This is a genomic window from Rhizobium sp. Root708, assembly GCF_001429725.1.
GTDB lineage: Bacteria > Pseudomonadota > Alphaproteobacteria > Rhizobiales > Rhizobiaceae > Rhizobium.
In genome coordinates this window covers 1-57671 of sequence record NZ_LMHV01000002.1, presented here as the reverse complement: position 1 = coordinate 57671, position 57671 = coordinate 1, and the positions used below count along the sequence as shown (strand labels likewise).

The following is a 57671-nucleotide window of genomic DNA, read 5'->3' as shown; positions in this document are numbered from 1 at the left end:
ATCCTGAGCCACACCGTTCTCCATCGCAGAGCCCAACTGCCATGCTGGTCAGATGGCAGAGCGTGCTTGATATCTTTTTCAGCGTTGTCGAGAAGGCGATTGGTGGCTTCGGCCATGATTTGCATCGTCAACAATACACAATTCGGGTTGACGGGCGTGGCAGCGTTCCCGAATCCTCAGGGATTAAGGCCCGCACAGCGGGCGGTATTCAGGACATGGTTTTCCATTTCCTGGCGGGCGCGAACGGAGTCGTTGTCACGTAGTGCCGAAATGATCCGCCGGTGTTCGGCGATGGAGGCTTTCATGCGGGCGGGCTCGGTAATCGGGATCGGCTGGCGCTGCGTCTCGGTCAATTGTTCGCGGACCACCTGGTACAGCGCGCGCATCATCGCGTTGCTGCAGGCGGACGCGATGATCGCGTGGAATTCGAGGTCGGCCTCCACATTCGCGAGCAGATCCTGTTTCGCCCAGCAATCCTCCATCTGCTTGGTCGCCGCTTCCATCGCCTGCAGCTGGTTGCCGGTGAGGCGGCCGGCGGCCAGCGCCGCGATATTGCCTTCAAGCATCATGCGGGTCTGGAAAACATCGAAAACCGAGTAGCTGTCGGAGTAGCGCCATGGCGCCATGCCGCTGTTGGCGGCGCTGCCGCGCTCGGCGACGAAGGTTCCCCGGCCGGCTTCCGTTTTGATGAGGCCGAGCGTTTCAAGCGTCAGCAGCGCCTCGCGTAGCGATGCACGGCTGATACCGAGCTTGGTCGAAAACTCGCGCTGGGACGGAATCTTCTCGCCTGCGGCGAGCTCTCCGCTCTGGATCATGTCTTGTATCAGGCGTGCCGCCGATTGCGGTACCAATGTCCTGTTGAGCATTCTTTCCGTTCTCTCGGCATGTCGGGTGATGCCACCCGGATTGTCCCAGCATTTAAATCCATCAGTCGCTTGCAAATGACAATAGACCGTGGTTGATTTGGCCTGGCTGGTCAGACCGGTTAGACCAATAGCAAAAATGCGCAGCACAAAACAAGGGGAACCTAAAATGCGTCGTTTTTCGATTCTGAAGACTGTCATGCTCTCCGGCGTCCTGGCGCTCGCAGGGGCAGCCGCCCATGCCGCCGATCTCAGCGTGGGCGCCAACATCGGTAACGTCCCGTGGGAATTTCAGGACGAGTCAGGCAAGACGGTCGGATTCGAGGTCGATCTCGTCACCGAGATCGCCAAGCGCCTCAACAAGTCGGTGGAGTTTGTCAACATTCCGTTCAACGGGCTGTTCTCGGCCGTTCAGTCGGGCCGCATCAACATGGCGGTTTCGTCGATCACCATCACCGAGAAGCGCCTGGAGTCCGTCAGCTTTGCCCAACCTTATTACGACAGCGACCAGTCACTGACCGTCATGGCCGCGAGCGGCATCAAGGACCTGAAGGGCATGAGTGGCAAGGTCGTCGGTGTCGATACGGGCTCGACGGGTGACATGTGGGCAACCAACAACACCGCCAAATACAGCCTCGGCGTGATCCGCCGCTTCGAGGGCCTGCAGCCGGCGATGCTCGATCTCGCAGCCGGCCGTATCGACGGCTATATCAGCGACATCCCGGCGCTCCAGTACTACGTCAAGGACAAGCCGGAGATCAAAGTCGTTGAGCGCATTCCGACTGGCGAGAAGTATTCAATCATGTTCAACAAGGGTGATCCGCTGGCCAAGCAGGTCAACGACGTGATCACGACGCTGAAGGGCGAGGGCTTCATTGCCAAGCTGCATGAAACCTGGTTCGGCGCCAAGGCCGAGGACACGACCTCGACCGTGAAGGTCGCGGATATGCCTGCGGCAAAATAAGGCCGGATGGTCAAGGATACGGATGACGGGTTTGCCCGTCATCCGCCCCGAAACGACTGATCGGTTTCTCAATGGATATTTTCACGACCTTCTTCAATCTGGCGGTGCTGGAGCGATCCTTTCCGCTGCTGCTGTCCGGCTTGTGGATCACGCTCGAGCTTGGCGTGGTCAGCATTATCGGCGGCCTTATCGGCGGTCTGATCCTGGCATTGCTGCGCCTTTACGGGCATCCCGTGATCCAGGCTCTCGCCAAGATCTATATCGACATCTTCCGCTCGATCCCGCTGCTCGTTCTCTTGATCGTCATCTATTATGCCCTGCCATTCGTCGGCATCCGGCTCTCGCCCTTCGTCTCGGCGGTCAGCGCGCTGACACTGGTGTCGACGGCTTACACGGCCGAGATATTTCGCGCCGGTATCGAGGCGATCCCACGCGGGCAATTCGAGGCATCGGAGGCGCTTGGCCTTTCCTACCGGCATATGATGGCCGAGATCATCCTGCCGCAGGCGATCAAGATCGTCATTCCGCCACTCACAAACAACTGCATCAATGTCATGAAAGATACGGCGCTCGCCTCCGTGGTGGCGATGCCCGACCTTCTCAAGCAGGCAACCCAGGCCCAGGCGCTGACGGCCAATCCGTCACCGCTCATCGGCGCCGCCGTCATCTATATCGCCTTCCTCTGGCCGATGGTCATCATCGTCGCCCGCCTCGAAAAACGCTTTAGCGCAGGGAGGCGCAGATGAAAACCATCGTCAACATCCAGAAACTTGACAAATCCTATGGCGACTTCCAGGTGCTGCACGGCATCGACCTGTCGATTGCCGAAGGCGAGGTGGTCTGTGTCATTGGGCCCTCTGGCTCGGGCAAATCCACCCTGATCCGCTGCATCAATCACCTCGAAAGTTTCTCCAGCGAAAGCCGTATCGAGGTCGACGGCATCAAGGTCGAGCGCGGCAGAAACCTGGCTCAAGTGCGGGCAGAGGTCGGCATGGTGTTCCAGTCGTTCAATCTGTTCCCGCATCTGAGCGTCCTGAAGAACATCATGATCGCGCCGATGCGTGTGCGCGGGACGCCGCCCGAGGAAGCGGCCCGCAAGGCGAGGGAACTGCTTGCCCGCGTCGGTATCACCGAACAGGCAGACAAATATCCCGAGCAGCTGTCTGGTGGCCAGCAGCAGCGCGTGGCGATTGCCCGGGCGCTCGCGATGGAGCCCCGCGTGCTGCTCTTCGATGAGCCGACGTCGGCGCTCGATCCGGAAATGGTCGGCGAGGTTCTCGACGTCATGCGCAAGCTTGCCGGCACCGGCGTGACGATGATCGTCGTCACGCATGAGATGGGCTTTGCCCGCCAGGTCGCCGACCGCGTGATCTTCATGGATGGCGGCCGCATCGTCGAGGCCGGCACGCCGGCCGAGATTTTCGATAATCCGCGCGAGGAACGCACGAGAAGCTTCCTGCGCGCAGTTCTCAATCACTGACAAGAAAAGACAAGGTTCCGGAGGACCACCATGGAAGCGCAACCCCAACTCGACATCGATTTCGTCCGGAGCCAGTTTCCCGGCCTCGATCATGGCTGGGTGTTTTTCGACAATGCCGGCGGCTCGCAGATCTTGAAGCGTGCCGTCGAGCGGATAAACACGTTCCTCTACGACAAGAACGTCCAGATCGGCGGCAGCTATGATGTATCGCAGCAGGCTGCCAAGGCTTTGATGGATAGCCGCATCGCCGCCATGCACCTCGTCAATGCCTCGCGCCCCGAAGAAATCGTCTTCGGCAGCTCGACGACCGTGCTTCTGCAGAACCTGGCGCGTTCGATGCGCAGCCAGCTTTCGGCGGGTGACGAGATCATCGTGACGATCTCCGATCACGAGTCGAATATCGGTCCCTGGGACGGACTGCGGGACATGGGCGTCGTCATCAAATTCTGGCCGCTCGACACGACGACCTACGAACTCGACATTTCCGAGCTCACGCCGCTGCTGACGGAGAAGACGAAGCTCGTCTGCGTCACACATGTTTCCAACATTTTGGGCGCCATCAACCCGATCGCCGAAATCGCCGAGGTCGTTCACGCACATGGGGCTCGCATTTGCGTTGATGCCGTCGCCTATGCTCCGCACCGCGCCGTCGATGTTCAGGCCATGGACGTCGACTACTACGTCTTCAGTTTCTACAAGACCTTTGGCCCGCATTACGCGATGATGTACGGAAAATACGAGCATCTGCTGGAACTCGATCCGCTCTACCACTTCTTCTATGGCCGCGACAAAGTGCCTGGCAAGCTGGAGCCGGGCAATCCGAACTACGAGCTCGCCTACGCGGTCACCGGGATTGTCGACTACCTTTGCGAGCTTGGCACGAAAGCGGGTTCGAAAGGCTCGCCGCGCGAGCTGATCCTCGCCGCCTTCGAAGCGATCACCATACAGGAAAACGCGCTGACCGAGCGTCTGCTGTCGTACCTGCGCAGCCGCAACGATTGCCGCATCATCGGCGAAACCGCCAACCGCAACGGGCGGCGCATTCCAACCATCAGCTTTGTTTTCGAAGGCCGGAATTCGGAAGATATCTGCAAGGCGATGGACGCCTACAAAATCGCGATCCGCTTCGGCGACTTTCATGCGCGCCGCCTCGGCGACCATGTCGGCCTGCCGCAATATAACGGCGCCGTGCGCGTCTCCATGGTTCACTACAACACCATCGGTGAGGTCGACCGGCTGATCGCCGCGCTCGATGACATACTCGCCGACCATAAGAGGGGCGCTGCCTGAATGTATTTCGACACGATCATCAAGAACGGCACCGTCGTCACTGCCTGCGATACGTTTCAAAGCGATGTCGGCATTCGCGGCGGGAAAATCGCGGCACTTGCAGCCTCTCTTGATAGCGCCGACGAGATCATCGATGCCTCAGGGCTCTATGTCATGCCGGGCGGGATCGACAGCCATGTCCATCTCGCGCAGCCGTCCGGCGACGGCATCGTTATGGCCGACGACTTTGCGAGCGGCACGCTCTCGGCCGCTTTCGGTGGCAACACCACGGTTCTGACCTTCTGTATGCAGGAGAGGGGCACCACGCTGCGCGAATCGCTGAAGGCCTACCATGCGAAAGCCGAAGGCGAGTGCTATATCGACGTCTCGTTTCATCTGGTCGTGACCGATCCGACATCCTACGTGCTTGGTCAGGAACTCCCGGCGCTGGTCGAGGATGGATACACATCGATCAAGGTCTTCATGACCTATGAAAACCTTCGCCTACGGGACGACCAGATCCTCGACACGCTTGATAGCGCCAGACAGTCTGGTGCGCTCGTCATGGTTCACTGCGAGAACGAAGATGCGATCCGATATCTCATCGGAAAGCACGAAAGGAATGGTGAGCTCGCGCCGAAATTCCATGCGCTGAGCCGGCCGGCCGCCGCCGAGCGCGAGGCGACGCATCGCGCCCTTTCGCTCGCCGAAATCGTTGGCACACCGATCGTCATCGTCCATGTCTCGAACCGGCAGGCGATGGAAGAAATCGAGCGGGCCCGCAAGCGTGGCAGCAAGGTGGCGGGCGAAACCTGCCCGCAATATCTGCTTCTGACCGCCGATGATCTCGATGCCGCCGAACTGGAAGGCGCGAAATTCGTCTGCTCGCCGCCGCCGCGCGACAAGGAAAGTCAGGAAGCCTGTTGGGAAGGGCTACAGAGCGGAACATTCGAGCTCTTTTCCTCCGACCACTGCCCGTTCCGCTATGATGATGACAGCGGCAAGCTGAACGAGAAAGGCAAACGCCATTTCCGCTGGATCCCGAACGGTATTCCAGGCGTCGAAACGCGGCTCCCAATCCTGTTTTCCGAAGGCGTCAGCAAAGGTCGTATCGACATCAACCGCTTCGTCGCGCTGTCATCAACGAACCATGCCAAGCAATACGGTCTCTACCCGCAGAAGGGCACAATCGCGATCGGCTCCGACGCCGATATCACGCTCTGGGATCCCCATAAGCAAGTGACGATAACCAACGATATCCTGCATCATGGGGCCGACTATACGCCTTATCACGGACTGGAAGTTGTCGGGTGGCCAGTCCTGACGATGCTCCGTGGCAGGTCGATCATCCGCGAAGGCGCGGTGCAGGGCACTTTAGGGCAGGGCCAGTACCTGCGAAGAACTCGGATTTGATCAGTTCTAGCTGCTTAGAAGGAGGGTGTTCTCCGACGCATCGCGGCGGTCCAAATTTGCGGTGCTCCAGCGCCGCCTGAGCAACCCAAATCCCTGTTGTCGATGTTCACGTTCCTGCCGCTGCTTGTCGATCTCAATGCAGGTCCGGTCTGGTTGCCGCTCCTCGTTCTGGGCGCGATACGAAAGCTGATCGGCGTGTTCTCGTTGAGTGGCGTCGCTCTGGCGGTAACGTCACGCACGTCTGGCTGCTACAGAGGCTTGGCCGCCGCCCGCCGACGGCGGCTTTCGGCCCGATGCGGTACTCGGTCAACCATCAGTAGATACGGTGACGGACTTCCATGCCTCGATTTCGTCCTGCAAGCGCTCAATTCTGGCTGAAACAAGTTCGAGGGCATCGCTTCCGAGCAAGAGCTGCGGCGGCGGAGTGTCGGAGGCGATCAGCGTCAGCACGGCGGCTGCTAGCTTGGAGGGATCACCGAGTTGCTTGCCGCTCTTTTCCTGGCGCGCCTGGCGGATAGGATCGAACAAGAGATCGTAGTCGTCGATTGACCTAACGCTCCGAACCATCGAACGGCCCGCCCAATCCGTCCGAAAAGAACCGGGGCATAGCGTCGTCACATGCACGCCGAACGGTGCCATCTCGGAACGCATGACCTCTGATATCCCCTGCAGGGCGAACTTGCTGCCGCAGTAGTAGGCAATGCCTGGCATGGTAACTATTCCGCCCATCGAGGTCACGTTGACGATGTAACCGCGACGTCTCGATCTGAATCGGGGCAAAAACGCCTTGGCGACGGCGACGGCACCGAACACGTTGACGTCGAACTGCCGTCGCATTTCCTCGAGCGGTGCTTCCTCAAGCACGCCCTCATGGCCATATCCGGCGTTGTTGATAAGAACATCCACCGGGCCATGCTCACGTTCCGCGTTTTCCACGACCTCAGGAATTCGGTCAAATTCGGTGACATCGCAATGCGCGGCCTTGGCTGTCGGCAGCAGCTTGGCGAGTTTTTCTCTCGCGGCTTCGGAGCGGACAGTCCCTATGACAGCATGCCCATCAGCGATTGCCGTCGTCGCAATGGCGAGGCCGAAGCCAGAATTGGCGCCCGTTATGAAGAACGTTTTCTTGGACATATTGTTTTCTCTCATTGTTGATTGAGAGGTTGACTGATAGTCTAGATTGACGTGGTGATCGACGTTAATTCATTTAAAAAGCTTGCCAATTCCTATGATAGTGCGATGTGAGCAATCACGACGGCGCGAGCTGGTGGAGCTGGGAGGGGCGCTCGCGCCTCGCCAGGGCTACAACTTGGCCGGGCTTGATAGTGTCAGACTCCTCAGGTCCGAAGCGGTTCTGAATAACGTGCCCGTCCTTTACCAGCCTGGCGTGGTCTTTGTGCTCCAAGGCAGGAAGAAAGGCGTGCTCGAGAGTGAGGTCTACGTCTATGATGAAGATCATTATCTGGCGGTGGCGGTGCCTGTTCCTTTCCGCATGGAATCGGTAGCCAGCCCCGAGAAGCCGCTACTGGCGATCTACGTCGACTTCGATATGACGCTCACGGCCGAAATCGTTGCCGCGCTGGAAAACTGGCAGCTGGAAACAGCGACGATGGCGAAGAGCCTCGTTTCCAGCAGAATGGAACCTGAGATCGAGGATACGATTCTGCGCTTGTTGAAGGCGCTCGCCAGCCCCGTCGAGACGGCGGTGCTCGGGAAAAGCATCCTACGGGAGCTGCACTACCGAATACTCGTTGGTCCGCAGGGGTCTGCACTGGTCGCCGCGTTGCGGCAAAAAGGAATGGCGGGGCGCATAGTCCAGAGCCTCGCCCGCCTGAGCGACAGTTTCTGCTCCGATGTTTCAATCGCGGCTCTAGCCAGCGAGGCCGGTATGAGTGTTCCGTCCTACCATGCGCACTTCAAGGCGCTGACTGGAAGCAGTCCCATACAATATGTCAAAGCCATGCGCCTTCATCAGGCGAGGCTATTGATGGCGCGACAGAAGAGCACCATTGCGGAAATCGCGCTTTCGGTTGGCTATGTTAGTCCCGCTCAGTTCAGCCGTGACTTCAAACGCCATTTCGGCAGGACTGCTTCGGAAGAGGTCAAATGGGTCCGGCAACATCTCGGAGAGCTTGTTTCGGACCAGTGACGCCACGTCTGCTGTTCCCGCCAAGCCGCCAAAGAGGGGGCGGCCACGGGAAGAAGGCAGGCTCCGATGCCTTGTTTAGAAGCAAGGTTCTTGAGGCCTGCGAGTTTTAGCCATTGGTTTTATCGTTCTCATTAACTGTATCGAAACGGGACAACTAGATTTAACCACTCATTTGTCATTGCAACTGTAGCGTCGCTCGCAACTCTAGCGGAGGATGGCATGCGCACTCTCAGTTCCGATATGTCCCACCTCTCGGGGCAGCATTTCACGCGGCGCGTCGTCTATCCCATGGCCGGTATCATGATCGGCGTGATTATCGTGGTGATCGGTTTCCTGATCCTCTCCGCCCGCCAACAAAATCAATTGGAGATCGAAGGGTCCACCCGGCTTGCTTTGACCGCGCTTCAGGTGAAAGCTCGTGAGGTCGGTCGTAACCTTCGGGACTACACAATTCGGCCTGACGTCCACGAGCATGTCCGTGATCGTATCGACCTGGATTGGGCCGTCACCGACGGCAACATTGGTGCCAACATCTACAAGGATCTCGGCTACGAGATGGTGTTCGTTGTCGCTCCCGGAGACAAGACGCTCTACAGCCTTATCGATGGCGTCCCGACGAAGATGGATGCTCTCGAAGCAATGCCTCGCGGTCTTCGCGACCTTTTGCATGTGGCAGCAATTCAGCCGGATCCGACCACAAGCCTGATCAAATCCGGAAACGATGTTTACGTTGTTGCCGCCAATGGCATCCTTCCGCCGTCCGTTGATCGCTCGAGCATCAATCCCCGGGATCTCACAATGCTCGTCTTTGCCAAGCGGCTGGACCAGAAGTTTCTTGACAGGATGGGCCATGACTACCTGCTGAGCGATCTTACGATCTCGCTCGACAATCAATTCGGCAAGGAAGCATCCATTCCGCTTCTGACGCAGAACCGGATGTATCTTGGGACGATATCCTGGTCCCCGCCAAAGCCGGGCAACCAGTTGCTTGGCTTCATTGTGCCACCTCTAGGGCTGGCATTGCTAGTACTTGCAGCATTCTCGGTGCTTGTCGTCAGGAACGCCCGTAGATCGACGAGTGCCCTGGAGGAGTCGGCCACTCGCGTAAGTCACCTTGCGCATCACGATGCTCTTACAAGCCTTCCGAACCGAGTACTCTTCAGGGAACGGTTAAATGTCGCGCTTGCCCCCGCAATGGCGACGTCCACATCGGTTGCGGTAATTTGTCTGGATCTCGACAATTTCAAAGAGGTCAACGATAGCATGGGCCACGCCGCTGGTGATCAACTCCTGCAGCAAGTTGCGGAACGTCTGGCATCCTGTGTCGCCTATAGTGATACGGTCGCTCGTTTGGGGGGAGACGAGTTTGCGGTCATACAAATCGGCGCAAACCAGCCGCATGATGCTGAAGAGCTGAGCCGAAAGCTGATCGATGGCCTTCGTACACCTTTCATTGTCGAGGATCAGATTCTTCATATCGGCGTCAGTATCGGCATCGCGTTGGCGGACACCAAAGACCGCATACCCGAGCGCCTGTTAAAGAATGCCGACATTGCCCTCTATCGGGCAAAGCAGGGCGGACGTGCCACCTATCGGATATTCGAAGCGCAGATGGATGCCGAACTTCAGGAGCGGCGGGCTCTTGAGTACGATCTGCGCCAAGCGGTCTTGAAAAACGAACTCGAACTTCACTACCAGCCGCTTATCGATCTGGAGCACCAGACGGTCGCCGCTGTCGAGGCACTGGTTCGATGGCGTCATCCGGTGCGCGGTTTGGTTTCCCCTGCGGATTTCATTCCGTTGGCGGAGGAAACCGGGCTGATTGTAGCAATCGGTGAATGGGTGCTCGAGACAGCCTGCAGCCAGGCGATGTCATGGGATCGATTGCGTATCGCCGTCAATCTGTCTCCGGTTCAGTTTCGGAATCGCGAGCTTGTCGAGACAGTGCGGCAGGTTCTGCAGAGGACAGGCTTGGAGCCGGATCGACTGGAACTCGAGATTACCGAAAGCATCCTTATCAACGACACAGGCGCAGCGCTCGACATCCTGAACGGGTTGAAAGCGCTTGGCGTGAAGATCGCCATGGATGACTTTGGGACCGGCTATTCGTCGCTTGGCTACCTCAATTCGTTCCCGTTCGACAAGATCAAGATCGACAGATCGTTTATCGGCGACCTGAGCGACACAGAAAAATCCGGAGCGATCGTCAAGTCCGTGATCGGTCTCGGGCAAAGCCTTAAAATGGTGACCACGGCTGAGGGCGTTGAGACTTTCGAACAGGCTGCATTCTTGCGACAACAGGGATGCGACCAGGTGCAAGGGTTCTACTTTAGCAAGCCCGTAGTAGCTGCAGAGCTTTCAGCATTCGTCGAACGCTGGAATTCAGGCAACCAACAGACACGCACCCAGATTGAAGCTGCCTGAACGATGATGCCGATCACGAATTCACGAGTGTGACGTCTCATTCTCAGGCACCTGGAAGTCTCAAGGCGCGCTCACGCTGGTCCGTCCCGGAAACGCTCCAGCATTGTCGACGTCGGACTTCGATGTTCCAACAACAAGACAGAGACCCGTCGCTGAGCCCGTCAGTCCGAGTTGGACCGCTTGATCCCGTGGCATTATCGCTTACACCTTGGACCTTTCCGGCTATCTGACGCTTCCGATAGGCTCGCAGCCATATTGCGACGGCAAAATGGCCTTTTCGCCAATCGTCACCTCCGTCTCGGCACTTTAGGATCGCCAGCCGTAGCGTCGATCGCCATCGTCCTCGGGTAGTGTCCGCATGGATTGTCGATTGCCCCGAAGCCGCGATTTGTCAGCCGCCTTCTCGACGCCCGAGACTTGATCGCTTGACACAAAAGCAAAGTGACTTAATCTAGTCGGTGGATCGAGGAGACCCGCTGTTGTGGAGGCAGCGGCTCGGATGGGATCCTGAATCGGGAGGAAATACTGGTGAAGAAAAAGGCAATCATGCTCGCCCTTCTGGCGGGTTCGTTCCTGGCCGCGCCTGTTATCGCGGCGGCTCAGGATCTGATCACGGGCGACATCGTCGGCAAGGCCGACGCGCCAAACAAGCTCATTTTCCGCATGACCACCGACGGCCCGCGCAACAACGAGCCTGTTTATGCCGAGGGCTACAGCAAGCTCTTCAACGATTTCATCGCCAAGCGCCCTGACTGGCAGATCGAATTGCAGATGATGTCGGGCGATATCGGCCAGGAGCAGGCGCGCATGCTCGAGCAGGCGAAGTCGGGTTCGGCGCCCGATTGCGCCGCGGTCGATTCCTTCGTGCTGCCGCTCTTCAAGAAATCCGGCGTGCTGCAATCCTTCTCGCCCTACTTCAGCAAGGAAGAGATCGGCCAGCTGTTTCCCTTCATCCGCGAGGGGATCACCGGTGATGACGGCAACATCTATGCTTGGTGGTGGTCGACAGATCTACGCGTACTCTACCGCAACAAGGAGATCGTACCCGACGCGCCTCAGACCTGGGACGACCTGAAGAAGGCCGCGCTGCATTCCGTCGACGAAGGCATGGAGGGTATCCTCTTCAACGGCGGACGTTACGAGGGCACGACCTTCGACTGGCTCGCCAATTTCTGGGGCCAGGGTGGAAAGCTGGTCGATGATCAGGGCAAGCCGATCTTTGGCGAGGGCGACAACCGCGAGAAGTTCATCAAGGCGGTAAACTACTATCGTGGCCTCGTGGAATCGGGCGCAGCCCCCAAGCGCGTCGCCACCATCGGGAACTACGACGACTTCAACGCTGCCGCTACAGCGGGAACCACCGCGCTCTTTGTGGGCGGCAACTGGCAGTATGCGCAGCTGAAGGCGGCGCTCGAGCCGGAGGAGTTCGCCAAATGGACCTTCTCGCCGCTTCCCGGCCCGACCGCCAATGAACGCTCGACCGGCACCGGCGGCTGGACCGTCGCGGCCTTCAGCAAGGATGCCGTCAAGGTCAAGGTCTGCGCCGACCTTGCCCGCGAAGTCTATATGGGGCCGGCCAATGCGCTTCAGGAACAGCTGCCGACACGCGCCGATCTCTATGACAAGTACGAGGTCTTCTCGACACCGGCAAACAAGACCTTCGCCGAAGCCCTGAAGGTCGGGCAGGCGCGGCCGGGGGCTGCCGTCTATCCCGAAATATCCAACCAGATCCAGATCATGATGGGCAAGGTGCTAACAGGCACCCAGGCGACGGAAGCCGCCGTCGACGAGGCTTTCACCGCCTCGCTCAGCGCCTTCAAACGGAGCTGAGCTGATGATCGGTGGCGCGGGGTAACCTCACCCGCGCCACCGATACCGACTGCCTGACCTCAATGACACATAACCGGACGGATCGATGACCAATCTCAGCATTGCGGCCGAGACTGCGCCTACCGGAAGCAGGCTTGCCGCGCGAAAATTCTATCCTTCCCCCGCGCCCTGGCTGATGCCGCTGATCCTGGTCCTCGGGGTCTTCTATCTCTACCCGCTGATCGACGTCTTCCGCTTCGCCTTCACCAACATATCGATCGTCGGCAACGACGAGGAATATACGCTGCGGACGATCGTCAACACGCTTTCGAAGCCTGAGCTGCTGCAGATCCTCTGGGTGACGCTCGTCTTCACCGGGTCCAGCGTCATTGCTCAACAAGTGCTCGGGCTGTTCATCGCCCAAGTCGTCGTGCGTAGCGAAAAGCGTGGCCTGTTCGGCTCGACCATCGTGCGCACCACGGCGCTTGTCGCCTGGGTGGTCCCGGGGATTGCCGGCGGCATCATCTGGAAGATGCTGTTCAACGAGGCGCCCTTCGGCGGTCTCAACAGCCTGCTCAGGATGCTCGGCGCCGCCCCCGTTCAATGGCTGTCCGACCCGAACATGGTCATGTGGTCGGTCGTCATCTCCAACGTCTGGCGCGGAACGGCGTTTTCGATGGTGGTCATGTATGCCGCCATCAAGGCGATCGATCCGGAGCTCTACGAAGCGGCGGAAATGGACGGCGCCAATCCCTGGCAGCGGATGATCTACATCACCCTGCCGCAGTTGCGCGCGGCGATCCTCGTCAACATGATCCTGATCACCATCCAGACGCTGAACACCTTCGATGCGATCATCTCGCTGACCGGTGGCGGCCCAGGCCGGGCGACCGAGGTTCTTTCGCTCTATACGTTCAACGTCGTCTTCAGGAATTATGATCTGGCGGCCGGCGCGGTGCTGTCGATCCTGATGCTTGTCATCAGCCTCAGCCTAGCGCTCGTCTATGCCCGCTTCCTGCCGAAGGGAGAACCAGTATGATCAATTCGAGACAGGAACGCATTGGAGATCTCTTCAGCTATCTCTTCATGCTGATCACCTTCCTCTTCTTCGCCTGGCCGCTGGTCTGGCTGCTGTCGCTGGCGCTGCGTACCCGCAAGGAGGTGTTTCTCGGCGTCTCCAGGCTGATCCCCAAGTCGCCGACGCTCGACAATTTCATCGCTATTCTCTCTTCCGACAAATTTGCGGGCTATCTGTGGAACGCGCTCATCTTGTCGGCCTCCAGCGCGATCGGCTGCCTGATCGTGGCATTGCCGGCGGCTTACGCCTTCTCGCGCTTTCCTTTCCGCGGCAAGGGGCCGTGGATGATGGTGTTGCTTGCATTCCAGATGATCTCGCCGCTCGTCATCATGGTGCCGCTCTACCGCTACATGGCGAAGATCGGCCTCACCGACAGCCATTTCGGCGCGACGATGGTCTATATCGCGCTTGCCGTGCCGATGGTGACGTGGATACTCAAGGGCTTCATCGACGGCATTCCGCGCAGCCTGGACGAAGCGGCGCTGATCGACGGGTGCAGCCATTTCGGCGTCTTCTGGCGGATCATTCTGCCGCTCTCGACGCCGGGGATCGCCTCCGCCTTCATCATTTCCGTCATCGCTGGCTGGTCGCAATTCCTGGTGCCCTTCCTGCTGATCAGCAAGGAAGCGCTGATGCCGATCGGCGTCGGCATCTTCCAATATGCCGGAACCCAGAACGATAGTTCCATCCAGCTGCTGGCGGCCGCCTGCCTCGTGTCTGTCGTGCCCGCCATCGTCGCATTTCTTTCGCTCCAACGCCTCATTCTCGGCGCCATGACGGCCGGTGCCGTCAAGGGCTGATATCTTTCAAACCTCAGGATATGATCATGTCGCTTACGCTTGCCCAACGCCTCGACCGCATCCGCGTCCGCATGTCGGAACTCGAACACTGGCGCGCCCGTGAAACCGTTCAGATCGTCGATTGGACCTTCGACGGCGAACCGATCGCGATCGGCGGCGCATGGCCGCGCAAGGATGGTACGGTCAGCTTCGCCGCCTCGGCACGCCTGCCGGAACATTGGCCGGTCGAGGAAGCCCGGCTCAGCCTCAACCTTGGCGGCGAGAGCCTGATCACCATCACCGACGAGGCCGGAAACGAAACGCGACTTGGGCTCGACCCCTATCACCAGGAATTCCGCCTGACGTCGCGCCGGATCGCCATCTCCTCGGAAACGGTCGCGCGCCTGCCGTTCGGCGAACCCGTCCGCGCACCAAGGCTCGAGCGGGCGAACCTTTTGTGGCTCGACGGGCCGGTCGACCGGCTGTGGCTGCTCCTGCGCCAGATCTCCGAGGCGATCGACACGTTGGAGGGACATGAGGTCATTCCGCATTTGCTTGACATTGCCGAGGCTGCCATGCGCGGCCTCGACTGGCCGTCATCGACAGCAGCCTATATCGCGCGCATAGCGCCATCGACCGGCCAGCAGAAAATCTGGCAACTGCCCGAGCTCGAAAGCGCCCCCGACGGCCTCAACCAGGGGCAGCGCGCCAGCGTGGTTACGGCTTACGACACGCTGATCAAGGAACTGAAACAGCTGCGCGAACGCTTCCCGCCGCAGGGCGAGATCGCCCTGACCGGTCACGCGCATATCGACCTTGCCTGGCTGTGGCCTTACCGCGAAACCCGTCGCAAAATGCGCCGCACCTTCCACACGGCGCTCTCGCTGATGGAGCAGTCGTCCGACTTCCGCTTCAACCAGTCGACGGCGCATTATTACAACCAGATCGCCGAAGACGATCCCGAACTTCTGAAGCGCATCGTCGAGCGCGTGAAGGAAGGGCAGTGGGAAACGCTCGGCGGCATGTGGGTCGAGCCCGACACCAACATGCCCACGGGCGAGAGCCTCAGCCGGCAGATCCTCTACGGCCAGCGCTACTTCGAAAAGACCTTCGGCGTTCGCCACAGCGTCTGCTGGCTGCCGGATTGCTTCGGCTTCTCCGGCGCCCTGCCTCAGCTGCTGCGCCAGGGTGGGATGAAGAGCTTCTTCACGATCAAGGTGAACTGGTCGGAGACCAACAAATTCCCCACCGACCTCTTCTGGTGGGAGGGCCTCGACGGCAGCCGGGTGCTCACCCACACCTTCGACAATCCGATGCATGGCTATAACGGCTTCGTGCAGCCGGATTGCTTCGTGCCCACCTGGCGGAACTTCCAGCAGAAGGACAAGCACGAGACGACGCTTCTGGCCGTCGGCTACGGTGATGGCGGCGGCGGCGTGACGCCGGAGATGATCGCACGCGAGGAGCAGCTGCGCGCCTTCCCGGCACTGCCAGCCGCGCGCTGGACGAAGGTGCACGACTTTTTCGAGGGGGCGCACAAGAGTGCCGCCGAAAGGGAGCTCACGACGTGGCAGGGCGAGATCTATCTCGAGCTGCACCGCGCGACGCTAACCAGCCAGAGCGTCGTCAAGCGCCTGCACCGCAAGGCCGAACGCAGCCTGATCACCGCGGAAACCCTTGCCGGGCTGGCGCATCTCATGGGCGGCGAGAAGCCGGCCTCGCTGGAGAGCGAATGGCGCGTCGTCCTGAAGAACGAGTTCCACGACATTCTGCCGGGCTCCTCGATCGCCGAGGTCTATGCCGACAGCGCTGAAGAACTCGACGGCGTGATCGCCGACGGCCAGGCCGCGCAGGCAAGTGCGCTCGCGGCTATCGCCAAACAGTTGCCGTCTGGAAGCGGCAGCAACGTGCTGGTGGTCAATCCGTCGCTTGACGAACGGCCCATCAGGCTGACGTTGGCCGATGGCAGCCACGTCTCGTCGCGCGACAGCATCGCGCCGCTCGCCATCGCCGTCATCGACATCGCCTCGCTGAAGGCGCAGCCGGGCCTTTCGGCGAGCAACAGCCACCTCGAGAACGAAACGCTGAAGGTGACGCTGGCCAAGGACGGCTCGATTGCGAGCATCCTGCACAAGCCAAGCGGCCGCGAGCCGCTCGAAGGCGCCGGCAACCGGCTGTTCGTCTACCCGGCGGACAAGCCGCGCAATTGGGACGCCTGGGACGTCGAGGAGGATTACGCCGCGCGTGGCGAGGAGATCACTGCGCTTGATAGCATCGAGCTGATCGAAAACACGGCGCACCGCGCCGCGATCAAGATCGTGCGCACCTGGCGCCACTCGCGCATCACGCAGATCCTGTCGCTCGGCGCCAATGCCCGTCGATTGGATATCCAGACCGAGCTCGACTGGCACGATCGCCGTGCCTTCTTGCGCACGCTGACTGATGTTGCCGTACGCAATGCGCGCGCCACCTGCGAATGCGCCTATGGCGTCGTCGAGCGGCCCACGCACTCGAACACGTCGTGGGACGCGGCGATGTTCGAGGCGCCGGCGCATCGCTTCGCCGATCTCTCGGAGCCGGGCTTCGGCGTCGCGATCCTCAACGACGCGAAATACGGCCATAGCATCCGGGGCAACGTGCTTGGCCTCTCGCTGTTACGCTCGCCCATCTACCCGGACCCGCTGGCCGATGAGGGGTTGCAGAGCTTCACCTACTCTCTGATGCCGCATGAGGGCTCGTGGTACGAGGGCGGTGTGCGCGAGGAGGCCGACGACCTCAACCAGCCACTGCTGGCGATGGCCGTGTCCGACCGCGCGGTCGGGACGTGGCAGCCAATCAAGGCTGAAGGTATCGACGCGGCGCTTTCGGCTATCAAGCCTTGCGAGGATGGTGATGGCCTGATCCTGCGCGTTTACGAGCCAGCAGGCCGCCGCGGCGCTTTCGGCCTGACGCTGCCGCAGGGATGGCGCAACGAGGGAACGGTGAGCATTCTGGAAGAGCCGATGCGCGATGTGCCGGTCGAGGGGTTGATGCCGTTCCAGGTGAAGAGCTGGCGTATTTCGCGATAAGTCGAAGTCAACGAATGGTCGGAGCCCGGTCATGGAGTGGCTGGGCTCTTTCCGTTTGTGACACAATGACTTAGTCTCGATAGATCTTGTGGCAGTTCAACATGCCGGACACAGGCAAGGAGAAGATGGAAGTTGCAGGTTTCGGGCTCCAATCCTGAGCAGGCGGCGGCGGCCAATCGGGCCATGATCCTGAGCGCGATCCATCGCGGCGGGCCAATTTCGCGCACCGAGCTCGCGGCGCGATCGCGGCTGACCAAGCAGGCCGTGACGCGGATCGTCGAGCGCCTGCTCGACGAGGGCCTCGTCATGGAGGCGCGGCGCAGGCATGGGTTGCGCGGGCAGCCGGCAATCGAGCTGGAGATCGATCCGGAGGGCGTGTTTTCGATCGGCGCCAATATCGACCGCGACCACCTCACCATCGTCGCCGTCGATGCTGCCGGCACAGTGCGCGGTCGCATTCACCACGAGGCGCGGTTTCTGCTGCCGAATGATTTCGCGGCACTGATGGCCGATGCGCTGTCTTCGTTCCGGCGGCGCAAGATCATCGAGGAGAGCCGGCTGGCCGGCATCGGCCTCGCCATCCCTGATTGGCTCGGCGAAGTGCCAGTTATCGGCTTTCCGCCGGAATACCGGCGCTGGAGCGGCTATGACGTACGCGGCGCGCTGGAGGCGATCTCCGATCACCCGGTGTTCATCGACAATGACGCCAACGCGGCGGCTTTGGGGGAGATCGAATACGGGCTTGGCACCGAGATCGGTAGTTTCTTCTACATCCTGGCGAACGCCTGCCTGGGTGGCAGTCTTGTGATCGATGGCATCCGCCACAAGGGCGCCAGCGGGATCGGCGGCGAAATCGGCTGGCTGCCGGTACTGTTCGACGACGGGCCGTTTGCCGGTAGCACGCAGCCGCTCGGCGAAATGTTCTCGCTCTTCATCCTGCTCGACCACCTGAAGCGCAATGGCGTCGAGGCGTCCACACCGGCCGACCTCCTGGCGCTCGATGCGACAGGGCGCGCGATCGTCAGCGCATGGCTGCGCAAGGTCAGCGTCAAGATCGCCCAGGCGATCGTTCATATCGGCATGATCGTCGATCCCGAGGGTGTCCTCATCGGCGGCCGCTTCCCTGTCCGGATCATCGACGAGCTGCTGCTCTACGTTCACGAGGAGATCGGCCGCCTCGGCGCCAAGGCGCCGTCGCTGCATCGCGCGGCCGGCTCGGAGGATGCTGCGGCACTCGGCGCCGCGGCCATTCCGCTGGCGCATCGTCTCGGCCTTCCATCGGCCGAACCGGCGCAGCGGTTCCGCAATCCGATCGGTGGTCTCGCGAACAGCCCTGAACGGTGGCCTGCGACCGACTGACGTCGTCAGGCCGGAAACAACGTCTCGGTGAAAGGTCGAAGGGCAGCACCCAGGGCCACGCCATCTTTCGGATGGGTTGCCGGTTGCACTGCCGGGATCCAGGGGGCGATCACCAGATCGCGGATTTTCTCTTCCCGCTCGCGCGCCATGCGCGATATCACCGACGCTAGAATGTCATCGGGCAGGGACCCGCCGATGAGGATGGCGCCGGGAGCGATGAAGCCGGAGATTGCCAGAACCGCTTCGTGTAGATGACGCGCGGCAATCTCCAACCAGCCGTTGGCGGATGTCGCTCGCGCGAGATGTCGCTGCAGCGATGGTAGCGTCGCCATCTCGTTCAGACTTGCGCCGTCAATGCCGGACCGCATCTCGCCGATTTGACCGGCTTGTCCGTGCATGCCGTGAAACGGGCGCCCGCCGATGAAGAGGCCGGCGCGAACCGTATCGTCGATCAGGATTGTGACAAGGCCGCCTTCCACATCGCCGATTCCGAGCATACGCTCCGCGTTGATTGCTGCCTCGCTGTCTTCTAGGAAGAACAGTGGACCAAGCGGCCGACCGATGGCCGCCTCGATGGCAGAGCGCGCCGAAACAGTCTCCGGCGACAAGGCGATCCCGCAACCGACCAGGCTGGCCGTTACCCGAGCGTTGGAGATCATGTCGGCGACCGCGTCCGCGATCATGTCCAGGCGTGTCACGTGCTCTTGGCGCACGATGGAACATGCAAGATCAAGCATAATGATTTCGCAGCCGTCTGCGCCCAGGCGGAGACCCAACGAAAAGGCTGCGTCGGGACAGAGTGCGAATTCGGCGGCGGTGTAACGTGTCGATGTGATACGCTTGCGGCCCATTACAAAGCCAGCATCCGCTAGCCGCTGGGTGATGCCAGTGATCGCAGGCTCGGTCAACCCGAGGTGCTTGGCAAGCTCTTGGCGCGTCAGTGGTCCGAACCTGCGCAACAGTCCGAGCGTCGTGCGGGAATTGTGATCGGCGATATCGGCCGGACTGATGCCGGGACGATTGTCGGCAGGAATGCGGCTCATCGGGATGCCGGATATGGAAAGCCGCCGCGACGTCTTCAATTGCGAAATTCCTCGAAACAGGTACTCGGTCCGGCTCACCGCCGCGCCCAATTTGTGCGGGTTATTTACATACTGCCTGCAGGTATCGCGCAAATACGCGATGGCATCAAGCAAGGCGAGGATCTTTGCTTGAACCGTCGCGAGACCTACGCAGTCGTAGCATCAAGCATGCTCTTTGATGGATGGCACCGCGTTCGATCCGTGCGATCTTTCTGCTGGTTGTTCGACGAGCGAGTGGGGGATTGGCTGCTCCCGTTCAAATGAGGGCAGCATGCCGACCGAACGCAGGCTGCTGTGGAGGCGTGCCGCCTGCGCCTTACCGGGCTCCAGGAAGACATGAGCGGCGACTTTCGTGTGAGATACGCACGTCGCGGCGATAAGAGACCGACCCCGCTTGGCGATCACCAACCGTACTTGAAAGCGGTGGACGGCTCGATCTAGCTTCATGTGAAGCCGATGGGCAATGTCAGGGCCTTGGCCTGGAAAGCCGGCTTCCGATAGTCCGTTGCTCCTTGGACGGGACGGAGCCTGCCGCGGCAGGGCCGTCCGGCCCGTGGGACTACTTTGTGTGGTCCAACGAAATTAAGCGTAGGTCGCTCGGCTCGCCCGGTCAGGCAGCAAGCCATTCCATCCCTTCAGCCTTCATCGATTTTTCGAGATCGCTTCCTTTTGTCGCGAAGACTCGTCTTACGGGAAAGCCGCTTTTTTCGAGCACATAGCCGAGGGGAGCGTATTCGCGCGGATAACGGTTGACGACCTCCGGATCGATATCGCGGTTTCCAGATGGGAAGGTGAACGACCCCATGTCGTAGATGCTCTGACGGTTGACGATTTTCCAGACTCCCTGGCGCTTTTCGATCCTGTCATAAAATCTGTTGTGATTGACGCAGCCTATCCCCAGATCGATGTTTTCGCCAACGATCATGGCATTGGTTTCAGCAATAGCCTTGCCGCCGTTGAACGTTATGACTGGCGATGTGATGACGTGCTTGTTCTTAAAACTGGACGCCCCCATGCGCATCGAGGCGTCCACGAAATCGTCGAATCTACCCTCGAACCATGTGACCTCGATCACGCCGTCGTCATGAAACAGCTGTCGAAGATTGTCCCATTGGGCAAGGTCGCGGTGAATCCATCCAATCATCAGATCGGATATCGCAATACGGTCTTCCAAACTTTCGCTCATTTTAGATCTCCAGGGCGTAGAATTCTCGCGATGAATGAAAAAATAGCGGGAAGTGATAGATTGCGGAAATATCCGAAGTAGTGGTTGCCAAGTTGAAAGCGTCCGGTCCGGTCTCCCTGAGCGGACGCTTTTCAACTTTTCCGTTGGTCCCGCCTCGACCGGGTCTTTTTATTCCGGCGATGTCGTTCTATTCCCTTGTGGCCGGCTACTGGGCGGCCCACTTCATGACGAAATCGGGGTAGCGGTTGCCGACGATGGCTCCGGGTGAAAATGCGCGATCCAGTTCGGCCTCGGAGAAATCTACTTTGAGCGCCTTGATATTATCGGCGATCCGCAACGTACGATCGGCAGACGGTACACCAGACCGGAGGCGCATAACCTTGGTTCAGGCCGCTGCCTCCTCATCGCCCCGTTCACGGTGTCGCAGCGCCATAGTCCTTCCGCTTCTCTCGAAAATGGCTCGGTGAAGCGCCGATCACCCGTTTGAACGCACGGCTGAACGACGCCTCCGAATCGTAGCCGAGCCGTTCGGCGACCGCTGCCACGCGCTGCCCCTCACGCAGCCATTCATGGGCCTGGTGCATCCGCATCCGCGCCACATAACGCGCCGGTGTCTCGCCGACGACGCTGACGAAGCGCTGGGCGAAACCCGAGCGCGACGCGCCCATGTGGCGCGCCAGTTCGTTCACGCTCCAGTCGTGCGCGGGGTCGAGGTGGATCGCCGCCAGCACCCGCCCGACCTCCGGGTTGCGCACGGCGGCGAGCCAGCCGCTGGCGTCGCCGCAGCCATGCTCCACCCATGTGCGGATGATCGTCGCCGTCAACACGTCGGCGAGGCGCGACAGGATACCGCCGGCGCCCACCCGGTTCATTTCGACCTCCCGCATCATGGCGTCGAGAAGCGGCGGGATCGTCGGCTCGCTCTTGGCGAGATCGCTGGTGCGCATCACATCGGGCATCAGGTTGAGGAGCGGATGGCGCTTGTCGACATTGAAGCGCATCACTGCGAAAAAGATGAGATTGTTGCTGTCGGTGCATGGACATTGCAGGTCCACGATGCCATCGCAGAGCGGCTTGCGCGGCAGGCAGTCGACCGGGGTCGGCGAAATGCCCGGTTCGCTTGCCAGCACATGCGCATCGCCGCGTGGTAACAGCACGGCGTCGCCGGGGCGCATCTCCGTCCACTCGCCATCAGGTGCCTGCAGATAGGCGCTGCCCGCCGCCAGGAAGTGAAATTGCGCTTCGGCCTTCGCCGGATAGGCGGTGGCCCAAGGCGCTGATGGCTGGCAGCGACCATATTCGACGCCGTCGAGCCGCAGCCCGCGCAGCATCTCGGTCAATGGATCGGTCATCATGGCCTCCGGCAGGTTTGGACGAATTGTTATGCTTTATAGCTTTTCCGGCATGGAAACGCCAGATGCTTGAGCGTAGCGTCGCCGCAGAAATGACGGAGATGCATATGAACATTCACTCGGAGATCAACCGTCCAGCCGTGAAGGGTGAGACACCTGCTGCATGGGCAGGCGTTGTTTCGCTGTCGCTTGGTGTATTTGGGCTCGTCACGGCGGAATTTCTACCCGCGAGCCTGCTGACACCGATGTCGCATGACCTTGGCGTCAGCCTCGGCGCGGCCGGACAATCGGTGACGGCCACGGCCGTGGTCGGCGCGCTGGCCGGGCCGGGCATCGTGCTCGGCACGGCCCGCTTTGATAGACGCTACACGCTGCTGGCGCTGACCAGCCTGCTCATCATCTCGAGCCTGATCGCCGCCACGGCAAACGGGCTGGTGACTCTGCTCCTGTCACGCGCGCTGCTCGGCGTCGGGCTTGGCGGCTTCTGGGCAATGTCACTGGCGCTTGCCATGCGCCTCGTGCCGGAGCGGCTGATGCCGCGCGCCATGGCGATCGTCATGACCGGCGTGTCCGCGGCAACCGTCTGTGCGGCGCCTGTCGGAGCCTGGGTCGGCGAGGCGTTCGGCTGGCGAGCGGCCTTCTGGATCGCCTCAGCGCTTGGCGTTGTCGCATTCGTCGTCCAAGCGTTGACGCTTCCGGCCATGCCGCCGACAGGTTCGGCCGGCCTAGGTACGATGGCCTCGGTCTTGCGCCGTCCGGCCATCCGGCTCGGCCTCGCCACAGTGCTCTTCGTCGTTGCCGGTCACTTCGCGGGCTTCACCTTCATCCGCCCCTTTCTTGAAACGGTGCCGCATTTCGGCGTCGAGGCGATTTCCGGTATCCTTCTCGCCTTCGGCATTGGCGGCTTCCTCGGCAATATCGCCGGCGGCCTGATCGCTGAGCGCAACACGACGCTCGCCATGGCGCTTGCCGCCAGCGGCATCGCGGTCACCACCTTCCTGCTTGCCTTCGCCGGTGAGGCGCCGGCGCTGGCCGCCGCCGCGACAGCCCTGTGGGGCTTTGCCTTCGGTGCATTGCCGGTCAGCGTGCAGAGCTTCGTCACACAGGCGGCCGCCGATGAAGCGGAGAGCGCCGGCGCCCTCATGCTGACGACGTTTCAGATCGCGATATCGAGCGGCGCCGTGCTTGGCGGGCTTATTGTGGATATCCAGGGCGCGGCGGGCGTCTTCGCCTTCGCCGGCGTCGCTGCCCTGCTTGGCGCCACCCTGATCAGCGTCGCCAGCCGCCGCAGGATGGCAACTGCGGGCTGAATGCTTGAGACCCGCGCAGCGATGAGCCGCGCGGGTCTTTCAGGTGGCCGTTTGCAGATAGGGAAACCAGTTGACCTGGCCCCGGGTGGGACGTCTGGCCGGCAATCGATCCAGGGTTTTGAGCCCTGGTCGTATTCTCTCCAAAGCCGGAAAGATTCGCGGGATCAATGCAAGCCGAACTCGTTGAGGAGTTCCTGGCGCAGCTTCACGAACTTGCTATCGCTTCTGTTCCTCGGGCGTGGCAGGTCAACTTCGATCTCGTGCGTTCGGGCCTTGTCCTTGGAAAGGATCAAAACCCGGTCGGCAAGGAAGACCGCTTCCTCGAGATCATGCGTCACGAGGATCATGGTGACCGCTTCCTCGCTCCAGATGCGGGCAAGCTCTTCCTGCATCGAGATCTTCGTCATTGCATCAAGTGCGCCGAACGGTTCATCGAGCAACAGGATCCCAGGTTGGACGGTCAAGGCTCTGGCGATGCCGACCCGTTGGGCCATGCCGCCGGAAAGCTGCGATGGCAGAGCTTCCGCGAAATCGGCAAGACCAACGAGCTTCACATAGCGCGCGGCGAACTGCCTTGCCGCAGCTTTTTTTACACCGCGGTTCTCGAGCGGAAAGGCAACGTTGTCGAGGACCGAGAGCCAGGGTAGCAGCCTTGGCTCCTGGAATATTACGGCGCGGTCGTTGCCGACGCCACGGATCGGTTGGCCGTCAACCGCGACCTCGCCACTATCGGCATCCTCCAGACCGGCCAGCACCCGCAGGAGCGTTGTCTTGCCCGAACCGGACGCGCCGACGATTGCGAGGCACTCGCCCGGACGCACCCGATTATTGACGCCGCTCAACACGTTCAGCTGACGTCCATTGATGGAGTAGGATTTGGAGAGATTCTTGATCGAGACTTCACCACGGGGTGCCACGTCAGCAAGCGCCATGTTAATCACTCCTCTAGTTGGCGGCGGCAAAGTTTGCCGGATCGTAGAGAATGTCTTCGGCCTTCAGCTTGCCGGCAGGCAGCGTTCCACCCCGTACAAGGATGTCGATCCAGAACTGCAGGTCGCGAGGAATTGTCTTGCCGCCTTCGCGAACGCCGTAGCCGGTGAAATACTGGGCGATCTCCGCATTCTCGCCGCGCGCCGAAAGGGCCTTGGCGATCGCTGCCTTGGTTTCCTCGGGGTGAGTACGAGCAAACTCCAGGGCGTCCTGGGATTTCTCGACGAAGATTTTGGCCGCCTGCGGATGTTCCTTGATCCAGTCGCGGCGCAGGACGACGAAGCCGCCGGCGATTTCGCCGAGAACGTCGGTGTCTCCAAAGACCTTTTGCAGCGGGCCGTTCTTGAGAGCGGCACCCTCGAATGTCTTTTGCCAGTAGCCGAAGGCGGAGATATCTACCTGCTTGGAGCGAAGAACCTGTTCCAGCTGCGGCCCGGGCACGACGACGAGCTTGGCGGCATTCTCCTTGAGGCCAACGGAATGAAGCGCCTCGCGGACAGTGTAGTCGAGGTGCGCGCCAAGCGTATTGACGGCGATCGTCTTGCCCTCGAGGTCCTTGATGGACTTAATCGGGCTACCTTCCAGGGTATAGAAAATGCTTTCAGTCGTCTTGTTGATCCCGTTCGACGCATAGGCGGCAACGAAGTCGTTACCGCCGGCGATGGAATTCAAGACAGCGGCCGTAGCAGCGCTCCCAAGTTCCACGTTGCCGGATGCCAACGCAAAAAGCGACGCCGGCCCGCCCTGCGCATAACCGACGTCCTGCAAGGTGATGCCGGTTCCCTTGAAGTATCCGAGAGCATCCGCCAGTTCGTGTGCGGAAAGACCACCCTGACTTGAGAGATACCGGATCGTCACTTGCTCCGGATCGGCGGCAAAAGCCACGCCCGCTGGGATGGAAATGGAAAGCGTGGCCATAACGGCGGCCAGCCGTGTGAATGAACGGCGCGATATCAACGTCATTGTGTGTGCTCCATCGAGAATTGGATTGGTGTGTTTAGGGAAACTAGGATCTGGGCCTGGACCAGCGGCAAAGCCGGGCCTGCAGCAATTCCAAGACAAGGTTTGCCAAGAGCCCCAGGAGCGCCAGCAGCAAGATCGCCGCGAACATCAGCGGAATCTGGAAATTGTACTGCGCGTTCATCACCTGGAAGCCGACACCGGAGTTCGCCCCGATCATTTCCGCCGCAATGAGCAGCAAAAGCGACGTGGTGGCGCTGAGCCTCAAGCCGACGAAGATCTGGGGCAGGGAGGCTGGCAGGACGACGCGACGGAAGATCGTCAGCGGCTTTGCTCCGTAAACCCTCGCCATCTCGAGAAGCTTCGGATCGACCTGCTTGACGCCGCCAATGGTGGCGAGAAGGATCGGAAAGAGCGTCGCCCAGAAGATCACGAAGATCTTTGATGTCTCGCCAAGGCCGAGCAGCAGGATGAAAACCGGATAGAGTGCCAGGGCTGATGTCTGCCGAAACAGCTGCAGGATTGGGTCGAGGCTTCGCTCGATCAGCTTGACCTGTCCCATGAAGAGGCCGAGCGGAATGCCGACGACCGCAGCGGCCCCAAAGGCGATGCCGGCCCGCTGAAGACTGATCGCGATATCGTTTAATAGCGGACCGCCATTGATGCCGCTCCAGAGTGCCGTCAGGATCGAGCTTAGCGTCGGCAGGACCGCTGGGTTTGTCCAACCCATCGCGGGTGCTATTTGCCAGAATACTGCAAATGCAATGAGCAATCCCCATCGCGACAGGAAACTGATTGACCCGGGTAACAGGACGTTTGTCGGGAAGGCCCTTGATGCCAGCGTCTCGCGAAATGTGGGGACGTATCTCTGTTCGGTTTCAAGTGACATCGTTATCTCCTCATTCCGCGGCTTGGTTGTAGCCGGATACCCAGCGGGTTTGCGGGAAGGGCAGGCCGAGGTTTTCGCGAAGCGTCTTGCCCTCGTAAGCGGTACGGAACAGGCCTCGGCGCTGGAGCTCGGGAACCACCAGTTCGACGAAATCGGTCAGGCCCGTCGGCAGCCAAGGCGGCAGGATGTTGAAACCATCAGCCGCTTCGTTCTCGAACCATTCCTGGAGTGTATCGGCGATCTGGATGGCCGACCCGACGATGGTGAAATGTCCGCGAGCCGAGGCGATCCACTGGTAGAGTTGGCGTATGGAGAAATTGTTCTCGTCGGCGATCCGCCGAATGAGCTCCTGACGGCTCTTCATGCCTTCGGTCGGCGGTGCTGGCGGCAAAGGGCCATCCAGATCGGCACCGGCAAGGTCGAGCTCACCTCCGCTCAGCGCATTGATCAGCGCAAGACCGTCTTCCTCGATAATTAGGCTCGTCAGGCGCTCGTATTTCTCGCGCGCCTCCTCTTCGGTACGCCCGACAAAAGGAGAAACGCCCGGCATGACAAGGACATGGGACGGATTTCTACCGATGGCGCGCGCCCGGTTCTTGATGTCCCTGTAGAATTCCTGGGCAGTGTGCAGTTTCTGGTGAGCGGTGAAGATCACTTCGGCCGTAGAGGCTGCCAGGCCACGACCATCTTCCGATTGACCGGCCTGCACGATGACCGGATGTCCCTGCGGCGATCTCGGAACGTTCAACGGGCCCTCGACCTTGAAGTGCTCGCCGCGGTGGTCGGTACGGTGGACCTTGTCTACATCAAAATAGACACCGCTTGCACGATCGCGGATGAACGCGTCGTCCTCGAAGCTCTCCCAGAGTTTTTTCACCACTTCGACATGCTCGGCCGCGCGTCGATATCGCGCCGCATGCGGCAGTTGCTGATCCAGATTGAAATTTTTTGCCGCAGCCTCGGTGGCCGTGGTGACGACGTTCCATCCGGCCCGTCCGCCGGAGATGAGATCAAGCGACGCGAACTTGCGCGCAACCGCGTAAGGCTCTTCGTATGTGGTGGACGCCGTCGCGATGTAACCGAGGTGCTCGGTAAAAGGGGCAAGCGCGGAAAAGAGCGTGAGCGGCTCGAAACCCGCTACCTTGGCATTTCCGCCTTCGACGCCGCCCCCAAAGGCAACAGCCAGCCCGTCGGCGAGGAAGTAAGCATCGAACAGTCCACGTTCGGCGGCTTGCGCCAGCTCGATGTGAAACTTGAGATTGACCGCGCCGTCGAGAGGTTGGTCGGGATGACGCCAGGAAGCGATATGCTGCCCGCCTCCCGGCAAAAAGGCACCAAGTTTGATCTGTCGCGTCATTTGCGTCCTCCACTCATTTTGGCTCGGGAGCCGATAGGTGGCGAAATGATGCGATTAATTACATAGAAATTATAGATTTCATTTTTCGGCGACGTCGAAAGAGACGGGAATTTCTTTCCCCAAACGTGTCGTATGCCGACATTATCGACCCAAGCCGCGGTCGGGAGGGCGCGTAAGTGCCGTTGCTTTTGATCCGGGCGCTATCGCTTGCCCGCCAGACCGAGCGTTTTTTGACGCGACCCCTCAGGCTTCCACCAGCAGCGACTTGTGTTCCACCTCTTGAACGCGTCGAGGCGCCTTATCCGGAGTTGCCCATGCGATCGTCCGCTCGCCGCGCTCCTTGAATGTCCGAACCGACGTCGCCGTGGACGCCCTCCTAAAACGGCCATTGCGATCGTTATCGTCTCGAATGACGTCGTAGGTCCCGCCGCCCAGGAAGATCTGAACTCTCGGATCGCCGGCACATCCCTATCGGCCACACTTGTGCTGCGCTTCCGGCAATATCCAGGTTTGATGCGTCCTATTGTTCGTTACGAGGAACAAGTGGCCGTCCTCATCAGGATCACAATCTCGATCAATTTCCACAAGGCACATCTCCACTGGATCGCCCGCTTTTGAATCGATCAGGGCATCCTCGCGGAAATAAGATACCTGATAGCCGTCGTTGGCGTAGTCGATACCTGTCCCGGAATCGAAATCTTGATCTGTGGTTGGAACGCCTTCGGCGCCGACACGGGGATGGACATCGGTCACCGAAGTCATCGTGCACTGGCCGATCTTTGTTGGTATTGCCGAAGTGCTGGACTGCTGCCCGTTAGCGAGAGATTGCGCCGAAATTTCAGACATGAAGTCGTTCTTGTCAGGCGATATCTCCCACAGGATCGCCAAGTAAGCACTTAAAACGCACGGACGGTCATCGCGACATTCTCGGCGATCTGCGAGGAAGTTGCGAGCCGCATGGTTGTCATCGTTGCTGGACGCCAGCTTCTTATTGGCGGCATACCGGGCGTTGAACAGGTCATCGAGGTGTGAGAGTAGCGGGTCATGACAAACAAGCTTTTCGTCAGGGGTCTTTGCCCTGGAGCAATTGAAACCCGCCCCGTTTACTGCAGAACACGCAAAGAGTGAGCTAAGCAACGCAATTGACCAGGCAAGCTTCCGCATATCTTCACTCCGAACGTATGAACGTAATAACTACCCACGATTGCGGTCAGCTGTCACCCATTTCGAGCGTTGATTAAACAGATTTCTAGTCATCGTCAGGAGGTCGATTTAAGAGAGATATGGGGTGATAGGCCGCCAGTGATCACATGGAGGGTGATGAATGCCTTTGCCTCGATGACGCCGTCATCTGCTGAGGTGAGGGAGATTTCGACTGGCAAGCAATGGCAGTTCCTGAGTGCCCTATCAAACAGGAAGAACTCGCGATGCCGGCATCGCGAGAAAGCGGTGGGGCGTTGATGATCTTCTAAACCAGGAAGGCCACAATGGCGGCGGCGATCTCCGAGCCGTGCGTCTCCACCGCGAAATGTCCGGTGTCGAGGAGACGAACCTCCGCATCCGGCAAATCCCGTCGGAACGCTTCTGCACCCACCGGCAAAAAGAATGGATCCTTGTCACCCCAGACCGCCAGAAGCCGGGGCCGATGCTCGCGAAAATAGGCCTGGAAGGCAGGGTACATAGCCACGTTACTCGCATAATCGAGCGCAATGTCGAGCTGGATTTCCTCGGCATCAGGGCGCGCCATGTAGAATGCGTCCAGCGAATAACCATCGGGTGAAATGTCCGACAAGCTCGAAACGCCGTGCTCGTACTGCCAGCGGATTGCCGCAGGTTTCAAGATCTCACGCAACGCTTCTCGATTGGTCTGGTTCGGTTCGGCCCAGTAGCGCCTGATCGGTTCCCAGACGTCGCCCAAAGCCTCCTCGTAGGCATTGCCATTCTGAGAAATGATCGCGGTCACGCGCTCGGGACGCTCCATCGCGATCCGGAACCCGATCGGTGCTCCGATGTCGAAAGTATAAAGAGCGAAACTTTCAATGCCTAAGATTTCGATGAATCTTGCGACGACATTGGCAAGATTGTCGAACGTGTAGGCAAACTGTTCACGAGAAGGCGATGCGGACTGACCGAACCCCGGTATGTCGGGTGCGATCAGGTGAAACCGGTCAGCGAGCTGCGGAATGAGATCGCGAAACATGTGGCTTGAAGATGGGAAGCCGTGAAGCAGCAGCAGGGTCGGCTTCGCCGGTTCTCCAGCCTGCCGAAAAAAGATGTCGATGCCGTCGACATCCACGCGGTGGTAGGTTGGATGTTTCATCTGTGGCCCGCCCTAGAAACCAAAGTCGCTGAGACCAGGATGTTCGTCCGGGCGGCGACCCTGCGGCCAGTGAAACCGCCGGTCCTGTTCTTGTATCGGAACGTCGTTGATGGAGGCGAAGCGTTTTCGCATCAAGCCGTTGGCTTCGAATTCCCAGTTCTCGTTGCCGTAGGAGCGGAACCAGTTCTCGCTGTCATCGTGCCATTCGTAGGCGAAGCGAACCGCGATGCGATTGTCGGCGAAGGCCCAGAGCTCCTTGATCAGCCGGTACTCAAGCTCGCGCCGCCATTTGCGGCTGAGAAAGTCGATGATCGCCTCGCGGCCGTTTACGAACTCGGACCGATTGCGCCATTCACTATCGGGGGTATAGGCCAGCGCCACCTTTTCGGGGCTGCGACTGTTCCAGCCATCCTCGGCAAGCCGCACCTTTTCCATTGCCGATGACAGGGAAAAGGGTGGAAGGGGTGCTCTTGTGGTGTCCATGCTATTCTCCAGTCGCTTCGAGGCGGGTGCGCAACGCCAGATTCTCGGCTTCCAGCTGGGCCAAGCGTTCACGCAGTGGCGTAACGGCCTGCTCGACCTCGCGCTCGGTGTATCGAGGGGTGATATGTTGAGGGCAGTTCCAATCAAACGCTTCCAGCCGGAGCCGGAAAATCCGCTCCGTCTTTGCCCGGTACCCGGCGTCGAAAACCAGACTGGTCAACGCGGGGTCGATGTCGAGTGTCAGCTTCTCGACGCGCATGTAGATTTTGAGGCGTGCGCGCCGTGGGTAGTCGACCAGAAACAGACAGGCTCGGTCGTTCGCGGCGAAGTTTCCGGTGCTGATATATTGGCGGTTGCCTCTGTACTCCGCGAATGCCAGCGTCTTGCTGTCAATCACCTTGAGGAAACCCGGTGGCCCGCCGCGATGTTGCACGTAGGGCCAGCCGGTTTCCGAGACGGATGCCATGTAGAAACTGTCGCGCGCAGCGATGAAGGCAAGCTCACTTTCGGTGAAGCTATCCGACTCGCGATGATGGTCGCCTAACCAGATTTGATCGGCTCCCATTTCAGCCTGTGCCAGCCGCACATTCGGAGTGATTGCTACTTCCAGAAAATGATACGGCATGGTTTGCCTCCGGACTTCAAGTGCTTGCCCTGCTATGTAACGGTGCGACCTTAACTCGCCGGAACCTCGGTCGCATCTTCAACCATCGACTGAGTCACTTGCTTGCGATGTTGCGATCCAGGAAGTCGTTGATAAGCGGTGCCGCGACATCCAGCTTCTCCTCGAGCAGGAAATGACCGGAGTTCAGGATATGGACCTCGGCATTTGGAAGGTCCCTGAGGTAAGGATGAGCACCTGCCTCAGGGAAAATGTAATCGTTCTTGCCCCAGATGATCAGTGTGGGTGGTTTGCGCTCGCGAAAGAAGCTCTGGAAGTCTGGATAGAGCGGCACATTGGTGCGGTAGTCGTACAGCATGTCGAGCTGAATATCGCGGTTGCCCGGCCGGTCCAACAGTGCCTGATCGTGAACCCAATTGTCAGGGCTGATGCGGGACACGTCCTCCATCCCGTCGGTATATTGGAACTTCGTCGTTTCGAGCGTGACGAGACCATTGAGCGCCTCGCGGCTCTTGGCCGATCCGTCGGACCAGTAGGTCTTGATCGGATCCCAAAACTCCTTCAGCCCCTCGTCATAGGCGTTGCCGTTCTGGATGATCAGTCCGCTGACCCGCTCCGGATGTTTCAGCGCCAGGCGGTAGCCCACCGGCGCACCATAATCCATGACGTACATCGCGTAACTTTTGACCGCCAAATGATCCATGAGTTTGTCGACGATATTGGCGGTTCCGGCAAACGTGTAGGCAAATTTGTCATGATCGGGAGCGGCACTCTGGCCATAGCCCGGATAGTCAGGCGCGATGACGTGGTAGCGATCCGCAAGCAGCGGGATCAGGTTGCGGAACATGTGTGAGGACGTCGGAAAACCATGCAGAAACAGAACAACCGGAGCATCGACGGGACCGGCTTCCCGGTAGAAGATATCAAGGCCCTCAATATTTGCGGTTCTGTAGTGGACGGGAACCGGGGCCTTGCGAACGTCTCCCGAGGCTGTCGCGGGGACAGCGCCGACCACTGCTGCCGTTGTCATGGTGGCGGTTGCCAGCATCAGGCATAAAATCAAACTACGCATAATGGTCTCCCAATAATAATGATGGAACACTTAGCTTCAAATGGACCGCTCCGTTCTTGCATGCGGTGCTGCCGTCGCGCCAAATGCGGCCTTGGCATCGGCCTGTAGATTGTGAACATATCGCTGCGCGGCACGCCGGTTTTCGATGAACGTGATTTCGCCTTAACCGGTACAGCCACTCAGCCGATCGGCCTTCATCAGGGGTTTCCGGTGTTCAACGATTAGGTCGGATTGTGGTCGCTCTCAATTGCGATCTTGGTCCCATGCAACTAGACCATGGCATTGCAGCCATAGACCTTGGTATATCGATTAGTTCTTACGTAACTCATAGAAATCACGTAGGAATTTCTCTCGAGGCATCGGCATCTTGGATGCCGCAAACTCTGCGCGGAGCATGGTGTGGATAGAAGACCAGAAGCCGATCCCATTGTCGATCTGATACCCGCGATGGTTTGGTCCGCGACGTCTGATGGAATGCTGGATTTCGCCAACCAGCACTTTCTCGAGTTTATCGGGGGCCCACTGGATGCAATTTCCGGCGTGGGATTTTACCAGATTTTCCATCCCGACGACACCGCGCGTCTTGCTTCGGAATGGCATGCCATCATGGCGTCTCGCACCGCCCGAGAGGTCGTTGGCAGGATTCGGCGGGAAGATGGTCAATATCGCTGGTGCACGCTTCGACAGAAGCCGCGGCTGGATGCCGAAGGCAATGTCGAGAGGTGGTATGGCGTGGTTCTTGATATAGAGGACCGAAAGCAGGCCGAAGACGCCTTGCAGGCAACAAAGGCGGCACTTGCTGCAAGTGAAGAAAACCTGAGCCTGATCATCAATTCGCTGCCCGTGCTCGTCTGGTCGGCCCGCCCAGACGGTACTGCTGATTTCGTCAATCAGAGTTGGCTGGAATATGCCGGCCTCCCGGCCGAGAAGGTCCTCGGCTGGGGCTTTCTCGATCTGTATCACCCGGATGATGTTCCTGGCATGGTCGACATCTGGAAACGCGATCTCGCGCACTCTGACCGTACTCTTTTGAAGGGGCGTATTCGCGGCGCGGACGGAAATTACCGGTGGTTTTATTTTTCGGGGCGCAAGCTGATCGATGCGAATGGCGCGGAGCGCTGGTTTGGCGTCAACATAGACATTGATGACCTCCAAAGTGCCGAGGACGCGCTTCGGGAAGGCGAAGCGGCTTTGCGGGAAAGCGAGCGTAAGCTCCATCTCATCGTCAACACGATACCCGCCATGGCCTGGTCCTGCACGCCTGATGGGGCCCTGGAATACTGGAATCAGAACCTCATCGATTTCGTTGGGTTGCCCTTCGACGAGATCGTCGGATTTGGCTTCTATCGAATGTTCCACCCGGATGACGTCGAGCTAATGCGGACCTCGTGGGAGGAGATACTCCGGTCGAAACGCGGCCGCCCTGTTGATGCGCGGATCAGACGCGCTGACGGCGAATACCGGTGGTTCAATCTCCGACAGAACCCGCTGATGGATTCCGATGGAAATGTCGTCAGGTGGTATGGCGTGGTCGTCGATATCGAGGACCGCAAACGGGCGGAAGAATCGTTGCGGCAGAGCCAGAGCGACCTTGCCCACGTCACGCGATTGACAGCTGCGGGTGAACTTGCGGTATCGATTGCCCATGAGGTCAACCAGCCATTGATGGCGATTGTCACAAATGCCGGTACGTGCCTGCGCTGGCTGCAGCCCGGCAACACCGATTTGGAACAGGCACGGCTGGCGGCGGAAAGAATTGTGAAAGATGGCCATCGCGCCGGAGACATAGTGGCCAGTATTAAAGCAATGGCTCAAAAACTCCCCGCAAAGATCGAGCGGACCGAGTTGACTTCCGCGGTGCGCGACGTTCTCGCTCTGCTGCGAGCGGAGCTTCAAAAGCGTGCAATTGACGTCAATCTGAATATGCCGGATCTCCCTGTCGCAATCCTTGGTGATCGAACGCAGATACAGCAGGTTGTGCTTAACCTGGTTATGAATAGTGCCGAAGCAATGACCGCTTCTTCAAGAGAAAGACGTATTGATATCAGTTGCGCTGTGGATGAACCGCGTCTTGTAAAAGTGAGCGTGTCGGACACGGGTCGGGGCGTCTCTGCCGGGGAGGTGGATCGCCTGTTTGAAGCATTCTACAGCACGAAAACCGATGGCATCGGGATGGGGCTCTCGATATGCCGTTCGATCGTTGATGCCCACGGCGGCCGGATCTGGATTTCGGCGCGAGACCGTCGTGTTGGCAGCGAGTTCAGTTTCATCTTGCCAACGGTGGAGGGCGTGCCCGACTATGATCGATGACCGCAAACGAGGGCAGCCGACCGTCATCGTCATCGATGACGATGAAAGCGTCCGCGATGCCTTGAAAGGCCTGTTCGAATCGGTGGGGCTGATTGCAGAAACCCATGGTTCGGTGAGCGAGTTTCTTGCTGTGGACGACCCTGATCGTGCGGGCTGTATTGTTCTCGACATCCGCCTACCGGGCCAGAGCGGCCTGGAGTTTCAAGAGGCGCTCGCGAAAAGTCGGCATCCACGATCCGTGGTGCTGATCAGCGCCCATGTCGATGTTGCAATGGCCGTCCGTGCGATGAAGGCCGGCGCCATCGATGTTCTTACCAAGCCTGTGCGCGAGCAGGACCTACTGGAAGCGGTGAACCGTGCGTTGGCAAGTGACAATGCTCGACGCGAAGAGGCAAATCAGTCGGCGGCGCTGCACCTGAGATATTCCAAACTTACCGAGCGTGAGCGGCAGATAATGACAATGGTGGTGGCCGGTAAGCTCAACAAGCAGATTGCCGCCGACGTTCATCTTGCTGAGGCAACAGTGAAACTGCATCGAGGTCATATGATGCGCAAGATGCGCGCGTCGTCGGTCGCCGATCTGGTCAGAATCGCAGCTATTCTGGATAACTAGGAGTATTCTGAACGGAGCATTGGTCAGATTTCTTTCTAGATCTACGTGAGGCTGTCCAACGTCATGCCCCGCGCGCGCGGGGATCGCCGCGTCACCCGATTATTCCGAGCCGCCCCCCGCATGGCTGTGGATCGAGTCGGCCACAATTCATCGCCTGGGCTCAATTTCCTGCCATCATGAGAGGGCGACCGGCACATTTGGAAAGCCCGGCCATCACCGCGTCGCCTAAAACATGATTTTTTTATACTAGTTTTTGCATCGCTATTCTGGCCTCAGTTTTTCGCTTTTGTACCGGCTTATGGTTGTGTCGGGTGCCGTCGTCGGGAGCATGATTTGCCATTTTGAACTCCGGCGGCATTTGTTGTCGATACCGCCACCAGCGCCGAACGTGATGCGATTGGTCGAACGATTTTGTCCCTGTCTGCTAATTGGCTAGCGGAGCTGGCAGGTCGGGTCATGTTTGCCGACAGCGGCACATTTTCCTCGCGCTGCACGGTTTCCCCGTATTAGGGAAGTGCGCCGAAGCTGTTCGACGTCGATGCTTGCGAGTCCAAAATGGTCCCTGTTATCGACCGTGATCGAGGCCATGGGAGAGCCCGATCCGTCCAAGCTAACTATGTCTTATCAAGGCGCAGAGCGACGCGTTTATCATTCTGCTGGCTTTCTTTGTGGACCATCTTCTTGATGCAAGTTGGAGGTGTATCGGTCTGCGCCGAAGGCGTTCCAACAGTCCCAATTATGCCACATTTTAACTTGATTCTTTTCATCATGTTTTATAGCGCTTCCTCCGCAACTGAATTTGGTTTCGGGGGAAACAACGGCAGATGGTTTTCGGGGCGCGTAAAGAAAAGCGTAACTTATATCATATTTTCAATAGTATGACGGCGTTGGCTGTCATTTCAGTTCTTACGTCGGCTAATGTTTCTTTTGGCCAGGACGTGCAACCTATCGAGCCCAAGGAAGGCGAAACGGTCCTCGATAAGATCGTGATCCTGTCGACACGCAAGACCAAGCGTGTGCTCGATGTTCCGCAGTCGATTTCTGTAATTACCCGCGAAGAGCTCGAAGATCACGACGTCCGTGACATGCAGGATCTGGTGCGCCACGAACCCGGCGTCACCGTCGACCGGACGACATCGATCACCAATCCCTGGGGGCAGCTCAACAGCTTCAGCATCCGCGGGATGAGCGGCAACCGCGTCCAGCTCACCGTTGACGGCTCGCGTGTTCAGGAGCGGATCACCGATGGAAGCCGCGACTTCTTCGACATGAGCAACTTCCGTGCCGTCGAGATCGTGAAAGGGCCGAACTCGGTTCTGTGGGGCGCCGACGCCGTCGGCGGCGCCGTCATGTTCCAGACGCTGGATCCATCCGATCTTCTCACTGATCCCAGCAAGCCCTGGGCGCTGCAGGTCAAGACCGATTTTGACAGCTTCGACCGAAGCTGGCGCAAGCAGGTCACCGGCGCTTACGACTTCGGCGATGTCGAGGTGCTCGGCAGCTATGGGCAGACGTCGGGACACGAGGCGCGTTTGAGCAATGCCCGGGCCGATGGCGGCGTCTGGGGATGCTCACGTCGAAATTTCACCTGCGATCAACTGTTCCCGGCGGACAATACCGTCAACAATGCGCTCGGCAAGATCGTCTGGACGCCCGACGGAGAGAACACCATCAAGCTCACCGGCGAGCTGTTCGGGCGCGACACGGACATCCTGCAACTTTATGACTCTGGAGCGTCGGCGACCGGCATCCCAACAACGACTGCTTACAACAGCGACTACTACAACCGCGACCTTGATATGAGCCGCCGGCGGATTGCGCTGGAGCATGATTGGCAGGTCGGTGCTTCTTGGCTGGACAGCATCAACTGGAAGCTCTCCTATTCCGAGCAGGGCCGAAAGACCGATAGCAATCAGCGGCGGATCTACTCGAACCGCTACCAGCTGCAAAATCAGTATCGCGATTATTCCGAAGACTTCCTGGAGCTCGATATCCAGATGCAGTCATCCTTCGATCTCGGCGATAGCAATCACACGCTGACCTATGGTTTCGACGGCGATCGCAGCAAGGGTGATTACGCCGGCATCAACACCAGCTACAACTCTCTGACCAACACCACAACGACGGCTATCAACCAGGGTTTCAGCTTCCCACGCGTGACGACCGAACGCGCGGACTTCTATCTTCAGGACGAGATTTCTCTGCTTGACGATAGGCTGACGCTGACGCCTGGTGTTCGGCTTGCCTACTATTCGATCGACCCGACGGGCGATGCGAGCTATCCGGGCCTTCCGGGCTACCGTCCTGGACAGCAGGACAACCTCGAACTGATCAAGCGCGCAGGCGCGATCTACAAGCTGACCGATACCTATTCCGTCTATGCGAGCTATGGCGAAGGCTTCAAGATGCCGACCTCCGCGCAGCTCTTCCAGTCGAGCGACGATCCATTCTCCGGATCGTCGATCATTCCGAACCCCAATCTCAAGCCCGAGTCCGTCGAGAGCTACGAGATCGGCTTCCGGGGTGAACTGGACAAGGGCTACTTCACAGTGGCGGCTTTCTATTCCGACTACAAGAACTTCATCCGCAGTCTCCAGCCCGTGACGCTGACCAACTCCGCTGGCGTTCCAGTGTTGGGTTATACATCGGACAACGTGGAGGATGTGCATCTGTGGGGGCTCGAGTTCGGCGGGGAATACGAGATCATGACCGACACCACGCTATCGGGCAGCGTATCGTGGAGCAGGGGACGTCAGCAGGTCTCGGAAACGGCCGCAACGACCGCCTTCAATGGAGCGATGCCGGTCAACGCGGTCATCGGGCTCAAGCATGTTCTTCCCGATTACAATCTGCAATTCGAGGTGTTCGGCAATTTCGCGGCCGGCCGCACTGAAAACGCAGTCGCTACGAACTTCATGCCTGCCGGCTACGCGGTCTTCGACACCTATGCGAAGTGGACGCCACGTGAAAACTTCGAGCTGACGGCAGGGATCGAAAACATCTTCAATCGCCGCTACTTCCCGAGCAGCGTCACCGAGTATGGCAGCGTCGCGCCATCGACAGCGACCGCCAACGTCAACCCGCTGGAACTGCAGACTGGACCCGGACGCGTGTTCAAGATCGGAGCAACGGTCAAGTTCTGATTGATCCGCTGATGACGCCATGCGGGCTGCTTGGCCCGCATTCCCTTTCACTGGGTACTTTCAATGCTTCACGTTCTTGAACAATTCGGCAGACTTCTCGCCATCTGCGCGCGTGCGCCGGGCGGACGGTCTCAGCTGCTACTTCTCGCGGTTGTCATCGCCTTGGAACTCGGCGCGGTCTACACGGGCGTCCGCCTGGTCCAGTGGACCGGTGAATTCTATTCGGCGATCCAGAAGGTTGATGGACCGGAGATCGGCCGCCAGATCGGTATTTTCGCACTCATCATCGCTGTGAACTCTGTCCGAGGGCTCGCGGCCAATTACCTTCGCAAAATGCTGGAAATCCTTTGGCGGAAGTCGCTGACGGATCATGCGATCGACCTCTGGACGGCTCACAAGGCCCACTGGCATATGGCCAATGCCGTAAATAGCCGGATCGACAATCCGGACCAGCGGATTGCCGACGACTGCCGGATATTCGTCACCCGGATACTAGGTGAGGCTCTGGATCTCATCGGCCGCGTCGTCGGCCTGTTCTCCTACCTGGCGCTTCTTTGGGGATTGTCGAATTTCCCGCTGTCGCTCGGGTTCATCGGCATCGATGTGGACATTCCCCGATACATGATCTGGGCGGCCTTCATCTATGTCGCACTGTCCACCGGGATCACCCACTTGCTTGGCCGGCCGCTGAAGCGATTGCTGTCCGAGCAGCAGCGGAGGGAGGCGGACTTTCGCTTCTCCATAGCGAGATGGCGCACTGCGAGTGACGAAGTGGCGCTCGCCGATGGCGAAGAGGCGGAGAAGCTGATCTTCCGGAACCGTTTTGCCGCCGTGGCGCAGAACTGGCGGAGGCTGATGCGGCGGGAACTTATTCTCGGCACGTTCACCTTCCCGTTTCAGCACACGGTGTTGCGGATACCGTTGTTCGTCGCTCTGCCCGGCTATATTGCCGGTCACGTCGCTTTCGGTGGTTTGATGCAACTCGCGATGGCCTTTTCGAACGTTGTCACGTCGCTCTCCTGGATCATCTTTTCCTATCGCGACCTTTCGGAGCTTGTCGCCACCTCGTCGCGCCTTGATCACTTCATCCAGGCTGCGCGGACTGCGACGGCACTCCGCAGCAATGATCTACGGACTTCCCGTGCCGGCCAGTCCTTCCAGCTTGTGGACCTGACACTGCAAACGCCGGCCGGTCGCCGTTTGTTGTCGGTTTCTGACCTGAGCATATCGCCGGGTGAGACGGTCGCGCTGCAGGGGCCATCAGGTATTGGCAAGACAACGCTGACCAAAGCGATTGCGGGCCTGTGGCAACACGGCAGCGGGCAGATAACGAAGCCCGATGGCAGCTGGAGCTTCGTCCCGCAGAAGGCATACATCCCCGAGGGCGATATCATAGACGCCGCAGCTTATCCTGCGCCACGCGGCCGCTTTGATAATGCGGCAATCGAGGATGCCATACGCGCCGTCGGCCTTGGCCATGTGCTCGATAGCCAAGGTGAGAAGGTATGCGTCAATGGGAAGCTCGACCAGCTCTCCGGTGGAGAACTCCAAAGACTCGCGATAGCGAGGATTTTACTACACAAACCGGATTGGGCGGTCCTCGACGAGGCAACCAGTGCACTCGATCCGGCGTCGGAGACCGCGATTTTTGCATTGCTACGCAATCGGCTAAAGGCGACGGCATTGATCATCATTGCGCATCGGCTGCCCGAGGCTGTGAGTGAGCTGCGCGTTATTGAGCTCTGCCACGAGCCTCAACCACGGTCCCTGTAAACACGGCCATTATAAAGTGAACGGAAGATAGACATGACGGATACAATAGCGCCCACGCGCCGCTACATTGATAACGACCCAACCGAGGTAATCTCACGCTTGCCGCACATCGGGAGCCTGATGATCATCGGCAAGCGCAATGGCGCGACCCATGAGCGGATCGGGGTGGTCGAGGCCGTGACCGAGGAGAATGGCCTGCTCCACTGTAGCGGTAGCGCGCATGACAGCCACATCGATCCTACCCTGGTGAAAAGGGCTCTGATCGATACCTCCAGCATCATGAGTGATAAGGTGTATCCCCGCATCGATTTCAATCGCGAGGACGGGGAAACTCTGTTTGCCATCGTCGGTTTTGGCGGGCTGGAGCCGTTCGAGGCTGCTCTCGAAGGATTGAATATCGTCGTCGACCCCAGCATCCCTGCAAGGCCACCGCGTCCTGAACGCCAGCCCGTTTCGCCGGGAGACCCTGGCCTGGCGCCGCTCAATGCAGCCCTCGATTCGGGGCAGGCGGTCACCATCACGTTCGAGGAGCCGGGTTTCACACAGCGCTGGACCGGCGTCATTCCTAAGGTCAGTCCCGGCATGGGTTTCATCAACGTCATGACGGATGATTTCCATCTGCATCTGCTAGGATCGACAGTCGGCGCGTGGCGGCAAGACGAAGTTGACGGCACCACAATCCTCAGAGCACTCGACCACGACGCAAAGGAAACCGGGCTGACCGTTCGGGCAATTGATCCATTGGCGTTTGCATCAGCGCCGGTTTACGCCGAGACCGCGCCATGACGAGCAGCGTCCATTCACCGGGAACATGGATCGCACCGGCAACAGGAGCGCTTCTCCCACATGGCGGCTTGCTTCGTCACATGGCGACGAAGCAAGCCGTGCTACTTGGCGAAACACACGATCGCTATGACATTCATCGATGGCAGCTGCATGTGCTGGCTGGCTTGTATGCCTATAATGACAACATCGTCGTTGGCTTCGAGATGTTCCCGCGGCGTTGCCAGCCGGTCCTGAACGAATGGGTTGCCGGTAATCTGGACGCGGCAAGCTTCCTCGATAAGGTCGAATGGAAATCGGTTTGGGGATTTGAGCCCGAGCTTTACATGCCGCTTTTCCACTTTTGCCGGCAGTTCAAGGTGGCGATGAAGGCGTTGAATTGCCGACGCGCTCTGGTAACGGAGGTCGGTAAGCTCGGTTGGGACGCGATCCCTATCGAAGATCGCGACGGGGTATCGCCCGCCAAGCCAGCGACCGATGCGCACCGGCAATATCTATTCAACCTCACGGGTGGCGGGCGACCTGATCGCAAGGCAAGATCAGCCGATGATCCCGAGTTCGATCGGTTCGTACGGGCACAGCAGACCTGGGACCGCGCCTTTGCGTGCAACATCGTCGAAGCTCATGGAGCCATGAGTTCACCTCTCGTTGTCGGGATAATCGGGCGCGGGCATTTGGAATATGGATACGGCACACCGGCACAACTTGCCGATCTCGGCATTTCGGATGTCGCCGTGCTCCTGCCGTGCGACACCCCGTTTGTCGCGGGCGCTGCGGATGCCTGCATCGCCGATGCGATGTTTTACATTAAGCCGGAATGCGAAGTAGAATGAGGTTGGGCGGGGACTGGAGGTCAGCGAGTACGCCGCGTAGTCGTATCGACCCGACCCCGGCGAAGCCTCGGGTACTCCCGGTCTAGCTGCGTTTCGTGATTTCCTATGTCCGCATAGCAATTCTCTTCTTGCCGTGTCCTCGGAAGCCTCGAAAATCCGGATCGCAGAACGCCTCGGGTGATTGCTCGTGTCGAAACGTTCAATTTCGTTCTCGGAGCTCGACGATCGACCTCCGTCGCCGTCAAGATAGACTGGTCCGATGTGCTACTTCGCTTGCCGAAAATCAGGGCGTCACGTACTGACAAAACTCGATCATGGGCTTTGGCAGCGAGATTTTGCATGAATAACTGTGATGGATCCGTCGTGATCCCTGGGGCAGGCTACTTCGATCTTGTTCCATCGACTGGCGACGCACCGTATCGCATCTTCCTGTCCGTCCCGGCAGAATCCCCACCGGCGCAAGGTTGGCCGCTTCTTGTCCTCACGGATGGCAACGCCACCTTTCCCTTCGCGGTCAGCAGCCTCGTAACGCAGGCGCCTTATCCGAATGCGACAAATGTCGGCTGGGGCGTGGTTGCGGCCATCGGCTATCCCACCGACGAGGCTTATGATGGTATGCGGCGCTCCTGGGATCTGGTGCCGCCGCCCGGCAGGGCCTATCCGCCGTACAACGAAGGCGGCCCGGAGATAAGGACCGGCGGCGCCGACAAGCTGCTGCATTTCATCGAGGCGGACCTCCTGCCCGAGATCGCGCGCAGGGCACCCGTCGATGCAGGCCGACGGGCGCTGTTCGGTCACTCCTTCGGCGGGCTGTTCACGCTTTTCGCGCTGTTCGAGCGGCCGGACCTGTTCAGGAACTGGATCGCCGCCAGCCCGAGCATCTCCTGGGAAGATTCGCAGCTTCTGGAGCGTGAAGCGCGTCGCACGCACGGTTCCGGAGGCTTCGTTCACCTGTCTGCTGGCGAGTACGAGGGCGACGAACTGGCGCCGTTTCAGTATCACAATGAGGATGCCGCCGAGCGCCTCGAAAACAACAAGCTTGAGCGGACGGTGGACCTCGCCCGCGAGATGGCGGAGCGACTGGATGGCACGCCCGACGGATTGAGGGCGCGGTTCGAGCTTTTACCCGGGGAAACGCACATGTCGGTGCTCGCCGCGGTCGTCAATCGCGCGGTCAGCATCGCTTTCGCCATTCGCGACTGAATAACGCGGACGAAATCTCAGGCCTTCCGGCGCAGCATCAGCATCAGGAAGGGCGCGCCGATCAGCGCTGAGACGAGACCGGCGGGGATCTGGTACGGCGAGACGATGGTGCGACCGACGAAATCGGCGGCGACCATCAGGCTTGCCCCGATCAGCGCCGCGCACACCATCTGCGGTAGCGCCCGCCTCAAGCCGGCTTCGCGCGCGAGGTGCGGGCCCATAAGCCCGACGAACGAAAGCGGCCCGACGGTGAGCGTTGCCGCCGCCGTCATCAGCCCTGCCAAACCGAACAGCGCGAACCGTGATTTGGCCAGCGGCACGCCGATCGCGGCTGCTGGCGCTGGCCCGAGCGGCAGAAGGTCGAGCCAGCGGCGAGCGAGGAAGGTGACCGAGAGCAGGAGAACGGCGGCGACCGCCTCGATCTGCGCGGTGGTGGCGTCGACGAGGTAGGTCGATCCGCTCATCCAGCGCATGAGGATCGCGGCCCGCGGATCTCCCGACGAACTGAGCACGCCGACGACGGCATCGACCATGGCGCTTAGCGAGATGCCGGCCAGCAGCACGCGTTCCGGCGCGAACGAGCTGCGCCGCGAACTGACGACGATGACCGCGAGAACGCCGATCGCGCCGACCGCCGCGAAGGTGAATTGTCCGGCAATACCAGGCGTGACTGCGATTAGCGCGATGGCGACGCCGAAGGTCGCACCGGCGCTGATGCCGAGCACCTCGGGGCTTGCCATTTCGTTCGAGGTAAGGCGCTGCAAGATGGTTCCGGCAACCGCCAGCATCGCCCCCGATGCCAACGCGGCTACCACCTTGGGAATGCGGATGGCGAGGATATCACCGGCAAGGCCGCCGGAGACGAGATGCCATCCCTCGGTCTCGTCCCGCCCGAGGAATATGCCGGCCGCAAGCACGACGAGAAGGCAGATGGCGGCGAGCGCCATGACAGCGGTCGCGGGCAATCCGTGCTTTTGCTGCCTGAAGGGTGACGGCTGGATGCGGTGGCGGATTTTCAGCAGTGGAAGCAGCGCAAGCAGCAGGGGAGATCCGAAGATCGCGGTAACCGCTCCCGTCGGCAGGAAATCGCCGAGTTCGCCAGCGACTAGCTGCAAAACCGAATCGGCGAGCAACAGCAGATTGGCGCCGATCAGCGGCGACCAGAAAATGAGCTGCGCCGGCCGCCGCGCCCCCGCCAGACGCGCCAACGTAGGCGCGACAAGGCCGATGAAGCCGATGACGCCAACCGCGCTGGTGACGAAAGCCGCGAGCGCGACTGCGGCTGCGATGACGATGAAGCGCAGGCGGACAAGACGCACCCCGAGCGCCGCCGAACCGCTTTCGCCGAGATCGAGAAGCGACAGCGGGCGGATTACCAGAGCGCAGACGATGGCAACGAGTGCCAGCCGCCATAGAAGTGACAGCGGAATGACCCAGCTTTGTTGCGCTAGCGATCCGGCACCCCAGATGAACAGGCTCGCGAGGCTCGACTCGTTGAGATAGGTGAGGATGGCGGCAAGGCCGCCGCACCAGAGGCTCAGCACCAGGCCTGACAGCACGAGCGAATAGGGCGAGAAGCCGCGCCGCGCGCCGAGGCCGACGACGATTATGGCGGCCGCCGCACTGCCTGACAGCGCGATGAAATCACGACCGGCACCCAGTAGGCCGGGCACGAACAGGGAGGCGACGACAAGCGCCAGGTTCGCGCCGGCGGAGATGCCGAGCGTGGTCGGATCGGCAAGCGGATTGCGCAGCACCTGCTGCAGCAACGCACCAGACAGCGCAAGCGCCGCGCCGGCGATCAATGCGGTCGCAAGGCGCGGCAGTGTCGAGTAGTAAAGCACCATCCGCGTGATGTCGTAGCGCGGGCCGGCGACCGCGGAGAGCGGCGGCGCTACCAGGAACCAGCAGGCGATACCGGCCAGCGCAAGAAGCAGGATCGTGACGGAGGCCGGGCCGATATTGTCGCGGCGGGATGCGATCATGCGTCTTTTTCCAGATGGTCCGTCAAGAGGCCCGCGAAGCGCACTGCCTCGTTGACCATGCCGAACATCAGTACCGGCGGAAGGACCGAGAGGTGGCCGGGACGAGAGAAGGGAAGGCGATTCCACATAGGGCTCGATGCCAGTTTGGGCAGGACGTCGGCCGGAACGGGGTCAAAGGCGATCAGTCGGGCGTCCGGGTCGGTGACGCGGGAAAGCTCCTCGATGCCGATGGTGTCGAAGCCCCAATAGTTCGAGTCTTCGGTCCAGGCATTTCGCAGGCCGATGCGCTCCATCGCGTTGTGGAACAGACCGGGGTTCGAGTAGATGCGAGCGTGCCTCGCATCCATGAAGTTCACCAGGCCGATGGACGGCAAGTTCTTCTCCGCCAGCCGGGCGCGGCACTGATCGAGAAAGGCGTCCGAGCGGGCAAGGAACGCCTCGGCTTCCGTCTCTCGCCCGAGCTCGCTTGCCAGCTGGCGGGTGGCCGCGATGGCGGCGGGAAGAACGGGACCGGCATCGGGCGAGAAGACCTCCAGCCGGATTACCCGCGCGACCGACTGCAGCTTCGGGAGCAGTTCGTCGAGAAAGGGCGTCGTCAATATGATGTCGGGCTTCAGCTGAAGCAGGATTTCGAAGTTGACCTCGAATGAGTTGCCGATATCGACGACAGACTTGGGAAGCGCCGGCTCCACCACCCACCTGCTCCAATCGGCGAGATCGGACAGGCCGACCGGCGGCAGGCCCAGCGATAGCAACGTGGATGCGATGCCGTAGTCGAGGCTGACGATCCGTTGCCCGGCGGTTTGCGCAAGCAACGGCGTCGGAAACAGCGCGGTAGCCGCCGCGCAACCGAGAAAGGAGCGGCGGGAGAGGGAGAGCGAACGGCTTGTTTCAGGGGACATAGGCAAGCGGGTGGTTGAGGTTTGGGGCAGGGATGATCGCCATGTCGATCCCGTAGATGTCGTGCAGGGTAGACGGCTGCAGGATGTCGCCGGGCGTTCCGCTTGCCACGACGCGACCCTGCTTCAGTGCGTGAATACGATCGCAGAAGCGGGCGGCCATGTTGATATCGTGAAGAACGATGATGACGCTCCGGCCGCCTTCGTGCGCAAGGCGCCGGACGAGCGAGAGCACCTCGATCTGGTGGGCGATATCGAGAGCGGCGGTCGGCTCATCTAGAAGCAGGCAACCTGCGTCCTGGGCGATCAGCATCGCGATCCATGCCCGCTGCCGCTCGCCCCCCGACAAGGTGCCGACGATGCGATCGGCCGAGCTTTCCACATGGGTCGCCTTGAGCGCGAGGGCGACCTTTTCTGCGTCGACCTTCGAAAAGCGGCCAAGCGGTCCATGCCACGGGTAGCGGCCGCAGCCTACCAGCTCGCGAACCGTCATCTCCGAACCGGAATTCACGTCCTGCGGAAGATAGGCGACGGAGCGGGCGAAAGTGCGCTCGCTGGAATGCATCAGATCATGCTCGCCGTAGTGGATCGATCCAGATGTCGGTGCGAGCTGCCGGGCGAGCATCTTCAACACGCTGGATTTGCCGGAACCATTGTGGCCAATCAGCGCGACGACCTCGCCTGCGGGAAACAGCAGATCGACATCCTGCAGGATGGTGGCGCCGCCGATCGAGAGGCCGACACCGTCAACGACGAACGACGCCGCGCCTTGGGAAAGCTTCGTGTTCTCGCTCAATGGAAGACCTCATTCTGTGATTGCCAATCCCCCGGTCGCTGGGCGACGCGGGGGATGTCATTTGCCGATGTGGCTGGTGATCTCGCGGACGAATTACCAGCGATATTTCAGCGACGCGGTGATGTTGCGGCCCTGACCCAGGTAGCAGGATCCTTCGTTGCAGATGGTATCGCGATCATCAGCGATGTTTCGAACATTCAAGGCGGCGACCAGACCGTCGTACTTCTTGTCGATGGCACCGAAGTCATAGCCGATCGCGGCGTCGAAATAGACGCTTGCATCGTTCTTGGTCGTGTTCTCGGTGCTGGTGTAGTTGGCGCTGGCGTAGCGGATGCCGGCACCGGCCGACAGACCGGGAACCGCGCTGCCTTCCGCGAAGGTGTAGTTCGCCCAGAGGCTTGCGACGTGCGGCGGCGTGACGGCGGGTTCGTTGCCGACGAAGTCGCCCCCGGTGATTTCGGCGTGCGTATAGGTATAGGCGGCGACCAGGTCCCAGCCGTCGGCGATCTGGGCGCGCGCTTCGAGCTCGATGCCGTTGTTGGTGACTTCGCCGATCGAGCGATAGAACGTTGCCGTCGGATCATCCGGATCTAGCGCTGGCTTGTTCTTCTCCACGAGATGGTAGGCGGCGGCCGACAGCAGGATGTCAGTGCCTGGCGGCTGGTACTTCACACCGACCTCGGTCTGTTCGCCCTTTGCGGGATCAAGAATGTTTCCGGAGACCGAGCGGTTGGTCACTGGCATGAAGGACGTTGCGTAGCTGACATAGGGCGAAATGCCGTTGTCGAAGGCATAGAGGGCGCTTGCCTGCATGCTGAAGGCGCCGGTGGCGAGATGATCATCGATCAGGGCGCCGTCGCTCTGTCCGCCGTTGGTCTGCTGGACCCATGTCTGGCGACCACCGAGTGTGAAGTTCCATTTGTCGACCTCGATCTGGTCGATCGCGTAAACGCCAGTCTGCTGGAGCCGCGCGCGTTGCTGGTAGTTGTCCAAGCCGGCGGTCGGGCCGGATATGCCGTAGACGGGATTGGACAGATCGAGGTCGAATGAGAAGTCAAAATCCGGATCGGTCGGATCGGTTACACCATAGCCATAGCGGAACGTTGATCCCGCTTTCATGTAGTCGACGCCGGTCAGGAGCTTGTGCGATGCCGCGCCGGTATCGAATGTCCATTCCAACTGATTATCCGTTTGGAAGACGTTCATGTTCTCGCGGAACGCCACCGGATAGCGGTGCACGATATCCCCGTCATATCCGGCAATTTCCAGATAACGTGCCTCCAGACCGAGATGAGAATAGCGCACGTTCTGCCTGAAGGTGACGAGGTCGTTGATTTCGTGCTCGACCTGGTACCCGACCTGCTGCTGCTTGGTCTTCTGATAGTCGTATTTCGGATCGCTCGCCCGCATGTCATGGACCACGCCGTTCTCGTCGACGAGGGCGCTGACGGATCCGTCCGTCTCGATATTCTGCGCCAGGCCATAGAGCGTGACCTTGGTCTGGTCGGACGGCTGCCATGTCAGCGACGGCTGCAGCAGATAGCTGTCGTCCTCGATGTCGAAATTGGTCTCGCCTTTGCGGGCAAGGCCGACAAGGCGATAGGAGAGATCGTCGCCTTCGCCGATCGTGTCGCCGAAATCGAAAGCGACCTGCTTGCGGTCCTTGGTGCCGTACATCGCCTCGACTTCGCGAATCTGGCTGCCGTCGGCGAACTTCGAGACCTTGTTGATGATACCCGCAGGCGTGCCGGCGCCGTAAAGGATCGAGACCGGTCCCTTCACGACCTCGACGCGCTCCAGCGAGTAGGGCTCCGTTCTGAACATCGAGAAGTTCATATAGGGCTGCTGCAAGCCGTCCTTGTAGTCGCTGGTAAACGTCGCTTCGGTGCCGCGGATATGCAGTTCGTCGAAGCGCGGGTCGAAACCGCTCTGGCTCGTCGTCACGCCGGCCGAGTAGCGCACGGCTTCGAGGATGGTTTGCGCGTCGCGCTGCTCGAGCTCCTTACGCGTGACCACCGAAACAGATCGGGCCGTCTTGACGAGCGGCGTATCGAGCTTGGTGGCGGCGCTGCTGAACTTGGCGGTGACGGTGCTGTTGTCGGCCTGAGCGGATTCCGAGGCGACGACGATCGGCTGCAGCACGGTCGAACTGTCGCTCGCGGTGCCTGCCGATCCGCCCGCAGTCGCGGAGATTGCGACCGTCGTGGCATTCGGGAAGGAGAAGAGGAGGCCCGATCCGGCGAGAATCCTGGACAGCGCGGCCTGCGGCGTGGCCGAGCCGGAAAAGCCCGGCGATGTCTTTCCCGAGGCGGCGGAAGCGAGATAGGTGACCTGCAACCCGGCCTGGCGGCCGAAGGCTGTCAGCGCCTGGCTCAGCGGGCCGGCCGGCACGGAGAAGGAGACCTGGGCTTGCGCCTGCGCCGAGGCCTGGCGGCAACCCAAGGCGAAGCTGGCGCCGATCGCCGTCGTCATCATCAGCGCCGTTACCAGTGCCTTACCCGTGCTTTTGAAATTCGTCTCGCCGGTCCCTCGCATCCCTTGGTCACTCCATGTCTGCTTATATTCCAGGGCGAGCGGCCATGCCGGACAAGCTTTAGCCGTCGTCCCTGTTACTGTTACAAACGGGCCTGCGATTTTTTCACTTTTTCACTCAACTTTTTTCAGATGCTGGAAACGACGGTGACGTAAGGCGTGACCTGGCGCACACGCGCACCGGCCGGGTGCACCACGGCCTGAAGCGCGCGCAGCGGATCGTTGAGGTCGAAAACCCCGCTGACGCGCTGCCGGCCGACAAGACGGTCGGCGATGATGATGCGACCGGGGAGCCAGCGGCCGATCCGGGCGGCGAGAGCGGAGACCGTCTCCCTTTCCGCGATGAGCAGCTTGTCGCGCCAGGATGCGATCTGCCCAGCCTCGCGCTGGCCGCGGTCGATATCGCCGGAAACGGGGTCGATGGTCATCCACTGGCGAGCCGTCAGCGATGCGATGCTCTCGGGAGCGCCAGCGGCCGCCCGCACGTCGACAAGACCATGATCGACGCCGACCGAAAACACTCCCGCGTCTTCAGATACATCAAAGGCCGTGCCGAGGGCCGTTGCGCGCATGCTATCCGACAAAACGGAGAAGGGCCGGCTGGCATCGCTCGCGACCTCGAAGAACGACATGCCCGCCAGAAGGTCCACGGTGCGGGCCTCGGCTCCGAAGTTGAGCGCGATCGCGCTTTCGGGGCCGAGCGTCGCCCCGCTGCCATCCGGCAGATCGATACGGCGAATCTCGCCCTTGGCCGTCATGTAGTCCGCACGGGTTCTAAGCAGCAGGCTCGGGCCGAAGGAATAGGTCGCGGCTCCGAAGCCGAGGGTAGCAAGCCCGCCGACCATGAAATTCCTGCGCGTCAGCCCAAGGCCCTCGCGCCGCTCTATCTTGCGCCGCTCGCTGAGGATGAGGCCGGATGCGCCATGGATTTTCGACACGCGCTGCCACGCCTCCTCATTATCAGGGCTGCGGGCGCGCCAGGCGCGGATCATCTCCAGCGCCACGGGATTATCGGGATCGTTCTGATGCCGGATGATCAGATCGATCGCTTCGTCCAGCAGACGATCCTGATCCGGTGTCGCCTCGTTCATAGTCATCCTTCCCAGGAGATCGGCATTCAAATGCCCTATCTCTTATACAAACGAGCCGCGTGAATTTTCTCTAATCGTCTTGGGGATATTCAGAATGTGCCGACGCGCAGCACGAGGTGCCGGTAGGCGTCGCGGATCAGCGACCAGGCGCGGGTAGTGGAAATGCCCAGTTCCTCGGCCACCTCGGCGATGGTCCGTTCGCCCAGCCGGTGCATCTCGAAGGCCTGTCGGGTGCGCTCCGGCAGTTCACCGAGCGCCTGGTGCGTTTGCACGAGGCACTGCCGCGAATAGACAATGCGTTCGGGTGACGGAGCGGGATCGGCGATGTCGGCCGCCTGATCGAGATCGACCGTTTCGATCAGTGCCTCACGCCGCTGATGATTGATCCCGAGATTGCGGGCGGCCTTGTAGAGGTAGGCTCTCGGGTTGTGGTTCTGAGCGTCGCCGGCCGGAGGTTTTGTAATCACGCGCAGAAACGTATCTTGCGTCAGGTCTGCTGCAACATCGTCTCCGAACCCGCTGCGACGCAACGAGCGGGCGATTCCGTTCGCGTGGTGTCGGAAAAGACTATGGAGATCCCAACTCATGTCTACGCCTGCTTCACTTACCTGCTATGGTCCCCGGACAACTCAGCGCTTCACCCGCGCCGCGGACAACTTCTGCGCCGCTGAATTTTCTCTGGCAAGATTAATTCAATGGAACGGCCCATGTGTCGGACATTCGGATCAAAAGTGGTGTGAAAATGTCACCTTTTCGGTGGCCCTAAAGGTCACGGTTGATCGAAGCAGCGACGAACGTCGTCCAGATGGAAACGACGCAACTCCTGTGCCCTTCTTTCCCGTGCCACGAAATATGCCGGTATTCCGGCGAGGGGTTTCGGGCGCTCTGTCCCACTTGCTGCTCGCCAGTCGCGCTCCATCTACCAAGCATGAACCGATCGTTGAAACAATTCTCACGGATGGCAGGTTTCGCCGACGCTATGCTGCATGGCGGACGCATCCGACAGGTCGGAGCCATCTGCTACCGAACTGGCGCCATCGGTCTCGAAGTCCTTCTTATCACGACGCGTGATACCGGCCGCTGGACGATACCCAAGGGATGGCCGATTGGCGGGAAGGCCTCACACCGAGCCGCCGAACAGGAAGCCTTCGAGGAAGCCGGCGCAAAGGGACGGGTAAGCCGGACCATCTTCGGCCGATATGCCTACGTGAAGGTTCTTTCGACACATATGAGGGTTGATGCGGTGGTCGACGTCCATCTCCTGGAGGTCCGGCGCATGGCGCCTCGCTTTCCGGAACGCGGACAACGAAAGCAGGCTTGGCTGTCGCCGCAAGAAGCCGCGTTGCGCGTCAAGGAACCAAGCCTCAAGCGTCTGCTCCTGCGGCTTCCCGGTCAATCGAGGCTTAAATAAACCATGTGCTAATAATAGTTTGATGCGATTATCTAATGTTGCACTGGAGAAGAGAACGATCGCCAAGGACGAAACGTTTACGACGGGATCACGGAGGCAAGCCGTGGAACAACCGCGAGACATACCGGTACTGGTCAATGTCGTAATCGGAGCCTTGTCCGGGTATGCGTCAGCCGAGATCGCGTTGATGTGCCCGTTCTCAGGCCTTCTTTACTCGGGTGCCGTGTTCGTTCTCATTCTCTTGATGACGAGCTTTGCGATCAAGACGATGAGGCAATTCTGGCAGTAGGGTGCAACCGGCCCGACCGTCGACACATTGGCCTTGAGCTTACGAAGCTGTTTGGAACGCCATGGCGGATCAAGCTACTCAATCGCTGCCTCTATCCGTCGCCAGACTTTTCACCAACGCGATGATCGATCTTCTCACTTGCTCATCACGAATCTTGACGAAGGCGACGTTTAGCGCGAACCCCTCCGAAGACCGGACGAGCTGCTCGATCGCCTGGACTTCAACCATTTTGGTTGCCTGGTCCCCTTCGAATTGTCCGAAGAGGGCGGCGGGTGTTGTGCCCAGAGCGCACGCGATTTGCTGTAAGCGGCTCGAGCCGACGCGGTTCATGCCCTTCTCGTATTTCTGGACCTGCTGGAAGGTAACTCCCAATTTCTCGCCAAGCGACGTCTGCGACATGCCAAGAACCTTGCGGCGCATCTTGATCCTTGCCCCAACTTCGGAGTCGACTTTGGCGGCGGTCTTGCTCGATGTTCTTGGCATGGGCGTCCATTGCAGATCTGACGTGGTAGGCAGATTCTACACGGAGTGCCCGGACGTTAGCTAGATCCGACCAAGGTCCGGGGTGCCAAGCAAGACGCCGGTCGCGATCGCCTCTAGGCGGATTTGGTCCGTCGCTTGACGCTTCTGGCAAGATGATCTGAAGGGCGCTCTATAAAGTAAAGCCTGCGGTCAATTGTAAGACTGCAGCCCGCGCGGCGGTCATTGCGCGACAACAAGCGCGACAATATCGCATGACGAGAAATAAATCTCGAAACAACTGGCGCTGAGGTTGCAAATACTACGACCTTAAGTAGATTGTTATATATTGCGGATAAATATCGAATATCGCGATGGCCAAGCGCGGCCGGTCTAGTCAAACTCAATCCATCCGGTCCGACATGGTTGCATTAGCTACTCGTGAAAGCGCAGAAGAATCCGTTTTAGATCTGGAGAATTTGATACTGAGCATCTCCATGGCTCGGGGATTGGCGGAAATCATGTCTGCCGTACGCCTGGCAGCAAGAAGGCTGATCGGTGCGGATGGCATCACATTTGTCCTGCGCGAAGACGGTCTTTGTCATTATGCCGACGAAGACGCCATTGCGCCCCTTTGGAAGGGCCAGCGGTTTCCGCTTGAGCAGTGCATATCGGGATGGACGATCCTTAATCGTCAGGCAGCGATCGTTGATGATATTTATGCAGATAATCGCATACCACATGCGGCTTATCGACCGACCTTCGTGCGCAGCCTGGTCATGATGCCGGTCAGGGAAGAGGATCCCGTCGGGGCTATAGGCGCATACTGGGCGAAGCAGCACGTTCCGAGCGCAGAAAGTGTGCATATACTTCGGCGTATTGCAAACAGTGCAGCGGTCGGCATGACCAACGTAGCACTGATCAATTCTCTGGCTACATCGCGAGAAGAAGCTCTGCGTGCCAAGGATGCCATCATTCTTGCGATGGCGTCGCTGGCAGAAACCCGGGACAACGAAACGGGGAACCATATCCGCCGTACGCAGCACTACATTCGTGTTCTGGCCGAGGCTGCACGGGCGCATCCTGCATTCAGGTCGGAACTGAGTGAGGCGCTGGTCGAACTCCTGTACAAGTCGGCGCCGCTTCACGATATCGGAAAGGTTGGCATTCCCGACCGGATTTTGCTGAAGCCCGGAAAGCTGAGCAAGGACGAATTCGCGATCATGAAGACCCATTGCGAGCTCGGCATGTTGGCAATCGCAAACGCACAGCAGCATCTCGGCGTGTCGAGTAACTTCCTGAGTGTGGCTCAACAGATTGTCCTCACCCATCACGAAAAGTGGGATGGCTCCGGATATCCGCATGGGCTGAAAGGGCCGAGCATTCCGCTCGCCGGGCGCCTCATGGCCATCGCCGATGTGTACGATGCACTCGTCTCGGAACGCATCTATAAATCTGCGATACCTCACGCGGAGGCGGTCGCGATCATCCTCGCCGAAAAGGGGAAGCATTTCGATCCGGAGTTGCTCGACATCTTCGAAACCGTTGCTCCTCGCTTCAACGAGATTCATGAGCGGTTCATGGACGGACGGAATAGCGTTGAAGTCGAGATGGACGATCAATCCGGAACGCGGGCCGCCGTTTGACGGCTGATTTCCAAATGGTTGGCGATCGCGGCACCAGATGTTGCAAAGAATTGGTGTGTTTGAGCAAGCGCGCCGTAACGCGGCCGGGTTCGGTGGTAGTCATCGACCTTCGTTAACGGGCAGCGGTCGAGGCGCGGAGCTTGGTTCCACTTGCGGGTCGCGCCATTGCAAGAAGGTGGGCGGTGGATTTCGACCGCCGTCACATGTAAACTCCGGGCAATCGGACAGGCGTAGTCACCCAAAGACCTTGACCCCCGCAGGAGCGGTCGCCGCTGTGGATCGAAAGCTTGCAGCAATCCTTTCCACCGATGTGGTCGGCTTCAGTCGGCTCACCGCTCTCGACGAGGAGGGGACCATCCGCGCCCTTACCTTGTGCCATGACCACATTGCGGAACTGGTACGCGAGCATAGTGGCCGCATCTTTGGGAGTGCCGGTGACGGTCTCGTGGTGGAGTTCCCGAGTGCTGTTCAAGCGGTCCGCTGTTCGGTCGAAATCCAGCGTCGCCTTCTTCGTCACTTCGGAGACTTCCCCAGGGAACGCCGGCTGGAATTCCGCATTGGGATCAATCTGGGGGACGTGGTCGTGTCGGGCGGCGATCTGCTGGGCGATGGCGTCAACGTCGCTGCGCGCCTGCAGGAAATGGCAACACCCTCGGGCATCTGCATTTCCGGATCGGTGCGCGAGCATCTTGACGGCAAGGTGGCGTTCGCTTTGAGGAGTCTCGGCGAGCGGGCGCTCAAGAATATTCCAAGACCTGTTTGGGTGTTCCAAGTCGACTGGTCGGACGAGGCGCTCGGTGGACTATCCGGATCAACTCCCGCCAACCGCTTCGGCAAGGATCAGCCGTCTGTCGTCGTGATGCCCTTCGACAATCTCAGCGGCCCGACCGATGAGTACTTCGTGGACGGCGTGGTTGAGGAAATTACCTCGGCACTGTCTCGTGTTCGCGACTTCTTCGTCATCGCGCGCCAGTCGGCCTTTACCTACAAGGGGAAATTTATCGACGTGCGCGACGTTGGCCGGGAACTTGGTGTGTCCTACGTGGTGGAAGGGACTGTCCGCCGCGGTGGTGAGCGATTGCGTATTTCTGTCCAACTGGTCGACGCCGAGAGACGGACCCAACTCTGGTCGGAACGATACGAGGGCGTGACCGAAGACCTCTTCGAGTTTCAGGACAGGATCGCGGCGCAGGTTGCCGGCGCAATCCATCCAGCCATCCGCAGTGCGGAGATCGAGCTGTCGAGGCGCAAGCCACCAAGCAGCCGTCGTGCCTATGACCTGGTCATGCGGGCCTACCCGCACCTGTGGGGCCACAACAAGGAAGGCGTCAAGCTGGCAATTCCCTTGCTTGAGGACGCTATTGCGATCGACCCAGCTTACGGCCGGGCCCACGCCTGTCTGGCATGGTGCCACGCCCAGAACCTCGGCTATGTCTGGACTGAAGAACCTGAGCGGGAACTGGAACTCACATTGGGCGCAATCGAGGCCGCAACACGCTCCATCGACGATGACCCGACAGCTCTCACTGCGGTTGGCGGAGCAATCAGCCATTGTGGTGATCAGGACCGTGCGGCCGCGTTCCTCGAGAGGGCGCTGGCGCTTGATCCGAACAACGCATGGGCATGGGCGCGGTTTGGCTGGGTGGCGAGCTACAAGGGCGAGCCCTATCCCGCCAGGGAGCGGTTCGAGAGAGCGATGACGCTCAGTCCGGCTGATCCTCTGGCGTTCAATATGAGAATGGGGTTTGCGCTCGCCCTGGCGTTGGCAGGGTCTCTTTCCGAAGCCGTCTACATCGCACGGGAGGTCGTCAACAAACATCCGGACGTGACGTGGCCTTATCGAATGATGACCGCATGGTCATCGATGGGTGGCGATGAGGACACAGCTCGCTGGGCCGCAACGAAGTTGCTGGCCGCCGAGCCAGGATTTACGATCGAGCGCTATATGAAGCGGCCTGTCTTCAGAGCTGTCCCCCAATGGGCTGACCAGATGGCGGAGGCGTTACGGAAGGTTGGGGTGCCTGAGCGTTGAAACCCAATGGCGTGCTCGGCGGTGCTATAGGGCCGACGGCTGCCAGGGCGCCCCATCTGGCTCATCCTCGACGTTGCCTGGACGATAAGTCTCCGTCTCGGTGCTGAGCGCAAGATAAGGTGATGCTAACATACCATATGAGATATAAGAACATTCGTTAAACGGATAGGAAACAAATCGATCGAACGAGCCGCAATCAACGCTGAGCATGCGATCCGGTTGGAGGGGTAGGCTTCCTGTCGCTCGCATCGAAGCACGATCTCCGCTTTCACGGCAACGCCGCTTGAAGGCTCCGGTCGCTTCATTTTCGCTGACGCGTTCCGGATGGCGCGCTGCGTGCCAGATGGCCGAGTACATGGCAGATCAGCCGACCGGCAACTGTTGCCGTCATGGCATTGATGTCGGCCGCAGGGTCCAGTTCGACAATCGAAAGCCCCGCCAATGTTCGGCCCTGCATTGCGGCGGCGATCAGATCGGTAACTTCGTCTAGGCGAAGTCCTCCGGGTGACAGCGCGTTCACGCCGGGGCAAATAGAGGGATCGAGGGCGTCGAGATCGATGTGGATCAGCAGATGACCGTGGCGGGGCAGGGCATCTGCGACTGTTGTCATGCCCGATGCTCGAGACTTGTGAACCGTAAAAATACGAGCGCCCCACGATGTTGCGGTCTCGACCTCTTCTCGAAGCGCGCTTCCGACCGCCCGGATTCCGACCTGCGTTATGGAGCGGACATTAGCGAGTTCGGACGCCCGGCGCATCGTGCTCGAGTAGCCGAACCGTTCGTCACCGATGTGGTCGCGCCAGTCGATATGAGCATCGATCTGAAGGATGTGCAGGTCCGGCAGATCCGAAAATCCGCTCATGAACGGGATGCCCGTGGAATCGTCTCCCCCTATGAGGATCGGCACGGCGCCATGTGCCCTGGTATCTCGCGTCGCATTCTCGATTGCATGTCGATTGTTCTCATTGGCGTGCGGTGTCGTCGGGACGTTCCCAAGATCAACAACCTTGAGTGCGCCATCGTTCAGCAGTGGTCCGTCGAAATCGAAATCCCAGTGATCGATGTGAACGGAGGCGGCGGTGATTGCACGGCGAACGGCGTCCGGTCCCGTCTCGCTCGGTGGTTTCGACTGGGCGCCGGCATAAGCGGTTCCATGCGCGGCGCCAAAGATTGCCACGTCAGCATGGGCCGCATCGGCGGCCGAAGGGACGCCGAGGAATGTCCCGGATACTTGATGAAATTTCTCGGTCATATCTGCTCCCGTCGGATGAAATCGGCCTAATGATCAGTCCGCGTGGCGCCGATTGCTCTTAGCCATCAACACATAGATTCCACAAAATCCCAAGTCAGATCATGGGCAAGAACCCTTGAGGCAAGGCGATAGGGATGTGGACGCGATTCAGGGTGAAGTGAATAGCCCCTAGATTTGTAGACGCCTTCTCCCCTAAACTTGAGGCAGGAGGCCTATATGGGCAAAGGCAATTTCACAGAAGAGTTCAAACGTGACGCGGTGCGTCAGATCACTGAGCGGGGCTATCCGGTAGCGGAGGTCTCGCAGCGGCTGGGGGTCAGCCCGCATTCGCTCTACGAGTGGA

At 59.9% G+C, this 57671-nt stretch carries 49 protein-coding genes (1 of these 49 running past the window's edge); 26 read left to right on the top strand and 23 right to left on the bottom strand.

Annotation, left to right across the window (positions count from 1 at the left end):
* Window positions 1-7, top strand: partial view of an ABC transporter ATP-binding protein gene (locus ASE04_RS02515; RefSeq protein WP_056811469.1) — the final stretch only. It extends 770 nt beyond the left edge of the window; 7 of the gene's 777 nt are visible here — the last part of the coding sequence; its start codon lies beyond the left edge, outside the window; its stop codon occupies window positions 5-7.
* Between the two features lie 169 nt (window positions 8-176).
* Here ASE04_RS02515 and ASE04_RS02510 read toward each other — a convergent pair whose 3' ends face one another.
* Window positions 177-866: a FadR/GntR family transcriptional regulator gene (locus ASE04_RS02510; protein ID WP_056811466.1), complete on the bottom strand. Its 690-nt coding sequence runs from the start codon at window positions 864-866 to the stop codon at window positions 177-179.
* 166 nt (window positions 867-1032) lie between these two features.
* Here ASE04_RS02510 and ASE04_RS02505 point away from each other — a divergent pair, with 166 nt between their 5' ends.
* The 5 genes from ASE04_RS02505 to hydA all read left to right on the top strand — a co-directional run bounded on the left by ASE04_RS02505 (window position 1033) and on the right by hydA (window position 5989).
* The gene (locus ASE04_RS02505) at window positions 1033-1827 is read left to right on the top strand and encodes a transporter substrate-binding domain-containing protein (protein WP_056811462.1); all 795 of its coding nucleotides are present in this window, start codon (window positions 1033-1035) and stop codon (window positions 1825-1827) included.
* 71 nt (window positions 1828-1898) lie between these two features.
* A complete protein-coding gene (locus ASE04_RS02500) occupies window positions 1899-2573 on the top strand; it encodes an amino acid ABC transporter permease (RefSeq protein WP_056811458.1) in 675 nt (224 codons plus the stop codon).
* Entirely contained in the window at window positions 2570-3307 is a 738-nt protein-coding gene (locus ASE04_RS02495) for an amino acid ABC transporter ATP-binding protein (RefSeq protein ID WP_056811456.1), read from the top strand. The genes ASE04_RS02500 and ASE04_RS02495 overlap by 4 nt, the downstream gene beginning before the upstream one ends.
* A gap of 30 nt (window positions 3308-3337) precedes the next feature.
* The gene (locus tag ASE04_RS02490) at window positions 3338-4597 is read left to right on the top strand and encodes a cysteine desulfurase-like protein (protein ID WP_056811453.1); all 1260 of its coding nucleotides are present in this window, start codon (window positions 3338-3340) and stop codon (window positions 4595-4597) included.
* The gene (hydA, locus tag ASE04_RS02485) at window positions 4598-5989 is read left to right on the top strand and encodes a dihydropyrimidinase (protein WP_056811449.1); all 1392 of its coding nucleotides are present in this window, start codon (window positions 4598-4600) and stop codon (window positions 5987-5989) included.
* 306 nt (window positions 5990-6295) lie between these two features.
* Here hydA and ASE04_RS02480 read toward each other — a convergent pair whose 3' ends face one another.
* Window positions 6296-7123: an oxidoreductase gene (locus tag ASE04_RS02480; protein ID WP_056811446.1), complete on the bottom strand. Its 828-nt coding sequence runs from the start codon at window positions 7121-7123 to the stop codon at window positions 6296-6298.
* Window positions 7124-7217: 94 nt separating this feature from the next.
* Between ASE04_RS02480 and ASE04_RS02475 the strand changes: the two genes are divergently transcribed.
* From ASE04_RS02475 to ASE04_RS02445, 7 genes are all read left to right on the top strand, one after another.
* Window positions 7218-8138 carry an AraC family transcriptional regulator gene (locus ASE04_RS02475; RefSeq protein WP_056811442.1) on the top strand — a complete coding sequence of 307 codons (921 nt, stop codon included), beginning with the start codon at window positions 7218-7220 and terminating at the stop codon, window positions 8136-8138.
* 219 nt (window positions 8139-8357) lie between these two features.
* The gene (locus ASE04_RS02470) at window positions 8358-10562 is read left to right on the top strand and encodes a bifunctional diguanylate cyclase/phosphodiesterase (protein ID WP_056811440.1); all 2205 of its coding nucleotides are present in this window, start codon (window positions 8358-8360) and stop codon (window positions 10560-10562) included.
* Window positions 10563-11108: 546 nt separating this feature from the next.
* Window positions 11109-12392 carry an extracellular solute-binding protein gene (locus ASE04_RS02465; RefSeq protein WP_056811834.1) on the top strand — a complete coding sequence of 428 codons (1284 nt, stop codon included), beginning with the start codon at window positions 11109-11111 and terminating at the stop codon, window positions 12390-12392.
* 85 nt (window positions 12393-12477) lie between these two features.
* A complete protein-coding gene (locus tag ASE04_RS02460) occupies window positions 12478-13410 on the top strand; it encodes a carbohydrate ABC transporter permease (RefSeq protein WP_056811437.1) in 933 nt (310 codons plus the stop codon).
* Window positions 13407-14249, top strand: a complete 843-nt coding sequence (locus tag ASE04_RS02455) for a carbohydrate ABC transporter permease (RefSeq protein WP_047503834.1) — start codon at window positions 13407-13409, stop codon at window positions 14247-14249. The genes ASE04_RS02460 and ASE04_RS02455 overlap by 4 nt, the downstream gene beginning before the upstream one ends.
* Window positions 14250-14275: 26 nt before the next feature.
* The gene (locus ASE04_RS02450; RefSeq protein WP_056811434.1) at window positions 14276-17296 is read left to right on the top strand and encodes an alpha-mannosidase; all 3021 of its coding nucleotides are present in this window, start codon (window positions 14276-14278) and stop codon (window positions 17294-17296) included.
* A 183-nt stretch (window positions 17297-17479) separates the two neighbouring features.
* Window positions 17480-18655, top strand: coding sequence for an ROK family transcriptional regulator (locus tag ASE04_RS02445; protein WP_244490321.1), 1176 nt, complete (start codon window positions 17480-17482; stop codon window positions 18653-18655).
* A gap of 5 nt (window positions 18656-18660) precedes the next feature.
* Here the strand turns inward: ASE04_RS02445 and ASE04_RS02440 are convergent, their stop codons facing one another.
* The 4 genes from ASE04_RS02440 to ASE04_RS02430 form a co-directional block, all read right to left on the bottom strand.
* Window positions 18661-19737, bottom strand: coding sequence for an ROK family transcriptional regulator (locus tag ASE04_RS02440; protein WP_056811429.1), 1077 nt, complete (start codon window positions 19735-19737; stop codon window positions 18661-18663).
* Between the two features lie 610 nt (window positions 19738-20347).
* Entirely contained in the window at window positions 20348-20923 is a 576-nt protein-coding gene (locus tag ASE04_RS02435; protein WP_056811425.1) for a nuclear transport factor 2 family protein, read from the bottom strand.
* A gap of 205 nt (window positions 20924-21128) precedes the next feature.
* Window positions 21129-21299, bottom strand: a complete 171-nt coding sequence (locus ASE04_RS30560) for a hypothetical protein (RefSeq protein WP_156408682.1) — start codon at window positions 21297-21299, stop codon at window positions 21129-21131.
* 37 nt (window positions 21300-21336) lie between these two features.
* A complete protein-coding gene (locus ASE04_RS02430; RefSeq protein ID WP_056811422.1) occupies window positions 21337-22275 on the bottom strand; it encodes an AraC family transcriptional regulator in 939 nt (312 codons plus the stop codon).
* Between the two features lie 107 nt (window positions 22276-22382).
* Here ASE04_RS02430 and ASE04_RS02425 point away from each other — a divergent pair, with 107 nt between their 5' ends.
* Window positions 22383-23585: an MFS transporter gene (locus tag ASE04_RS02425; protein ID WP_200960674.1), complete on the top strand. Its 1203-nt coding sequence runs from the start codon at window positions 22383-22385 to the stop codon at window positions 23583-23585.
* A gap of 164 nt (window positions 23586-23749) precedes the next feature.
* Here the strand turns inward: ASE04_RS02425 and ASE04_RS02420 are convergent, their stop codons facing one another.
* The 9 genes from ASE04_RS02420 to ASE04_RS02380 all read right to left on the bottom strand — a co-directional run bounded on the left by ASE04_RS02420 (window position 23750) and on the right by ASE04_RS02380 (window position 32278).
* Entirely contained in the window at window positions 23750-24517 is a 768-nt protein-coding gene (locus ASE04_RS02420) for an ABC transporter ATP-binding protein (protein ID WP_056811420.1), read from the bottom strand.
* A 13-nt stretch (window positions 24518-24530) separates the two neighbouring features.
* Window positions 24531-25538: an ABC transporter substrate-binding protein gene (locus tag ASE04_RS02415; RefSeq protein WP_156408681.1), complete on the bottom strand. Its 1008-nt coding sequence runs from the start codon at window positions 25536-25538 to the stop codon at window positions 24531-24533.
* Window positions 25539-25581: 43 nt separating this feature from the next.
* Window positions 25582-26424, bottom strand: a complete 843-nt coding sequence (locus ASE04_RS02410) for an ABC transporter permease (protein ID WP_056811418.1) — start codon at window positions 26422-26424, stop codon at window positions 25582-25584.
* A 10-nt stretch (window positions 26425-26434) separates the two neighbouring features.
* A complete protein-coding gene (locus ASE04_RS02405; RefSeq protein ID WP_056811414.1) occupies window positions 26435-27781 on the bottom strand; it encodes an LLM class flavin-dependent oxidoreductase in 1347 nt (448 codons plus the stop codon).
* A gap of 468 nt (window positions 27782-28249) precedes the next feature.
* The gene (locus ASE04_RS02400) at window positions 28250-28945 is read right to left on the bottom strand and encodes a lysozyme inhibitor LprI family protein (RefSeq protein ID WP_056811411.1); all 696 of its coding nucleotides are present in this window, start codon (window positions 28943-28945) and stop codon (window positions 28250-28252) included.
* Window positions 28946-29249: 304 nt separating this feature from the next.
* Complete coding sequence (locus tag ASE04_RS02395; RefSeq protein ID WP_056811408.1) at window positions 29250-30101, bottom strand: alpha/beta fold hydrolase; 852 nt, start codon at window positions 30099-30101, stop codon at window positions 29250-29252.
* Window positions 30102-30113: 12 nt separating this feature from the next.
* The gene (locus ASE04_RS02390) at window positions 30114-30584 is read right to left on the bottom strand and encodes a nuclear transport factor 2 family protein (protein WP_056811404.1); all 471 of its coding nucleotides are present in this window, start codon (window positions 30582-30584) and stop codon (window positions 30114-30116) included.
* 1 nt (window position 30585) lies between these two features.
* Window positions 30586-31209, bottom strand: a complete 624-nt coding sequence (locus ASE04_RS02385; protein ID WP_056811401.1) for a pyridoxamine 5'-phosphate oxidase family protein — start codon at window positions 31207-31209, stop codon at window positions 30586-30588.
* Between the two features lie 94 nt (window positions 31210-31303).
* A complete protein-coding gene (locus ASE04_RS02380; protein ID WP_056811398.1) occupies window positions 31304-32278 on the bottom strand; it encodes an alpha/beta fold hydrolase in 975 nt (324 codons plus the stop codon).
* A 399-nt stretch (window positions 32279-32677) separates the two neighbouring features.
* On the opposite strand from ASE04_RS02380, the gene ASE04_RS02375 reads away from it, so the two are divergent.
* The 7 genes from ASE04_RS02375 to ASE04_RS02345 all read left to right on the top strand — a co-directional run bounded on the left by ASE04_RS02375 (window position 32678) and on the right by ASE04_RS02345 (window position 42936).
* Window positions 32678-34588 (top strand): PAS domain-containing sensor histidine kinase, encoded by a 1911-nt coding sequence (locus tag ASE04_RS02375; protein WP_056811395.1) that lies wholly within the window; start codon window positions 32678-32680, stop codon window positions 34586-34588.
* Complete coding sequence (locus ASE04_RS02370) at window positions 34578-35201, top strand: response regulator transcription factor (protein ID WP_056811392.1); 624 nt, start codon at window positions 34578-34580, stop codon at window positions 35199-35201. The genes ASE04_RS02375 and ASE04_RS02370 overlap by 11 nt, the downstream gene beginning before the upstream one ends.
* Window positions 35202-36139: 938 nt before the next feature.
* Window positions 36140-38344 (top strand): TonB-dependent hemoglobin/transferrin/lactoferrin family receptor, encoded by a 2205-nt coding sequence (locus ASE04_RS02365; RefSeq protein WP_162260511.1) that lies wholly within the window; start codon window positions 36140-36142, stop codon window positions 38342-38344.
* Window positions 38345-38407: 63 nt separating this feature from the next.
* Window positions 38408-40117, top strand: a complete 1710-nt coding sequence (locus ASE04_RS02360) for an ABC transporter ATP-binding protein/permease (RefSeq protein WP_056811387.1) — start codon at window positions 38408-38410, stop codon at window positions 40115-40117.
* A gap of 120 nt (window positions 40118-40237) precedes the next feature.
* Complete coding sequence (locus ASE04_RS02355; protein ID WP_210172100.1) at window positions 40238-40903, top strand: hypothetical protein; 666 nt, start codon at window positions 40238-40240, stop codon at window positions 40901-40903.
* Complete coding sequence (locus ASE04_RS02350) at window positions 40900-41733, top strand: ChaN family lipoprotein (RefSeq protein ID WP_056811381.1); 834 nt, start codon at window positions 40900-40902, stop codon at window positions 41731-41733. Before ASE04_RS02355 ends, ASE04_RS02350 begins: the two co-directional genes overlap by 4 nt.
* A gap of 339 nt (window positions 41734-42072) precedes the next feature.
* A complete protein-coding gene (locus ASE04_RS02345) occupies window positions 42073-42936 on the top strand; it encodes an alpha/beta hydrolase (RefSeq protein WP_056811378.1) in 864 nt (287 codons plus the stop codon).
* Window positions 42937-42953: 17 nt separating this feature from the next.
* Here ASE04_RS02345 and fhuB read toward each other — a convergent pair whose 3' ends face one another.
* The 6 genes from fhuB to ASE04_RS02315 form a co-directional block, all read right to left on the bottom strand.
* The gene (gene fhuB, locus ASE04_RS02340; protein WP_200960673.1) at window positions 42954-44918 is read right to left on the bottom strand and encodes a Fe(3+)-hydroxamate ABC transporter permease FhuB; all 1965 of its coding nucleotides are present in this window, start codon (window positions 44916-44918) and stop codon (window positions 42954-42956) included.
* Window positions 44918-45823: an iron-siderophore ABC transporter substrate-binding protein gene (locus ASE04_RS02335; RefSeq protein ID WP_056811370.1), complete on the bottom strand. Its 906-nt coding sequence runs from the start codon at window positions 45821-45823 to the stop codon at window positions 44918-44920. Before ASE04_RS02335 ends, fhuB begins: the two co-directional genes overlap by 1 nt.
* The gene (locus tag ASE04_RS02330) at window positions 45813-46550 is read right to left on the bottom strand and encodes an ABC transporter ATP-binding protein (protein WP_443216839.1); all 738 of its coding nucleotides are present in this window, start codon (window positions 46548-46550) and stop codon (window positions 45813-45815) included. The genes ASE04_RS02335 and ASE04_RS02330 overlap by 11 nt, the downstream gene beginning before the upstream one ends.
* 159 nt (window positions 46551-46709) lie before the next feature.
* On the bottom strand, window positions 46710-49151 hold the full coding sequence (locus tag ASE04_RS02325) for a TonB-dependent siderophore receptor (RefSeq protein WP_244490316.1): 2442 nt from the start codon (window positions 49149-49151) through the stop codon (window positions 46710-46712).
* A gap of 125 nt (window positions 49152-49276) precedes the next feature.
* Window positions 49277-50239 (bottom strand): FecR family protein, encoded by a 963-nt coding sequence (locus ASE04_RS02320; RefSeq protein WP_056811363.1) that lies wholly within the window; start codon window positions 50237-50239, stop codon window positions 49277-49279.
* 89 nt (window positions 50240-50328) lie between these two features.
* The gene (locus ASE04_RS02315; RefSeq protein ID WP_056811358.1) at window positions 50329-50826 is read right to left on the bottom strand and encodes an RNA polymerase sigma factor; all 498 of its coding nucleotides are present in this window, start codon (window positions 50824-50826) and stop codon (window positions 50329-50331) included.
* Between the two features lie 353 nt (window positions 50827-51179).
* Here ASE04_RS02315 and ASE04_RS02310 point away from each other — a divergent pair, with 353 nt between their 5' ends.
* Both ASE04_RS02310 and ASE04_RS02305 read left to right on the top strand, forming a co-directional pair.
* Window positions 51180-51650, top strand: coding sequence for an NUDIX hydrolase (locus tag ASE04_RS02310; RefSeq protein WP_244490315.1), 471 nt, complete (start codon window positions 51180-51182; stop codon window positions 51648-51650).
* Window positions 51651-51753: 103 nt separating this feature from the next.
* Window positions 51754-51939: a hypothetical protein gene (locus tag ASE04_RS02305; RefSeq protein ID WP_156408680.1), complete on the top strand. Its 186-nt coding sequence runs from the start codon at window positions 51754-51756 to the stop codon at window positions 51937-51939.
* Between the two features lie 78 nt (window positions 51940-52017).
* Here ASE04_RS02305 and ASE04_RS02300 read toward each other — a convergent pair whose 3' ends face one another.
* Window positions 52018-52359, bottom strand: coding sequence for a helix-turn-helix domain-containing protein (locus ASE04_RS02300; protein ID WP_244490314.1), 342 nt, complete (start codon window positions 52357-52359; stop codon window positions 52018-52020).
* A gap of 413 nt (window positions 52360-52772) precedes the next feature.
* Here ASE04_RS02300 and ASE04_RS02295 point away from each other — a divergent pair, with 413 nt between their 5' ends.
* Together ASE04_RS02295 and ASE04_RS02290 are read left to right on the top strand one after the other, a co-directional pair.
* Window positions 52773-54044 carry an HD-GYP domain-containing protein gene (locus ASE04_RS02295; RefSeq protein WP_082597228.1) on the top strand — a complete coding sequence of 424 codons (1272 nt, stop codon included), beginning with the start codon at window positions 52773-52775 and terminating at the stop codon, window positions 54042-54044.
* 274 nt (window positions 54045-54318) lie between these two features.
* Window positions 54319-56076 carry an adenylate/guanylate cyclase domain-containing protein gene (locus ASE04_RS02290; RefSeq protein ID WP_056811342.1) on the top strand — a complete coding sequence of 586 codons (1758 nt, stop codon included), beginning with the start codon at window positions 54319-54321 and terminating at the stop codon, window positions 56074-56076.
* Window positions 56077-56377: 301 nt separating this feature from the next.
* Here the strand turns inward: ASE04_RS02290 and ASE04_RS02285 are convergent, their stop codons facing one another.
* Complete coding sequence (locus ASE04_RS02285) at window positions 56378-57328, bottom strand: arginase family protein (protein WP_056811339.1); 951 nt, start codon at window positions 57326-57328, stop codon at window positions 56378-56380.
* A gap of 216 nt (window positions 57329-57544) precedes the next feature.
* Here ASE04_RS02285 and ASE04_RS02280 point away from each other — a divergent pair.
* On the top strand, window positions 57545-57671 hold a 127-nt coding region (locus ASE04_RS02280), incomplete at its 3' end, for a transposase (protein ID WP_082597227.1).

Coding starts and splice junctions, on each gene's coding strand:
- ASE04_RS02360 (WP_056811387.1), top strand. CDS start 38,408: ATGCTTCACGTTCTTGAACAATTCGGCAGACTTCTCGCCATCTGCGCG.
- ASE04_RS02465 (WP_056811834.1), top strand. CDS start 11,109: ATGCTCGCCCTTCTGGCGGGTTCGTTCCTGGCCGCGCCTGTTATCGCG.
- ASE04_RS02410 (WP_056811418.1), bottom strand. CDS start 26,424: ATGTCACTTGAAACCGAACAGAGATACGTCCCCACATTTCGCGAGACG.
- ASE04_RS30560 (WP_156408682.1), bottom strand. CDS start 21,299: ATGCGCCTCCGGTCTGGTGTACCGTCTGCCGATCGTACGTTGCGGATC.
- ASE04_RS02460 (WP_056811437.1), top strand. CDS start 12,478: ATGACCAATCTCAGCATTGCGGCCGAGACTGCGCCTACCGGAAGCAGG.
- ASE04_RS02395 (WP_056811408.1), bottom strand. CDS start 30,101: ATGAAACATCCAACCTACCACCGCGTGGATGTCGACGGCATCGACATC.
- ASE04_RS02425 (WP_200960674.1), top strand. CDS start 22,383: ATGAACATTCACTCGGAGATCAACCGTCCAGCCGTGAAGGGTGAGACA.
- ASE04_RS02435 (WP_056811425.1), bottom strand. CDS start 20,923: ATGAGCGAAAGTTTGGAAGACCGTATTGCGATATCCGATCTGATGATT.
- ASE04_RS02355 (WP_210172100.1), top strand. CDS start 40,238: ATGATCATCGGCAAGCGCAATGGCGCGACCCATGAGCGGATCGGGGTG.
- ASE04_RS02455 (WP_047503834.1), top strand. CDS start 13,407: ATGATCAATTCGAGACAGGAACGCATTGGAGATCTCTTCAGCTATCTC.
- ASE04_RS02430 (WP_056811422.1), bottom strand. CDS start 22,275: ATGACCGATCCATTGACCGAGATGCTGCGCGGGCTGCGGCTCGACGGC.
- hydA (WP_056811449.1), top strand. CDS start 4,598: ATGTATTTCGACACGATCATCAAGAACGGCACCGTCGTCACTGCCTGC.
- ASE04_RS02285 (WP_056811339.1), bottom strand. CDS start 57,328: ATGACCGAGAAATTTCATCAAGTATCCGGGACATTCCTCGGCGTCCCT.
- ASE04_RS02505 (WP_056811462.1), top strand. CDS start 1,033: ATGCGTCGTTTTTCGATTCTGAAGACTGTCATGCTCTCCGGCGTCCTG.
- ASE04_RS02405 (WP_056811414.1), bottom strand. CDS start 27,781: ATGACGCGACAGATCAAACTTGGTGCCTTTTTGCCGGGAGGCGGGCAG.
- ASE04_RS02370 (WP_056811392.1), top strand. CDS start 34,578: ATGATCGATGACCGCAAACGAGGGCAGCCGACCGTCATCGTCATCGAT.
- ASE04_RS02450 (WP_056811434.1), top strand. CDS start 14,276: ATGTCGCTTACGCTTGCCCAACGCCTCGACCGCATCCGCGTCCGCATG.
- ASE04_RS02390 (WP_056811404.1), bottom strand. CDS start 30,584: ATGGACACCACAAGAGCACCCCTTCCACCCTTTTCCCTGTCATCGGCA.
- ASE04_RS02415 (WP_156408681.1), bottom strand. CDS start 25,538: ATGACGTTGATATCGCGCCGTTCATTCACACGGCTGGCCGCCGTTATG.
- ASE04_RS02315 (WP_056811358.1), bottom strand. CDS start 50,826: ATGAGTTGGGATCTCCATAGTCTTTTCCGACACCACGCGAACGGAATC.
- ASE04_RS02325 (WP_244490316.1), bottom strand. CDS start 49,151: ATGCGAGGGACCGGCGAGACGAATTTCAAAAGCACGGGTAAGGCACTG.
- ASE04_RS02400 (WP_056811411.1), bottom strand. CDS start 28,945: ATGCGGAAGCTTGCCTGGTCAATTGCGTTGCTTAGCTCACTCTTTGCG.
- ASE04_RS02480 (WP_056811446.1), bottom strand. CDS start 7,123: ATGTCCAAGAAAACGTTCTTCATAACGGGCGCCAATTCTGGCTTCGGC.
- ASE04_RS02300 (WP_244490314.1), bottom strand. CDS start 52,359: ATGCGCCGCAAGGTTCTTGGCATGTCGCAGACGTCGCTTGGCGAGAAA.
- ASE04_RS02475 (WP_056811442.1), top strand. CDS start 7,218: ATGATAGTGCGATGTGAGCAATCACGACGGCGCGAGCTGGTGGAGCTG.
- ASE04_RS02495 (WP_056811456.1), top strand. CDS start 2,570: ATGAAAACCATCGTCAACATCCAGAAACTTGACAAATCCTATGGCGAC.
- ASE04_RS02510 (WP_056811466.1), bottom strand. CDS start 866: ATGCTCAACAGGACATTGGTACCGCAATCGGCGGCACGCCTGATACAA.
- ASE04_RS02490 (WP_056811453.1), top strand. CDS start 3,338: ATGGAAGCGCAACCCCAACTCGACATCGATTTCGTCCGGAGCCAGTTT.
- ASE04_RS02350 (WP_056811381.1), top strand. CDS start 40,900: ATGACGAGCAGCGTCCATTCACCGGGAACATGGATCGCACCGGCAACA.
- ASE04_RS02445 (WP_244490321.1), top strand. CDS start 17,480: ATGATCCTGAGCGCGATCCATCGCGGCGGGCCAATTTCGCGCACCGAG.
- ASE04_RS02345 (WP_056811378.1), top strand. CDS start 42,073: ATGAATAACTGTGATGGATCCGTCGTGATCCCTGGGGCAGGCTACTTC.
- ASE04_RS02380 (WP_056811398.1), bottom strand. CDS start 32,278: ATGCGTAGTTTGATTTTATGCCTGATGCTGGCAACCGCCACCATGACA.
- ASE04_RS02500 (WP_056811458.1), top strand. CDS start 1,899: ATGGATATTTTCACGACCTTCTTCAATCTGGCGGTGCTGGAGCGATCC.
- ASE04_RS02335 (WP_056811370.1), bottom strand. CDS start 45,823: ATGTCCCCTGAAACAAGCCGTTCGCTCTCCCTCTCCCGCCGCTCCTTT.
- ASE04_RS02420 (WP_056811420.1), bottom strand. CDS start 24,517: ATGGCGCTTGCTGACGTGGCACCCCGTGGTGAAGTCTCGATCAAGAAT.
- ASE04_RS02470 (WP_056811440.1), top strand. CDS start 8,358: ATGCGCACTCTCAGTTCCGATATGTCCCACCTCTCGGGGCAGCATTTC.
- ASE04_RS02320 (WP_056811363.1), bottom strand. CDS start 50,239: ATGAACGAGGCGACACCGGATCAGGATCGTCTGCTGGACGAAGCGATC.
- ASE04_RS02295 (WP_082597228.1), top strand. CDS start 52,773: ATGGCCAAGCGCGGCCGGTCTAGTCAAACTCAATCCATCCGGTCCGAC.
- ASE04_RS02385 (WP_056811401.1), bottom strand. CDS start 31,209: ATGCCGTATCATTTTCTGGAAGTAGCAATCACTCCGAATGTGCGGCTG.